At 40.6% G+C, this 57,671-nt stretch carries 46 protein-coding genes, 6 pseudogenes and 1 other annotated feature (2 of these 53 cut by a window edge); of the genes and pseudogenes, 33 read left to right on the top strand and 19 right to left on the bottom strand.

Features of this window, described 5'->3' with window-relative positions; translation table 11 throughout:
- The 8 genes from CWI32_RS14140 to CWI32_RS14105 all read right to left on the bottom strand — a co-directional run.
- Positions 1-542: the 5' portion of a GntR family transcriptional regulator gene (locus CWI32_RS14140; RefSeq protein WP_005093757.1), read on the bottom strand. Its footprint begins 148 nt before the window's first position; only the first 542 of its 690 coding nucleotides appear in the window; the start codon lies at positions 540-542; the stop codon falls past the left edge of the window.
- 207 nt (positions 543-749) lie between these two features.
- Positions 750-1,370 (bottom strand): class I SAM-dependent methyltransferase, encoded by a 621-nt coding sequence (locus tag CWI32_RS14135; protein ID WP_100535599.1) that lies wholly within the window; start codon positions 1,368-1,370, stop codon positions 750-752.
- 28 nt (positions 1,371-1,398) lie between these two features.
- On the bottom strand, positions 1,399-1,734 hold the full coding sequence (locus tag CWI32_RS14130; RefSeq protein WP_005093752.1) for a carboxymuconolactone decarboxylase family protein: 336 nt from the start codon (positions 1,732-1,734) through the stop codon (positions 1,399-1,401).
- A 49-nt stretch (positions 1,735-1,783) separates the two neighbouring features.
- Positions 1,784-2,179, bottom strand: a complete 396-nt coding sequence (locus CWI32_RS14125) for a rhodanese-like domain-containing protein (RefSeq protein WP_100535598.1) — start codon at positions 2,177-2,179, stop codon at positions 1,784-1,786.
- A 99-nt stretch (positions 2,180-2,278) separates the two neighbouring features.
- A complete protein-coding gene (locus CWI32_RS14120) occupies positions 2,279-3,061 on the bottom strand; it encodes a sulfite exporter TauE/SafE family protein (protein WP_074382697.1) in 783 nt (260 codons plus the stop codon).
- Between the two features lie 68 nt (positions 3,062-3,129).
- On the bottom strand, positions 3,130-4,002 hold the full coding sequence (locus tag CWI32_RS14115) for an MBL fold metallo-hydrolase (RefSeq protein ID WP_005093746.1): 873 nt from the start codon (positions 4,000-4,002) through the stop codon (positions 3,130-3,132).
- A 2-nt stretch (positions 4,003-4,004) separates the two neighbouring features.
- Positions 4,005-4,421 (bottom strand): DUF6691 family protein, encoded by a 417-nt coding sequence (locus CWI32_RS14110; protein WP_053579073.1) that lies wholly within the window; start codon positions 4,419-4,421, stop codon positions 4,005-4,007.
- A 1-nt stretch (position 4,422) separates the two neighbouring features.
- Entirely contained in the window at positions 4,423-4,839 is a 417-nt protein-coding gene (locus CWI32_RS14105; RefSeq protein WP_016659403.1) for a YeeE/YedE family protein, read from the bottom strand.
- 120 nt (positions 4,840-4,959) lie between these two features.
- Here CWI32_RS14105 and CWI32_RS14100 point away from each other — a divergent pair, with 120 nt between their 5' ends.
- A complete protein-coding gene (locus CWI32_RS14100; RefSeq protein WP_005093743.1) occupies positions 4,960-5,268 on the top strand; it encodes an ArsR/SmtB family transcription factor in 309 nt (102 codons plus the stop codon).
- An 8-nt stretch (positions 5,269-5,276) separates the two neighbouring features.
- On the opposite strand, the pseudogene CWI32_RS15515 reads toward CWI32_RS14100, so the two are convergent.
- The 4 genes and pseudogenes from CWI32_RS15515 to dsbD all read right to left on the bottom strand — a co-directional run bounded on the left by CWI32_RS15515 (position 5,277) and on the right by dsbD (position 9,195).
- Positions 5,277-5,588: pseudogene (locus CWI32_RS15515) on the bottom strand (YidH family protein).
- Positions 5,589-5,652: 64 nt separating this feature from the next.
- Positions 5,653-6,393 carry a thiol:disulfide interchange protein DsbG gene (gene dsbG, locus CWI32_RS14090; RefSeq protein ID WP_016659404.1) on the bottom strand — a complete coding sequence of 247 codons (741 nt, stop codon included), beginning with the start codon at positions 6,391-6,393 and terminating at the stop codon, positions 5,653-5,655.
- A 19-nt stretch (positions 6,394-6,412) separates the two neighbouring features.
- A complete protein-coding gene (locus tag CWI32_RS14085; RefSeq protein ID WP_016659405.1) occupies positions 6,413-7,261 on the bottom strand; it encodes a TlpA disulfide reductase family protein in 849 nt (282 codons plus the stop codon).
- Entirely contained in the window at positions 7,258-9,195 is a 1,938-nt protein-coding gene (gene dsbD / locus CWI32_RS14080) for a protein-disulfide reductase DsbD (RefSeq protein WP_100535591.1), read from the bottom strand. The genes CWI32_RS14085 and dsbD overlap by 4 nt, the downstream gene beginning before the upstream one ends.
- A gap of 108 nt (positions 9,196-9,303) precedes the next feature.
- On the opposite strand from dsbD, the gene CWI32_RS14075 reads away from it, so the two are divergent.
- Both CWI32_RS14075 and CWI32_RS14070 read left to right on the top strand, forming a co-directional pair.
- Positions 9,304-9,978, top strand: a complete 675-nt coding sequence (locus CWI32_RS14075; RefSeq protein WP_005093734.1) for a response regulator — start codon at positions 9,304-9,306, stop codon at positions 9,976-9,978.
- The gene (locus CWI32_RS14070) at positions 9,971-11,353 is read left to right on the top strand and encodes an ATP-binding protein (RefSeq protein ID WP_074382694.1); all 1,383 of its coding nucleotides are present in this window, start codon (positions 9,971-9,973) and stop codon (positions 11,351-11,353) included. The genes CWI32_RS14075 and CWI32_RS14070 overlap by 8 nt, the downstream gene beginning before the upstream one ends.
- Here CWI32_RS14070 and bioD read toward each other — a convergent pair.
- From bioD to CWI32_RS14055, 3 genes and pseudogenes are all read right to left on the bottom strand, one after another.
- Positions 11,331-11,777, bottom strand: a pseudogene (gene bioD / locus CWI32_RS14065) (dethiobiotin synthase); the annotation flags it as partial. The gene CWI32_RS14070 and the pseudogene bioD overlap by 23 nt on opposite strands.
- A 452-nt stretch (positions 11,778-12,229) precedes the next feature.
- A pseudogene (locus CWI32_RS15400) lies at positions 12,230-12,418 on the bottom strand (hypothetical protein); the annotation flags it as partial.
- 444 nt (positions 12,419-12,862) lie between these two features.
- Positions 12,863-14,032 carry a replication initiation protein gene (locus CWI32_RS14055; protein WP_005093725.1) on the bottom strand — a complete coding sequence of 390 codons (1,170 nt, stop codon included), beginning with the start codon at positions 14,030-14,032 and terminating at the stop codon, positions 12,863-12,865.
- A gap of 903 nt (positions 14,033-14,935) precedes the next feature.
- Here CWI32_RS14055 and CWI32_RS14050 point away from each other — a divergent pair.
- The 18 genes from CWI32_RS14050 to CWI32_RS13965 all read left to right on the top strand — a co-directional run bounded on the left by CWI32_RS14050 (position 14,936) and on the right by CWI32_RS13965 (position 33,414).
- Positions 14,936-15,721: a ParA family protein gene (locus CWI32_RS14050; RefSeq protein ID WP_035337428.1), complete on the top strand. Its 786-nt coding sequence runs from the start codon at positions 14,936-14,938 to the stop codon at positions 15,719-15,721.
- 18 nt (positions 15,722-15,739) lie between these two features.
- Positions 15,740-16,639, top strand: coding sequence for a ParB/RepB/Spo0J family partition protein (locus CWI32_RS14045; protein ID WP_005093722.1), 900 nt, complete (start codon positions 15,740-15,742; stop codon positions 16,637-16,639).
- 118 nt (positions 16,640-16,757) lie between these two features.
- Positions 16,758-16,964, top strand: coding sequence for a hypothetical protein (locus CWI32_RS14040; RefSeq protein WP_074382693.1), 207 nt, complete (start codon positions 16,758-16,760; stop codon positions 16,962-16,964).
- Between the two features lie 394 nt (positions 16,965-17,358).
- On the top strand, positions 17,359-18,945 hold the full coding sequence (locus tag CWI32_RS14035; protein WP_005093719.1) for a sensor domain-containing diguanylate cyclase: 1,587 nt from the start codon (positions 17,359-17,361) through the stop codon (positions 18,943-18,945).
- A 289-nt stretch (positions 18,946-19,234) separates the two neighbouring features.
- A complete protein-coding gene (locus CWI32_RS14030) occupies positions 19,235-20,803 on the top strand; it encodes a type I restriction-modification system subunit M (RefSeq protein ID WP_100535590.1) in 1,569 nt (522 codons plus the stop codon).
- Complete coding sequence (locus tag CWI32_RS14025; protein WP_100535589.1) at positions 20,803-22,002, top strand: restriction endonuclease subunit S; 1,200 nt, start codon at positions 20,803-20,805, stop codon at positions 22,000-22,002. The genes CWI32_RS14030 and CWI32_RS14025 overlap by 1 nt, the downstream gene beginning before the upstream one ends.
- Positions 22,003-22,011: 9 nt before the next feature.
- Complete coding sequence (locus CWI32_RS14020) at positions 22,012-22,842, top strand: HNH endonuclease (protein WP_100535588.1); 831 nt, start codon at positions 22,012-22,014, stop codon at positions 22,840-22,842.
- Positions 22,843-22,891: 49 nt separating this feature from the next.
- Positions 22,892-23,263 carry a DUF4431 domain-containing protein gene (locus CWI32_RS14015; RefSeq protein WP_100535587.1) on the top strand — a complete coding sequence of 124 codons (372 nt, stop codon included), beginning with the start codon at positions 22,892-22,894 and terminating at the stop codon, positions 23,261-23,263.
- A 43-nt stretch (positions 23,264-23,306) separates the two neighbouring features.
- The gene (locus CWI32_RS14010) at positions 23,307-24,233 is read left to right on the top strand and encodes a GIY-YIG nuclease family protein (protein WP_100535586.1); all 927 of its coding nucleotides are present in this window, start codon (positions 23,307-23,309) and stop codon (positions 24,231-24,233) included.
- A 174-nt stretch (positions 24,234-24,407) separates the two neighbouring features.
- A complete protein-coding gene (locus CWI32_RS14005; RefSeq protein ID WP_100535585.1) occupies positions 24,408-27,284 on the top strand; it encodes a type I restriction endonuclease subunit R in 2,877 nt (958 codons plus the stop codon).
- Between the two features lie 179 nt (positions 27,285-27,463).
- Positions 27,464-27,898, top strand: coding sequence for an arsenate reductase (glutaredoxin) (gene arsC / locus CWI32_RS14000; RefSeq protein ID WP_005093706.1), 435 nt, complete (start codon positions 27,464-27,466; stop codon positions 27,896-27,898).
- Between the two features lie 286 nt (positions 27,899-28,184).
- Positions 28,185-29,204, top strand: coding sequence for a permease (locus CWI32_RS13995; protein ID WP_081273077.1), 1,020 nt, complete (start codon positions 28,185-28,187; stop codon positions 29,202-29,204).
- Positions 29,205-29,223: 19 nt separating this feature from the next.
- Positions 29,224-29,463, top strand: a complete 240-nt coding sequence (locus tag CWI32_RS13990; protein ID WP_005093701.1) for a thioredoxin family protein — start codon at positions 29,224-29,226, stop codon at positions 29,461-29,463.
- A 192-nt stretch (positions 29,464-29,655) separates the two neighbouring features.
- On the top strand, positions 29,656-29,976 hold the full coding sequence (locus CWI32_RS13985; protein WP_005093699.1) for a metalloregulator ArsR/SmtB family transcription factor: 321 nt from the start codon (positions 29,656-29,658) through the stop codon (positions 29,974-29,976).
- A gap of 6 nt (positions 29,977-29,982) precedes the next feature.
- The gene (locus CWI32_RS13980; RefSeq protein WP_074382687.1) at positions 29,983-30,456 is read left to right on the top strand and encodes an arsenate reductase ArsC; all 474 of its coding nucleotides are present in this window, start codon (positions 29,983-29,985) and stop codon (positions 30,454-30,456) included.
- Between the two features lie 5 nt (positions 30,457-30,461).
- The gene (arsB, locus tag CWI32_RS13975) at positions 30,462-31,502 is read left to right on the top strand and encodes an ACR3 family arsenite efflux transporter (RefSeq protein ID WP_004280164.1); all 1,041 of its coding nucleotides are present in this window, start codon (positions 30,462-30,464) and stop codon (positions 31,500-31,502) included.
- A 4-nt stretch (positions 31,503-31,506) separates the two neighbouring features.
- Positions 31,507-32,211: an arsenical resistance protein ArsH gene (arsH, locus tag CWI32_RS13970; RefSeq protein ID WP_004280163.1), complete on the top strand. Its 705-nt coding sequence runs from the start codon at positions 31,507-31,509 to the stop codon at positions 32,209-32,211.
- 141 nt (positions 32,212-32,352) lie between these two features.
- Positions 32,353-33,414, top strand: coding sequence for an ArsO family NAD(P)H-dependent flavin-containing monooxygenase (locus CWI32_RS13965; RefSeq protein ID WP_004646562.1), 1,062 nt, complete (start codon positions 32,353-32,355; stop codon positions 33,412-33,414).
- 114 nt (positions 33,415-33,528) lie between these two features.
- Here the strand turns inward: CWI32_RS13965 and CWI32_RS13960 are convergent, their stop codons facing one another.
- The 3 genes and pseudogenes from CWI32_RS13960 to CWI32_RS13950 form a co-directional block, all read right to left on the bottom strand.
- Positions 33,529-34,512 (bottom strand): ion transporter, encoded by a 984-nt coding sequence (locus tag CWI32_RS13960; protein WP_100535584.1) that lies wholly within the window; start codon positions 34,510-34,512, stop codon positions 33,529-33,531.
- A gap of 539 nt (positions 34,513-35,051) precedes the next feature.
- Positions 35,052-35,165 (bottom strand): annotated as a pseudogene (locus CWI32_RS13955) (IS6 family transposase); the annotation flags it as partial.
- A 1-nt stretch (position 35,166) separates the two neighbouring features.
- Entirely contained in the window at positions 35,167-36,054 is an 888-nt protein-coding gene (locus tag CWI32_RS13950; protein ID WP_100535597.1) for a LysR substrate-binding domain-containing protein, read from the bottom strand.
- A 178-nt stretch (positions 36,055-36,232) separates the two neighbouring features.
- Here CWI32_RS13950 and CWI32_RS13945 point away from each other — a divergent pair, with 178 nt between their 5' ends.
- From CWI32_RS13945 to CWI32_RS13920, 6 genes are all read left to right on the top strand, one after another.
- Complete coding sequence (locus CWI32_RS13945) at positions 36,233-36,982, top strand: SDR family NAD(P)-dependent oxidoreductase (protein ID WP_100535583.1); 750 nt, start codon at positions 36,233-36,235, stop codon at positions 36,980-36,982.
- Between the two features lie 83 nt (positions 36,983-37,065).
- On the top strand, positions 37,066-38,364 hold the full coding sequence (locus CWI32_RS13940) for an MFS transporter (RefSeq protein WP_213064372.1): 1,299 nt from the start codon (positions 37,066-37,068) through the stop codon (positions 38,362-38,364).
- Between the two features lie 15 nt (positions 38,365-38,379).
- Positions 38,380-39,225: a transketolase gene (locus CWI32_RS13935; RefSeq protein ID WP_100535581.1), complete on the top strand. Its 846-nt coding sequence runs from the start codon at positions 38,380-38,382 to the stop codon at positions 39,223-39,225.
- Positions 39,226-39,238: 13 nt separating this feature from the next.
- Positions 39,239-40,243, top strand: a complete 1,005-nt coding sequence (locus CWI32_RS13930) for a transketolase family protein (protein WP_100535580.1) — start codon at positions 39,239-39,241, stop codon at positions 40,241-40,243.
- Between the two features lie 161 nt (positions 40,244-40,404).
- Positions 40,405-41,667, top strand: a complete 1,263-nt coding sequence (locus CWI32_RS13925; protein WP_100535579.1) for a carbohydrate porin — start codon at positions 40,405-40,407, stop codon at positions 41,665-41,667.
- 131 nt (positions 41,668-41,798) lie between these two features.
- Entirely contained in the window at positions 41,799-45,239 is a 3,441-nt protein-coding gene (locus CWI32_RS13920; RefSeq protein WP_244783079.1) for a pyruvate carboxylase, read from the top strand.
- A gap of 197 nt (positions 45,240-45,436) precedes the next feature.
- Here CWI32_RS13920 and CWI32_RS13915 read toward each other — a convergent pair.
- Positions 45,437-45,844: pseudogene (locus tag CWI32_RS13915) on the bottom strand (IS3 family transposase); the annotation flags it as partial.
- Positions 45,845-46,034: 190 nt separating this feature from the next.
- On the opposite strand from CWI32_RS13915, the gene CWI32_RS13910 reads away from it, so the two are divergent.
- The 6 genes and pseudogenes from CWI32_RS13910 to CWI32_RS13865 form a co-directional block, all read left to right on the top strand.
- Entirely contained in the window at positions 46,035-46,703 is a 669-nt protein-coding gene (locus tag CWI32_RS13910) for a hypothetical protein (RefSeq protein WP_005093688.1), read from the top strand.
- Entirely contained in the window at positions 46,700-51,973 is a 5,274-nt protein-coding gene (locus CWI32_RS13900; protein ID WP_252146116.1) for a tyrosine-type recombinase/integrase, read from the top strand. Before CWI32_RS13910 ends, CWI32_RS13900 begins: the two co-directional genes overlap by 4 nt.
- Positions 51,974-52,742: 769 nt before the next feature.
- A complete protein-coding gene (locus tag CWI32_RS13885; RefSeq protein WP_100535578.1) occupies positions 52,743-54,398 on the top strand; it encodes an HNH endonuclease signature motif containing protein in 1,656 nt (551 codons plus the stop codon).
- Between the two features lie 624 nt (positions 54,399-55,022).
- The gene (locus tag CWI32_RS13880) at positions 55,023-56,255 is read left to right on the top strand and encodes an ATP-binding protein (RefSeq protein ID WP_100329895.1); all 1,233 of its coding nucleotides are present in this window, start codon (positions 55,023-55,025) and stop codon (positions 56,253-56,255) included.
- A gap of 95 nt (positions 56,256-56,350) precedes the next feature.
- Positions 56,351-57,353: pseudogene (locus CWI32_RS13870) on the top strand (IS3 family transposase); the annotation flags it as partial.
- Positions 56,640-56,756 (top strand) — a sequence feature (AL1L pseudoknot). Its footprint overlaps the pseudogene before it by 117 nt.
- A gap of 155 nt (positions 57,354-57,508) precedes the next feature.
- A protein-coding gene (locus CWI32_RS13865; protein WP_100535577.1) for an IS5 family transposase crosses the window boundary here: on the top strand, positions 57,509-57,671 show its 5' portion. 770 nt of this gene lie beyond the right edge of the window; 163 of the gene's 933 nt are visible here — the first part of the coding sequence; it begins with the start codon at positions 57,509-57,511; the stop codon falls past the right edge of the window.

Below are 57,671 nucleotides of genomic sequence, written 5' to 3'. Positions count from 1 at the left end.
TGAGAGACACCGGTATTTTTAATTTTTAACTGACTACTCGTATAATCATAATCAAAGTGATTTTTAATGACATCTTGGACCGAAGTAATCACGTCATAATTCAGCACATCTGGAAATAGCGCAACAGGCAGATAATTGTATTCAAGGAGTACCGGGACATCATCAGCATAACGTAAACGGATAATTTCAATAAAGCCGAGTCTTCTCGTTGCTTCACTAAAAACATCACTGTGATCAAATCGCTCCAGCTGTCTGGTCGAGATCAGTTCTGTTCTGGCATTAAAACCCTGTGCCTTCATATAAGAACGAAAATTTTCAATTGAGTTTGGATAGTATTGAATTTTTTTATTACTCACAAACCAGCCGAGATTTTGCCGTTTGTAAATTTTATCTTCGGCACGAAGCTGTTCATAAGCCTTACGCACTGTTTCCCTTGAACAGTTAAACTTTAATGCCAAGTAACGTTCCGATGGAATCATTTGATTAGAACTGTATTTTTTCAATTCAGCCTCAATCAAATCTCTGATTTCCATATACTTCATTCAGTGAATCCAGCTCGTCAGCGTAAGTTATATTGATGGTACTAAATTAAAGAACAGAGGAAAATTAAAAAAGGTACAGATCAGTAAAAAGATACATTCCCTAGTCTTAATGAGAATTTTTACGGTAATGGTAATCCCCCCTAAAAATATTGATGATGAGAATGCAGGACCTTATCGTCAGCAAAATGTATTAAATTCACTTATGCTCTACTTCCTCACTTGTATCGCAAATTGAATAACATGGCATTTACCACAATGTAATTTTCCCTCCTGCCTTTCTTGCTCCCCGACATAAAAGTGATGGATGTGGTCCTGTCCGAAGACTTCTAGAATGTAACGAGGATCGTATAAATATTCGACATTTGAAGGACCACCGGTTTTATAGTCGATCTGTTCCTTTGAATATAGCTCACCAATAAACCATCCACCGTTGAGCAAGGATTTTCTTATGCCTTCTAAAACCTGTTTTTGTGTTTCTATATCGAAATGACCAAATACACAGATCACATTTTGATAAAACTCCGATGGCCATTGAGCTACTGTTAAATCAACATGTTTAAGTTCAACTTTTATCCCTTGGGCTTCAGCCTTGCTGGACAGATGCGTCAAAGCAACATCAGAATAATCCCAGACTTCCGCTGAAAAAGGGTAACCCTGCTGTCTTGCCCGCTCAGCCAGGTATAAGATATTCCGTCCTTCACCTTCAGCAATTGCCAGTGTTTTACCCTCTATTCGGATTTTGTCCGAAATTTGCTGAATGAAAAGATTTGCTGCTGTGCCATACAGATCTTGCGTCCGGGCATACAATTCATTCCAGTGCTGACTCATTTCAGCCTCCATTTACTAAACGATTCAATCAGCTGGAAAACTCTTTAAATGCCTCTAGGGCATTTGCGGCATACATCAATGAAGGTCCTCCACCCATATAGACGGCAACGCCTAAAACTTCTTCCAGTTCCCGTAGGGTCATGCCCATTTTGACTAAGGTTCGAACATGAAAACCGATACAACCATCACAACGTGCCGCCACACCAATCGCCAAGGCAATTAACTCCTTGGTTTTCGGATCAATCACGCCATCACGCATAGCAGTCTGTGACAATTGGTTAAAACTTTTCATTAAATCAGGCGAATCCTGACTTAAAGTTCTTAAACTGCCCGAAATGTTCTGGGTTAATTCTTTGTATTTCATTGCTTCACCTCAAATAAAGAAATCAGCATTCATTTATATATTCAATAGCTTATTTTTCTACCGGATAGCCCTGTTCCAGCCAGGCCTGGTAACCACCCTGAACCGACTTGACCTGGGTAAAACCCATATTCTGTAAGGTATCGGTTGCCAGTGCTGAACGTCCACCCGTACCACAAATCAAATAAATCGGCTGATCTTTAAGATGTTCCAGTGCCTGCTGGGTATCACAATGATGACTGGCTAAGGGATGCTGGTGAATTCGCATTTCCAAAATACCACGTGGATAATTCACCGCCCGGTCTATCGCTGCTGCTTGGAATTCATCTGGTTCCCGAACATCAATCAGTATGGTTTTATGGTTTTGCATCGCCTCAAACAATTCATTTACGCTGACTTCCTGAATCCGGATTTTTGCATTCCGGATCAATTGCTCTGCAGTTTTCATCATTTTCATTCTTCCTCGGCCATTAAAACGATATTCACATTGCATAAACGATGCTCAGGGAGATTAAAGCGCTTTAGTTTAGGTACTTAATCGTCTGTTTTAGCCCATGAGCGCTGAATAGATTAAATACATAGCTACCCCAACCACGGTTGTGGCAAATATTTTCTGTACCTTGTTACTGTCAATCCGATGCATCAGACTGCGTCCAATGAACATCCCGACAATACAGGCCAGGACAAAGGCCAGTGTGACCGAAACAGGATATTGAAAGCCCTCCAGTACGTGTGCAGAAATGCTGACCCCACCAATCAGGAAAATAATCATGAGAGAGGTCGCCACGATGCTGCGCATATCGAGATCGGTGAATTTACGCAGGGCTGGAACAATAACAAAACCACCCCCAACGCCAAGCAGACCCGTTAATAAACCTGCCACTACACCAATACCAGCCAGAAAGGAGGCCGTTTTCACATTCCAGATCAGACGACCGGTCGTTTGATTGACCTTGCACGGTGCATTACCATGATCATGGACTTTATTAAAGAAGATCCGGTAAGCAACAATCAGCATGACCAGACTGAAAGCCAGCGTCAGCCAGACTGGAGAAACGATATCAGCCAGATGCACGCCATAACGGGCTGAAGGAATACTGATCAGCGCGATCCAGAGCGCAGCGCGATAACGTACAATACGCTTGAATAAACCTTCGAACGTTCCAACCAAGGCCGACAGCGTGACTGCCAGCAAGCCCACCGGCGCAGCCTGAGCTACCGTCCAACCCTGACTCGCCATCAGTGCCGGTACAGCCAGAATGCCGCCACCAGCACCGGTTAGACCCAGCAAGCCACCAATCGCCAATCCTTCCAGTATTAATGCCCACATCGCCCTCTCCCTTATCCACAAAAATGATTCAATAAAGGTTGAACTTTTTGTTGAATCACGACACAAGCTTATTTGAAGTAGTTAAGAGGAAGCTTGAGGTAAGAAACACCATTTGGTTCTGGCTCAGGAAACTGCCCTGCTTTCATATTGATCTGAATCGCCGGTAGAATCAGTTTAGGCATACTCAGTCCTGAATCCCGCTGGTTGCGCATCTGAGCAAATTCAGCTTTACTGATTCCCTGATGAATATGAATATTCTGTGTCTTTTGTGTCTGTATATCAGATTCACACACATAGGATTCACGTGTTTCAGGCAAATAGTCATGACATAAAAAGACCCGGGTATCTTCTGGCAACTGAAACAGGCTTTGTACCGAATCATAAAGCTGTTCTGCACTGCCACGCGGAAAGTCACAACGTGCTGTACCATAATCTGGCATAAACAGGGTATCACCCACAAAAACCGCATCACCAATCACATAACTCAGGCAAGCAGGCGTATGTCCCGGTGTTGGAATGTTATAGGCTTTCAATGTTCCGATTTGGAACGACTCATGATCTTCAAATAAATAATCAAAGAGCTGCTGGGCATTCCATTGTTTAATATCCAGATGATAAATCGCGCCAAAAGTTTGCTGAACAATACCAATTTTCTGGCTCATGGCAATCTTGCCACCTAACTCAGCTTTGAGGTATTGCGCTGCAGTCAGATGATCAGCATGGACATGGGTTTCCAGAATCCACTCGACCGTTAAACCCTGCTCTTTAATATAGGCAATAATTTTATCGGCATGAATAGTTGAGGTACTTGCTGATGCCGGATCGTAATCCAGAACGCTATCAATAATGGCGCAGGCTTTGGTTGCAGGATCACGTACAACATAACTGAAGGTATTGGTATCTTCGTGAAAAAAATCTTTTACTATAGGTAAGTTTGACATCGTTAAGCTCCTGACCATTTACGGTGAATCCATACACCCACCAGCATTGCTACAATAAAATAGAGCACTTGATAGTGGCCCAAACCGATCAAGGTGAAACTTGGCGCCGGACAGATGCCGGCAATGCCCCAACCTGCACCAAATAAAACCGCACCTGTGATCAGTTTTTTATCTATCTGATTATTTTTAGGTAAATCAATAGGGTCATTAAATACTGTTTTCGGTTGCGCCGTACGTAATGCTTTCTGGAAGGGAATAAAGGCCACCGCAATCGCGCCCATCATGACAAAGGCCAGACTGGCATCCCAATCGCCAAACAGATCCAGGAAATCGAGTACTTTTTCCGGATTGGACATGCCTGATACCATCAATCCCACAGAGAACAGCGCACCAAATAAAAAGGCAAACACATTTTTCATTTTAGAATGCTCCTGTGATATGACGGATAATATAAACAGCGACAAAACCTGCAAACATGAAAGTCATGGTCGCGATGATAGAACGCTTAGACAGGCGACTGATGCCACAAATTCCGTGACCACTGGTACAGCCCGAACCTAAGCGTGTCCCAAAGCCCACTAGCAGACCTGCCACAATCATCATCAGTGGGCTGGCATTCAATTCGATTTCAGGTTGTACAAACAGACCATAAATAAACGGTGTGAGGATCAAGCCTAATAAAAACCAGATTGCAGGCGTTTTAAACATGGTTTTTGAGTTTAATACTTGCCCAATCAAACCACTGATTCCTGCAATACGGCCATTGACGTAAAGATAACCAACTACGGAAAGCCCGAGCATTAAGCCGCCAATAAATGCGATGAGGAAGTCATGCATGATGAATTAATCCCTATACAATATACTTTTTTATATTATATAATAAAAAATATTAATCAAGCAGTTTTATGGTAAATTATGTAAACTGCACGGGCTACATCAAAAGTTGTGAGGACATTTATGGATATGATTGCTGAAAATGCCAAAATTGATTTTTCTCAAGTCGATTTCGTCAGCCAATGCCTAAAAGTTTTGGCCAATCCTGATCGTCTGAAAATCTTATGTGTCCTGGTCGATGGGGAAATGAATGTTCAGGAAATTGAAGAATCTACTGACATTCATCAACCTACACTTTCACAACAGCTGACTGTATTGCGTAAGGCCGACATGGTTGGCACCCGACGTGAGGGCAAGCAGATTTTCTATCGTCTGAGTGATCCCAAGGTCTTGAGCCTGATGCAAAAGCTGTACGAGCTGTATTGCGCCTAGCCCTCCTCTTAATGCAACCAAAAAGAAATGATCAGAAGCAGCCCGCTAAAAGCAGTAAACAGGTTTAGCCATACAGGATGCTGGGTATAATAACCTTCAATAAATTCCGGCGGTCCCAGTGATGTCCATCCCCCTCGATATTGCAGGATTGAGGCGATATTCACCAACATGCAAAACACAATCACCGCAATCCCCATCCACTGTGCATAGGCTATTTTTTATGCATAACGTTCATGATCGACTAATTACAATAGCCGGTTGGATTTTTCAATCACAAAACCAAATGCAATTAATGTCAGACCATTCCGGTTCCCTGCCAGAGCGGTTCATTCCAAAGCAAACAATACCCGTGGATGATCCAAAGTGGACATATCTCATCCGATCTTATTGTTCAAAAATTTCTTTGACGTCCATCGCCAGGCCTTGAGTAGATTTAAATTCACCCTGGTTATTTTTCCAGGCCATCGACGGTGTGGAGAAAAAGCCGTATTTCCCCATTAGGGCCTGGTTGGCATCAATTTTTGCAGCAATTTCTGCAGGAATCTTTGCCATTTTCTTGAGCTGCTTTTTGCCTTTATTCTTGTTTATATCATTAAAAACTGCTGCTGGATTTTTCGACATTAACAATGTTGCCACCTGACCACGGCTTTCTTCACGGATCACACCGACCTGAATATGACGCAGCTGTACCTTGCCTGATTCGACCCAAGGCCGGGCCGCCTGCCAGAATTTATAGCAATATGGACAATTCGGATCGGAAAAGACATAAACCACTCGTGGTGCATCCGGCTTGCCATCCTGAATCCAGGTCGATTTTTCCAGGGTTTTCCAGACATCATCCAATACCGCTTTTTTCATATGCTTTTCAATCTGCTCATTGGACAGGCTTTTCCCTTGCGCATCAAACAGTTCGCCCTTGATATAATATTTGTCATCGTTGGAGATAAATACTGTATTGGAGTACTGGTCTTCATGCCCCACCCAACCGGTCATTCCTTGCGGTGCCGGAATCTGTTTTACAAACACAAAACCCTGTTTTTCAATATTCTGTTTAATATTCGCCTGCGTGTGCATGCTCATGATCAGGAACATGCCTGCACCCAGTACCCGGTAAATTCTGTTCATACTAAGTCCTTCCGTTTTTTTAAGGTTGATCTGAAATTCTGTTTAAATATTGCTGCAACATGGCCGGACTGAGTTCCCCCATATGCCGCTCGACCAGCTGGCCTTGAGCATTAAAAAACAGCGTCGTTGGCAGGCCAAAACTATTCAGCTGCTGTGGCAGTTCACCATATGGGTCCAGCAGGACATGTTTAAATTGAAACTGATGTTTTCTTAAATAGGCATTTACGGTGGCTACCTCCTCACCCTGATTCAGCATGACAAAATTCACTTGAGGATGCTGCTTGGCTGCTTTGGCCAATACCGGCATTTCGCGATGACACGGCGGACACCAGCTCGCCCACAAATTAATTACCGTGGGCTGGCCAATGAATTGGCTGAGTGGAATCTTGTCTGTACCCAGACGTTCCTGTTCTAGTCCAGCAAAGGCTAGATCAGGAAACGCTGCTTCAGTTTTTAGACTGGATTTGAACGCGAGCCCAAGCCCGACCCAGAGTACAAAGATGATCAGCAAGATGGCTTTGAATCGGGTCTGCAACTGTCTGTTGCGAATGACATACCATAAAGTACCTATCAGCACCCCGCCCCATAAATGAAAACCTTTGTCCTGGATTTTCAGTATGTCGATGGGGGCTACAAAATACAGCTCGGCATTGAGTAGAACGAAAACAAGACGTGCACCCAGCATCCCTAGCAGAAAACTGCTCCAGAGCAAATCCTGACTTTGTCCAAGCAGCTGTTTAGACCATGAATACTTTCTGGCTAATCCAAACAGGACGGCAGATAACAGCATCAAGCCAGTGGCAACAATCATGAGTGTCCAGGGCAACATCAAAGGTCCCAGATGCAGCGCATCACTGGAAATCATCATGGTTGCTCCCCTTGTAGTTGCTGCAATGTGCCTAGTAAATGTGCCGCACTAAAGCTTCCGGTCAAGCGCAACTCACGCTGCTCCTGATGCGCTGCATTTAAAAATATAAAGGTGGGTGGACCGAGGATTTGCCATTCTTTTAGCAGCTCATCCTGACTTGGATGATAGTGGGTCAGGTCTAATTTGATACGAACCACATTTTGTAAAGCCGTCTGGACATCACTACGTGGAATCACTTCCTTTTCAATCGGTTGACAGGCCACACACCAGTCCGCATACACATCAATTACCACTGGCTGTGCAGGATGTTTGGCTAAAACCTGTTGCAATTCTGCGGCTGTACTGACCTTCTGCCATTCAAGCCGTGATTCCACATGGGCGACCTGTACCTGACTCCAGACATGATAGAGCTGCATGCCTCCTGCAAAGACCAGTAAACCACTGAGCAGCATCAGGACTATTTTCGATACAGACCGATGCACATGGGGCAGCATCTTGAACAAGAAGTAGCCTGAACAGGTGATCAGTACTACACCCAAAAGGCTCAGGTATAAAATGCCGGGCAATAGGGGGCGGGCAAAATACAAGGCCAGGGCCAGCATGACAAAGCCAAAACTAAACTTCAGGCGATCCATCCAGATGCCAGGTTTGGGTAAAAGATGGGACCCAAATACAGCTGCGATAAATAGTGGCAAGCCCAGCCCAAGGCCTAAGACAAACAGATAGCTGGCACCCAAAATCGGTTGATTAAGCTGAGACACATAGATTAAGGCACCGGCCAACGGTGCACTCATACATGGCCCGACAATCAGTGCCGCGATCATGCCCATGAGACCAGCACCAATCAGCGTGCCACCCTTCTGCTTTTGCTGCCATTGATCCAGCCGCTGTAACATGCCTTGAGGTAAGGACAGCTGAAATACTCCGAACAGATTAAGCGCGAACAAAACAAACAGAATGCTGAAAATACTGATGAATATCGGACTTTGAAACCAGCGCTGAAAACTGTAACCGAGCTGTGCCACAGCAAGTCCTATGACCGCATAGACCAGTGCCATACCCAAAACAAAGACCAGCGCAATCAGTGCAGCACGGTAGCCCCGGTGCTGCTGAACCAGAATTCCCGTTAAAATTGGAATTAAAGGTAAAGAACACGGTAAAAATGCCAGCAGAATGCCAAGCCCGAGAAAAATCAGAGCATTAATCAACAGACCTTGTTTCGACAGCAAACTTAAAAAATACTGGTCATTGTTCCACTGGTCATTCATGCCTGCTGATGAAGTTTGATTTTTAGGGTCTGTAATAAGCTGGTCGTTTTTCTCTGTTAATTCCACCTCAGGCTGCACGACAGGGTCGGAAACTGCAGCGACTTGCACTTTCTCCACCTTTTCTTCAGCCAGTGCTTGATCTGTACTTTGAGTTTGCCCTATAGCTTGGAGCTCATCTTTCTGAGTAGTCAAAATCTTTTCGTTTGCTTCTGGCTGTGTAGTGCTGGCCAGCAGCTTTTGAGGCTTGCTCAAGTTTTGCGCTGGAAATAAACCATCTGCATCAGTTTTTACTGTGGTGCGTTGCACCGGATAACATAAACCGCTTTCTGCACAGCCCTGCCACTGCACCGCAAACTGCTGGTTGGGCTGGACATTCATATTGGTTTTGACTTGCCCATAATGCACCTGAGTCAAACCGAAATTGGGATCATCTTTGTCTTCAGGTTTGGGCAATGCCAACTTGACTGGGGTCTGCTGATGAGACACTTTAAGCTGGTCATGATACAGATAATAACCCTCTGCGATTTTCCAGCTAAGCTCTGCCTGATCCTGACTTGTAGAAACCACCTGAAACTGAAAAGCCTGATCCGGTGGTAAAAAGTCTGCATGTGCAGTTCCCGTCATGATTCCACCGCCGATCACGGCACCCAATATCCACTTCAACATCCAGCTGATCTCCTCCTGTTAGGACTGCATTATTGAAAAACTAAAATTAAGACAACATTAACAGCCCAAATCATTTATAAAATAATGGCAGTTTGATCAGGATGTTCTATGTTTATTGTATTGGTTGAGGATGATCCCTATATCGCACAGAGCATTTGTGCTGCTCTGAACTATCTGAATATTTCAGTGGAGCATGTCAGTCACGCACGTGCTGCAGATTATTTTATCCGGCATAGTGCTGTCGATTTGTGTTTACTGGATTTAGGCCTGCCGGATCAGGATGGCCTGGACTTGCTGCACAGCTGGCGACGCGACCAGATTGATCTCCCGGTACTGGTATTGACGGCACGGCTGCGGACCGATCAGTGTGTTCAGGCCCTGAATGCCGGTGCCGATGACTACCTGACCAAACCCTTTGAGCTGGAGGAACTGATTGCCCGGATTCATGCCCTCACCCGTCGCCACCGCGGCTTTGCCTCGAATACACTGCAATTTGATGACCTGGTTCTGAATCGGGATACCCAGACTGTGACCTACCAAGACCAGGCCGTGAGTTTATCTCGCCGTGAATTCAGCCTGCTGGAAACCCTGATGAGCCACCCCAACCAGATCCTGAAAAATGAACAGCTTATTGACAAGCTCTATGGTTTTCAGGACGCTATCGAGAGCAATGCCCTGAATGTACACATTTATCACCTGAGACAAAAACTACATCCAGACTTGATTCAGACCGTTCGTGGTGTGGGCTATATTTTCAAACCGTTTGAGCATCGTCATGTTTAAGCACAGCTTGAAATGGCGTTTGGCCATGAGTCTTTTGGCCGTGTTTATTGTGCTGTGGAGTGCGGTATTTTCATGGCTGTATATTGACCTGAAACAACGTTTACAAGACACGCTGGATCAACGCCTATCGGCATCTGCGCAAATGGTTGCCCGGCTGATTCAGCAGCTACCGCTGGATAGTCTGGGGGATGCAACCTTATCCAAATTAGCCAAGAATGATGATGCAAACCAGTTAATTGCCTGTGAAGTCTCTCTTTTTAGCTCTGACATTTCGTTAGATAATCAGGTCATTGCCAAAACACGCGGTGCCCCCCAAAATTTAAGCCAGCGACCAGAAGGATTCAGCACCTGGCAGCAGGGTGATACGGAATGGCGCAGTTATGTCCTGCGTCGTGGTGATATTCAGGTGGTGGCGGCAGAACGTATGTTCTTGAGGGATACCTTACTACAGCAGATTCTACAGTCCGTACTGGTTCCCTTGGTCTTCTCACTGCTAATCTGTATTGCCCTGATCATCTTTATTATCCGCAGACAGTTCCGGTCTTTGGATCAGCTCAGTCAATACCTGAACCAGAAAAACCTTAGCTATTCAGAGGCGGCAGATTTTTTAATGCAGCTCAAGCCTGCAAGCATTCCCCAAGAAGTACAGCCTTTTGTCAACAATTCCACGCAGTTGATTCAGAAACTCAATGACAGTCTGCAACAGGAGAAAGCCTTTAGTGCCTATGCTGCACATGAATTACGCAGTCCCCTGACCGCAATTAAAACCCATGTACAACTGGCACAGCTGATCGGTCAGCAGCAGAACCTGCCTGAATCCATTCAGCACAATTTGCAGCAGGCCAATGAGAGTATCCGGCGTTATACACTATTACTCGAGCAGCTTTTATTGCTGACCCAATCAGAAAACAGTCTCCAGGAAATGACTGAGGCCATCTGGCTTCGCCCCACACTTGAGAAAGTTCTTGCAGACTTAGGTACACGCTATCCAGAAATGAACAAAAAAATACAGGTGAAATGGGAAAGTCTAGGCGAAATTCAGCTACCTGAATTTGTGCTGTATACCGTACTGAAAAATCTGCTTGAGAATGCACTGCTGCATGCACAGGCTGAACAGATTTGGATTTCCATGCAGTCTGGTTGCCTGGTGATTGAAGATAATGGCCAGCAACTTACAGCAGAAGATATTCAACATTTAGGACAACGCTTCTGGCGCAAATCTGCTCAGCAGCATGGCCATGGTTTAGGACTGGCATTAACTGCTAACCTGTTAAAACAATATGGCTATCAGCTCTCTTTCAATGCCCGTCGACCCTATGGTGGGCTCAGCATTGAAATAAAGTACGGCGTGTCTAAGCGTGACATGCAAGCTTAGGGATATCCAGCCATACGGCTGTTGGAAAATACCGGGTCAGATACTCCTTTAAATATTGAATGGTATCCATCGCAATCGTTTGATCCTGGTGGTCATCAGCATGGTTAAATGCCACAGCATAAAGCGTGACTTCACGTTGTTTGAGTAGCTCCAGACTCAGTAGAGTATGATTAATACTGCCCAGACGGCCTGAAGTCACCAGAATGACAGGGTAGTGATGCGCTGCAATATAATTGATCGTCAGCATGTCCCGGGTCAGCGGCACCATTAATCCACCCGCTCCTTCAAGCAGAACCCGGTCATAACGCTCGGCCAGTATAGTGGCTGCCTGCTGAATTTTTTCGAAATCGATTGAACGCCGATCCAGTTCAGATGCCAGATGCGGTGAGGCCGGATAGCTAAAGATTTCTGGCATGGTCAGCTTGCCACCTGAGTGCAACTTAATTTAAAAAATAATTGAGGATGTTGTTAAATAAGCTCAAAAAAATAGAAGTGATTACTGGTACGCTTTCACAAGTCCCTTTTTGCTCCGTTCTATATGATAAATCCCGGTCATTGCACTGAATCACTGCTAAAATCTTTTCTTCTATTTGAGTAATGGCCTGCCATACTTAGGCTATTTAGCATACAAAATAAATAAGGAGGCATCATGCCTCTTTGAGCTGTTACTATTTACTTTCTTTTTCCGTTGGCATAAGTCAATCGATTGCTTTTAGACACTATATGGCTGGCAAAATTCCTGTAAATCGAAGGAGTCTTTCAACTGACATAAGCGCTGATACCTTCAGTTAAATCCATGAACTGAGATGCCTCCAGATAATCATTCACTGCTGTAACATGATCCCATCCTGTCCCGGATCACATCACGGGCTGTTTTTAAAACTCCACATAAAACTTTTCAATCAACTGCTGTGTTCTAATCAGCAGATGTTTAAACACATTATCCCGTTCAAATAGCTTCACCTTATAATTTGGCGAGTCTTTAAGTTCTTCCTTGCGCAACAAATGCTTGGAGAACTCGTAATATTCCAGTACATTTTTTATCGTCTCTGGCTTCAAATTCTCCCTCTATGATGCCAGTCAAGGTATTGGCAATATTCCAGATTTTTTGTAGCTGTTGCACCTGGGCATGATTATGACAGTCCAAATCACGAACTCATTAATCCAGTGATTTCGCCTAAAATTTTCAATCATGCCATCGTAAGAAGGTGGCAAAAGACATAGTTTTTCGTGGGATTATGGCGTGAATAATAGTAAGTTTTTGACCCCAAGAAAAAAGTGTAGCAACTTACTACACTTTTTAGATATTCAGAATTTAGGTATTTTCACTTGTATTTTAGACAAGATGTAGCAAGTCCGAACTGCGACATTTTCCCAATGAGCGCCCGCTAATCTCACTAAAAAGATGTACCAGAAATATTCTAGTTATTTGCGAAAAATGTCAGACATGCAAAAAAAATCATTCACTCGGAATGTTTTTCAATGCGCTGTAGCAATTTGCTACACTTTTTAAATAATTTCTTTACCAAAAATCTCATTCAAACGCTCGCGATTTTCCTGAACAAAAGTCGGATCATTTTTGAGCTTATATTTCATCTCTTTCTTGAAATCATTCATGGATGCACCGGCCACAGCAAAATCCATTTGAAACATAATATCGTTCACAATAACATTCGCCTGAGAATCGGTTAAACAGCCTTCGATCTTAAACCACTTGCTGAACTGCGTATAATTCGGATCATTGGCATAGATATACCAGGAACGTACGGTCATATCAAACTTTGCCCCCAACTCTTTCACGATGGCATTATCATCAAAATCTACATCCAAATAGATTTGAGTCTTTTCGTTAAATTGCGGGAGAGCCGCTTCAGTATCTCCACTCATAATTTTAAACCGCACACCCACAATAGGACGGCCTTTCTTAATGGTGTCATATTCTAGTTGCAGACTGGTTTTAGTATTAATTTCTTCAACAATTTTATCCAGAATATAACGCCTAAAATCTACCCAGCGGTCATATTTTTTTTCACCGATGTCAATCAACGCTTTTAAATTCTCTAAGGTGAGCTCAACTTCATAGGTGTCGAGATTCGCATACTTAAATTCATTTTTAACAATATAAGAATATAGACTCATACTTGTGACAGAGTCTAAAGCAAATAAATCTTTCAACTGGTAAGTGGTAAAATTCCCACTGGCCAGACGGGTGAAGTAAGGCAGCACTTCACTGGTAAAGCGAATCTGCAAGGCATTTTTGGCATCATCTTCCCAGCGCAGTTCCCGGATAATCGGTACCACAGAATGGACTTTTTTTACTTTACGCTTGACGTCATCTACAGGCTCTTCAATTACAAAATGAGCAACCCGAGATGAAAGTTCCCTATAAATCCGGTCAATAGCCACATTAATGGAATTCTTCTTATTGAGTCCTAACAATTCCCCCAAATCTTCTTTATGCAGATAGATATAGGTTTTCTCGGTAATTTCACGATCTTGGTTATTTTTTTCACCATAGTTTGCAACCGCCATTGCATAAAGCAGTGCCTTATATTCATTAGAAGACAATTCAATAGGGCGAATTAAGCGGTTACTGGTACTCACCACTCCATTCTGTCGAATATTGCCGATACAATAAGGTAAATATTCTATTTCTTGTTTTTCGTTAAAATCGCTCATAAGTGAAAAATTAAAAGTTATTCCCCCTATTTATACATAAAAGTGGAATAACATTCAACATCTTCACCTTACAGATTCACTTTAAGTGCTTATCCCTTTAAAAGGATGTGCTAAAGATCAAGAGTGGAAAGCATGTCATCATTTTTTTAGATTTAGCCTAATCCTTAACCCAAAGGTGGAAACTTTGAAAAAATTTCCACTTATTAGTGACAAGCTTTCCACTTTTATCAACTGAGAAGAGCTTAAATCGTTTTCTTTGCATTTTTTTGTGGCCAAAAATACCGTTATAAGTGAAAAAATCATTTGGTTTAGCACTTTTCAGTGACAAAGCTTCCACCTTTAGAGAGAATCAAGTACTAAATCGGACTTTTTTTTGCAATTTTTAAAGGGAAAACATAACTTATCCACAAGTATAAAAATAAGCGTGACAAGTCTTCCACCTTTAAAGTCAGATCATGATACTTATCAACAGATTAAAGTTTTGAATTTAAATATTTTTATAACTTAATTTCATGTTTTTTTTTAAACCAGTGACAAGTCTTCCACCATAGTGACAAGTCTTCCACCTTTCAGTGACAACTCTTCCACCTTTCAGTGACAAGTCTTCCACCTTTCAGTGACAACTCTTCCACCTTTCAGTGACAAACCTTCCACTTTTCGGTGACAAACCCTCCACCTTTAAAGACGTAAGATATTGTTTTAAAAAGGGAAAAATTGTCCTAATTATAATTACTTAATTATATTAATTAATACTAATTATAATTAGCTAGCTATATTTTATATAAAACTTTAATTTGTTTTCTTTGTTAGCCGATATTGATTCGTACTTTAATATCATTCAAATAAAGTGTAGCAAGTTGCTACAAGTTCCACTATATTAGGATCATTCGAATGGGGTCTGATATGACAAATAAATCGACTAAAATTATTGCTGTAGCAAACCATAAAGGTGGTTGCGGGAAGACCACCACGGTTGTTCATCTGGCTGCAGAGCTAGCAGACTTGGGGCATAAAGTATTGGTGATTGATTTAGATCCACAAGCCAATGCAAGTTTACATATCGGATTAAGACATCCGAGTGAGGTTGAAACCACTTCTGCTGAATTACTGGTAGGTGATTTGAACCTATTGTCTGATGCCTTACAAGAAGAAACCAATTTTAAAAATGTTTCTTTAATTTATGGTTCACTTACTTTAGGTAAAACAGAAGACCAACTTAAAGATGATGCCCCAAGACCCTCTGAAGAGCTCTCTAACAAGTTGGAATTATTAAACGGATTATATGATTTCATCCTGATTGACTGTCCTCCAAGCCTAAAACTTCTGACCAGTAATGCCTTGGCTGCATCTACCCATGTTATGGTGCCGATTGAATCCGGTTCACAATATGGCCTATATGGTGTCACTGACTTAATTAACCATTTAAGTAAAATAAGACGGGTCAATCCCGAATTGAAACTGTTAGGTGCTTTGCTGATTAAACATGATGAACGTCAAAACGTCTGTAAACTGATACGAGATGAAGCTTTAAGCCAGGTCGGCGAATTGTTAAAAACGACCATTCCAATGAGTACGAAAGTCAATCAAGCAGCAATTTTACAACAGCCATTGTTGCGCGTAGATAAAAATTCTAAAGTTCGTAAAGCGTTCCAAGATTTAGCGAAAGAAATCATCAATCGTGTTGAATAAAGGCACTCTGAGAATCCTATGGTAAGTACAAAAGAATTGTTGGCACAACGTCTTCAGCAAAATACTCAAAAGCATCAACAAGCTCAGCAAGAGCATGTCAACGATGTGAAAGAATTACGTCGTAATGTCCAAATTACAGACATTCAACCTAGTCCCAATCAGCCACGAAAAATATTCAATCAGCAAGATATTGAAGATTTAGCAGCCTCGATTGAGGAGATTGGATTATTGCAGCCGATTGCAGTTCGGCGAGTACAGGACAAATATGAGTTAATTGCAGGTGAACGACGCTTGAAAGCGCATCAAATTCTCAATAAAAACACCATTGAAGTGATTGTCATCGATGCATCAGATGAAGAAGTTGCACTGTTAACCTTGGCTGAGAATTTAAAACGGGAAGACTTAACAGATTATGAAATTTATGTCGGTCTGAGTTCTCTGGATGAGAAATTAAAAAAGAACAAGCAAAAGCTGGCAAAATCATTAGGCATGAATCGAGAGGATATGTATAAATATCTATCTTTCGAAAAATTACCGAAAGAACTGATTGCCGATTTAGAACAACAACCGACATTGTTGGCACGCACTGCCGCCACAGCTGTGAAAAAGTTTCTTTCAGATTATGAAGAGAATTACAGTAATGCTAAAAAAGCACTGCTAGAAGCTTGGGCGAAATTACTGAAAAAAGAAGTTGAGCAAACAAAACTGGCCTTATTGGCAGAAAAAATTTTAAAGTCGAAAGAAAACAAAGAGCCAATTAAAACGTCAATCGTGCATAAAATTGAATATGATGGAAAAGTCGCAGGGAATATTAAGTTTGATCACAACATTTTAAAAGTGTCATTAAAAATGAGTGAATTTGATGAGCAAAATTTACAAGAGCTGGAAAATTTGCTGAAAAAAATGCTGAAAAAATAAAATGAAGGCACTGTAGCAACTTGCTACAGTGCTTTGTTCAATTGAAATTTCGCCGATTTTTATACTTTTTGAATTTATATGCTATAAATATTGCTTGTTTTTTACTCGAGAATAAAAAATGTTAATTCAATTAAAAAAAGATTTTTTCCTTAACGCTGATCATATTGTTTCGGCAGAAATTATCCCACTTGAATCGAATGCTTTTTCAGTCGTGATTAAAAGCTCCTCGACAAATCAGGGAAATAAAGGGACGATCAATATTGATTTTGAGGATTATGATGCAGCCCGTACATTGATCAATAAAATCAAAAAAGCACTTAAATAAATTTCTGACCGTATTTGTATGATTGCTGGATCGAGCACTGAATCATAACTTTGATTAGTTGGAGCATAACAGCATACAGCTTAGCTGATAGGGCTGGTTTCATTTATTCTAAATACTCGATGCCTATTCTGCCCAATCATTTGTTCTATTCATCAACCGAATATACTGAAAGTCACAGTAGGGTATTTAGAAAGATGCAAAGCCCTGTTATTATGACTGATGTCCGATTTGGATTTAGCTTTATTGCCCTATTCAGCTCAACATTTTGGAGAGGGTTTAGGCAGTAAATTTAGAATGTTTTTCTAAGTTTTAGAAAGTGATTTTGTAGCATTGGGTTTGCGTATTTATGTTAAATTAAACAGAGTAATACAACCCAAGGTACCTGGGGTCTCAGTTGTTATATAAAATACTTCTATCTTTGAATCTGAATTTACGCAAGCTGATTCTGATTTCAACGATCCTCAGCGTTTCCTTTTTATTTGTGATTAGCCTGTTTATTCTGAATTATGTGGTTAAACAGCAACTAATTCAGAATTCACTCTCTATAAATGAAAAATACGCAGCCAAGATTGCGATGGGGGTGAATCGTGATGTCAGTAATATGTTGCAGGAGTTGCAGTATAGTGCTCAGCAATTAGGGCAAAACTTTTACAATACGCCACTGCGACAGGCTGAAGTCAAACGGCTCAAAAACCAGTCGAATAACTTTAACAGTGTTTTTATGGTGGGCCAGCAAAATCAGATACTTGCTTATGCACCAGTATCATTAGACCTAAAATTCCACACGCCCTATAATACAGCGGGTATTGTTGGATCACTTAAAAGCAAAAAGGCGTATATTTCGGCACCCTATTGGTCAAGCAAAAAAAATCTGGTTGTGTTGATATCACAGCCTATTTACGATGTGAATCAAAATTATAAGGGCTTTATCAGCGGTACGATTTATCTGCAGAAGAATAATTTAATCAGTGAAATGCTGTTCAATCAATTTGATTTCAAAAAAAGTTATATGTATGTGATTGATCAGCAGAACCGTATTATCTTCCATCCAGATTCGAGTCGGATTGGCGAAAAAATTGTAAATAATACTGGTCTTGACTATATCAATGAAAACAAGAAAGGATCCGTCCGTCTAACGAATAGCTTGGGGATTGATAACCTGGCCGGTTTTGCACATGTTCCCAGTGTGAACTGGATTGTGGTTTCACAGCAACCTACGGATGAACTTCTTAAACAGGCCAATGAATTAATTTTAAAAGTTTCTATTGGCATATTTATCTTTTATCTGTTTATTTTCTTTATCGTCTGGCGGATGTCGCTATTTATTTCTTCGCCGCTGAATCGTTTGGCGAAAATGGCCAGTATGTTAAATCGAAATGATATTCAGGATAAAATCAGTCAGGTTGATCCCTGGTATTTTGAGGTATTCAAGTTTAGGGCCTCGCTACTTTTGAGCTCCAAAACATTTAATAACAAGATCTCAGAATTACGCCAACATATCAATATTGACCCCTTGACTGGCCTTTATAACCGTCGTGGCATGCAATATCTTCTGGATGAATTAATCAGTACGGGTACTCATTTTGCGGTACTCGCTATCGATATTGATTTCTTTAAAAAGATCAACGATAGCTATGGACATGACCGCGGAGATGAGGTTTTAAAGCGATTGGCTTTTTTAATGCAGAAAAATTTCAGAAGTCATGATCTCTGCTGTCGCACTGGTGGGGAAGAGTTTATCGTATTGATGATGACCTCCGATATTCGTGTTGCTTTCAATGCAGCAGCACGTCTCAGAACGAGTATGCAAGTGAGTCAAATTGAAGGAATCAAAGAAGTTACCATTTCCGTGGGTATCGCATTCTGGCCGAGAGATTCAGTAAGCGTCAAACAGGTTTTTAAAATGGCAGATAATAAGCTGTATGAAGCGAAAAATAATGGGCGGAACTGTGTTCGTATGACGCAAAAATTAGCCAAGTAAAATGTCGGCACAAACAGGCTTGATTTTTTAAATCTTTTTCTGCTCAAGCATGTTCAGCACAGTGACCTTGCGGAGTTACATGAGCTTTAATCGAGATCAGCTTCAGTCTGTGCCCGAGCATGCACTGGTAAAATTTGGCATATTGGTCTGTCTGGGGAGCTTTAATGGATAAATAAAGTGAATTAAGCACGACAATTCATGTCCTTTTCCACCTTTTTACTGCTGCATGTTTTAGAATTTTAGGTAAAATCATTTTATTAATGATTTACTTATTTGGAATTCTATAACAATGACCCAGGTGCAACTGCAACAGCTACAAAAACAACTCTGGAATATTGCCAATACGTTACGTGGCACGATGGGTGCAGATGAATTCCGTGATTACATCCTCGGCTTTATTTTCTTTAAATATTTATCGGAAAAGTCGGTTAATTTTGCTAATGAATTGCTGGATGGCGAAGACATCAGCTTTTTAGAGCTGGATGAAAACAATCCTGAGCATGTGCCTTATATCGAAGAAATCAAAAAGAATGCCATTGCAGAAGTCGGTTATGCACTCACGCCAAAACAACTATTCCATACCCTAGCTGAGCGGGGCCGTCAGGGCGAATTCATTCTGGATGATTTAACTGCGACCTTAAAATCGATTGAACAAAGCACTTTGGGCACCGACTCTGCCGATGACTTTGCCAACCTGTTTGAAGATCTGGATCTGAACTCGACCAAGCTCGGCAATAATGCCAGCGACCGTAATGCACTGGTGGCGAAAGTCCTGAGTCATCTGGATGATATTGATTTTGATATTTCCAATACCGAAGCCGATGTACTCGGTGATGCCTACGAATACCTGATTGGCGAGTTTGCATCAGGCGCGGGCAAAAAAGCCGGTGAGTTCTATACCCCGCAAACCGTATCGACTTTACTGGCCAAGATTGTCACCCAAGGCAAGGAGCGTTTACGTTCAGTCTATGATCCGACCTGCGGTTCAGGGTCGTTGTTGCTGCGGGTGAAACGTGAAGTCAAAGACGTGGATATGATTTACGGTCAGGAGATGAACCGTACCACCTATAACTTGGCGCGTATGAACATGATTCTGCATGATGTGCATTTTGCCAAGTTCGACATCAAACAGGAAAACACTTTAACCCGTCCGCAGCATCTGGATAAAAAGTTTGATGCGGTGGTGGCCAATCCGCCATTTTCAGCCAACTGGTCAGCCGATCCATTATTTTTACAGGATGAACGCTTTGCTGCTTATGGCAAACTGGCGCCAAGTTCCAAAGCCGATATGGCTTTTGTGCAGCACATGCTGTATCAACTGGATGACAACGGCACTATGGCGGTGGTGTTACCGCATGGCGTGTTATTCCGTGGTTCCAGTGAGGGCGTGATTCGTCAGTACCTGATTGAACAGTTGAATGTGGTGGATACCATTATTGGTCTACCGGCCAATATTTTCTATGGCACCTCGATTCCGACCTGTATTCTGGTACTGAAGAAAAACCGTGAGCATAGCGGCAATATTCTGTTTATTGATGCCAGCAACGATTTTGAAAAGCAGAAGAATCAAAACAAGCTGTTGCCTGAGCATTTGGACAATATTATTGCGGCTTTTGAAAAGCGTCAGAATATTGAGAAATATGCACATGTAGCAACTTTACAACAAGTTAAAGACAATGATTACAACCTGAATATTCCACGTTATGTGGATACCTTTGAAGCGGAAGCCGAAATTGATTTAGATGCGATTGCAAAACAGCTTCAAGCTTTGGAACACGACAGCCAAAAAACCGATGCCATCATTGCGGATTTTTGCAAAGAGCTCGGGATTGCTTCGCCTTTTGCGGAGGTGAAGTAATGGCTGCGCCTAAGTTAAGATTTAAAGAGTTTGATGGGGATTGGTGTTTTAGGAAAATAGGTGATATTTCAGAATGTATTGTTCCTGGGCGAAATAAACCTAAATTGTTTGATGGGGATATTCCTTGGGTTACAACACCTGATCTCAAGGATAAAACATATGTATCAGATACTCGAAGTAACTATTATATTTCAGAAGAGGAAGCTAAAAGTGTAGGAAGTAAAATTGTTCCTACAAATTCTGTGATTATGTCTTGTGTAGGTGATTTAGGTTTATTTGCAATTAATACAAAGCCTATTGTAATTAATCAGCAATTACACGCATTTATATTAGATGATCATAAATATAGCTCAATTTTTGTATTAAATGCTCTTTCTAAAAATCAAGACTATATAGAAAGGGTAGCTACTAAAACAGCGTTACCTTACTTAAATAAAGATAACTGCAACTCTATTCCTTTATTTCTGTGTTCTTTTAAAGAACAAACCAAAATCGCTTCTTTTCTATCGAACGTGGATGAAAAGATTAGCCAACTGACCAAAAAACATGAGCTGCTGAGCCAATATAAACAGGGCATGATGCAAAAACTGTTTAGTCAGCAGCTTCGTTTTAAAGCGGATGATGGTAGTGAATTTGAGAAGTGGGAGAAAATAATTTTAAATGATGTGTCAGATGTTAGAGATGGGACACATGATTCACCTAAGTATGTCAGAGATGGCTATGCTCTCATAACATCGAAAAATCTTAAAAATGGTAAATTAGATTTTTCAGATATAAATTATATTTCGAGACAAGATTTTGAAAGTATCAACAAACGTTCAAAAGTTGATATTGGTGACATTATTTTTGGGATGATAGGGACGATCGGGAATCCAGTACTATTAAAGACCGATAACTTTGCAATTAAGAATGTTGCCTTAATTAAACAGAAAAAAGAGCTGTTAAATACTTTTTTAATTCAATATTTAAATACCGACCTATTTGAAAAACAAGTAAGAATTCTCAATGCGGGAAATACTCAAAAATTTTTAGCTTTAGGTCAAATTAGGTCACTCAACATTCTGAAACCTTGCTTAGCTGAACAAACCAAAATCGCCAATTTCTTATCGGCTATTGACCAAAAAATTGAAGTGGTTGTACAGCAAATTGAACAGGCCAAACAGTGGAAAAAAGGCTTGTTGCAGCAAATGTTTGTGTAGGGGATTGAAATGGCAAATTGGTTGGTTACAGTAGATTTTGATGATTTTGAATTAGATAAAGCGTTTGAAGCTTTACCTGTGATTTATTGGAAAAACTCAACTACGAATAAAGACAAAGGTTTACAGCTTAACGATATTGTATATGTGTATGTCACGAAACCCATATCCAAAGTTATGTATCAATTTAAAGTGATTGGGCATGCTGATAAAGCTGAATATCCAATTGCACAAAAAGCATTTTGGAAAGATACGACTCAGCTGGATAGCATTAAAGGGTATGCCATTTTTGAAAAATTAAAAAAAGTAGATAAGGCATCTCTTTCTTATGATTATTTTATTCAACAAGAGTTAATTCCTAACGCACCCATTCAAGGTCGTCGTACAGATCGAGATAAAGCCTCAAATGATCCAATTCGCATTTTTTTAACTCATATTTTTAATGAGTTTAAAACTGATAGTGTGAATACCGACTATCCCGATGAAGCAAATTTAGAAAATTCATTATTTCCTGAAGGTGCGAAAAAAATAGTCCAAGTCAATAGATATGAACGGAACCCTGAAGCAAGAGCGAAGTGCATTGAGATTCATGGTACACGTTGCAAGATATGTGAAATGAGCTTTGCAGAAACTTATGGAGCATTCGCTAAAGATTTTATTCATGTCCATCATATTACGTCATTGAGTGAAATTTCAGATAGCTATGAAGTAAATCCTGAAACTGATTTGATACCTGTATGCCCAAATTGCCATGCAATGTTACATAGACAGGAAAATGGTATCCCGATGAAAGTGGATCGACTGAAATTGTTATTTGAAGTATCAAAAAGTTCAAAAATTTAAATTGTAGTACAACTTCTAAATTAATCACTTGAAAACTTTAGAGAAGTAAATGAATAAGCTTTTAATTGCAGTGCTCATATGTGTGCCGGTGCACAGTCAAGCACAAACTTTTTATTATGATCAACCCGCGACAATAACAGGGAAATTACTAAGAATTAAAAGTCTACACCCTAATCAAGAGGCTTTTGGGGGTAATCAAATTGCCTTGGCTTTAGACCAGCAAGTTAATGTGGATGGTGAAGAAGGTTTAGTCAAAACTAAACTCATTCAATTGGTAGATAATGACCCACGTTATTCTTCTCTATTTAAGAAAGAAGGGAAATCAGTAAAAATAAAATGCAAAGAATTATTTAGATCGTACACTGGACATCACACAACTAAAGTTCTTTGTGTCGTAGACTCGGTTTTCTATAAAAACTAAATTAAATATTTCAGAAATACTATTAAGTCTTAGAGTGATATAGATGGCACATGGTAAAAGTATCAAGCTGTTTTTAACAGATGGGTCTCCAAATGGGATTTTGACAGCTGAAATTATTAATTGGACAGGTCATGTGCTCTCAGCGCCTCGGACTAAACTGTCTGAACTTATTCAAAGAGAAGAGTGTGCAAGAACCGGTGTATATTTCCTCGTTGGTCATGATCCGGAAAACTCATTGCCAAGCGTATATATCGGCGAGTCGGATGATGTAGCCAATCGTCTTAAACAGCATAATCGAACAGAGGAATCTGGAGGCAAAGACTTCTGGGAAAAAGTGTGTCTTGTCACTGGTAAAGATCAAAATATTACCAAGACCCATATCAAATATTTAGAGAGTCGTTTAATTGAAATTGCAAAACGAGGTGGTCAATGTCAATTAATCAATGGAACTTCGCATCAATATAATAGATTACCTGAATCTGATACTGCCGATATGGAGTATTTTCTGGAACAAATACAGGTCGTACTTCCAGTCTTGGGTTTTGATTTCCTCAAAGAAATGAAGAGCCCAAGCCAAAAATCACAAACTATGGCGACAACTATTTCTAGTGAAATTACAGAAGAAACTGAGTTCTATCTTGCAACTAAAGATACAAATGCGAATGCAAAAGTCATTGATGGGGAGTTTTATGTTTTGGCTGGATCTCAAGTAAGAAGAGAGGTTACAGATACAAAGCATACCTATACTAAAAATCTACGTCCTCAGTTATTTGAAAATAACATTATCGATTCAGATACATATACCTTTAATCAAGACTATTTGTTTTCGAGCCCTTCGGCGGCTGGTGGAGTCATTTTGGGTCGAGCAAGTAATGGTCGCAAAGATTGGAGGCAGGTCGGAACAAATATTACCTATGGTCAATGGTTAGAAAATCAGGTTGATAGCGTTGAGCTGAAAGAAGAACTATAGAATCAATCAGCTAAAGAAATATTTTTTGGGGTAAAAATGACAATACAAAGCGAATACCAACTGATTGGCAAGCTACATCAAGTAGGTAATAACTAAACTTAGTTATTTTTAGCTAATTTTAGTTATTTTATTGAATAAGTAATTGTTAAATATAGGGTTAATTAAGAGAAAATAATGACAGTACAAAGCGAATACCAACTTGAAAATGAACTGATTGGCCAGCTCAAACAACTGGGTTATGCCTCAGTCACGCTTAAGGACGAAAGCCAGCTACTGTCTAACCTGAAAACCCAGATTGAACGGGCCAATGGACTAGCACCACTGTCTGAAACTGAGTGGAAACAGGTCATCAGTTTTCTGAATACCGGCACGGTCTTTGAACGTGCCAAGAATCTACGCGATCTGTTCCCAGTCAAATTTGATGATGGCACCAGCAAGCACATCTTTTTTCTCTCGGATGATCCAAGCAAGAATATTTATCAAGTCACCAATCAGATTACGATAGATCACCGCGACTATAACGGTCGTACCAGCCGTTTTGATGTGACCTTATTGGTCAATGGTCTGCCACTGGTTCAGATCGAGCTGAAAAAGCGCGGCATGGAAATAGCCGAAGCCTTTAACCAGACCCAGCGTTACACCCGTGAAGCCTATTGGGCTGGACAGGGCCTGTTTGGCTTTATCCAGCTGTTTGTGATCAGTAATGGCGCCAATACCCGTTACTACTCCAACGGCACGACCGGCATCGAGTTTGCCTTTCCCTGGGCTGATGTCAACAACAAACACATCAATGAAATTGTCGACTTTGCCGAAGCTTTTCTCAATCAGCAGCATCTGACCCAAATGCTGACCCAATACATGGTCATGCTGGAAACCACGAAAAGCCTGATGGTGCTGCGTCCCTATCAGATTTATGCAGTCCGGAAAATCGTGCAGCAGGTGCAAAGCTCGGAGCAGAATGGCTATATCTGGCACACTACCGGTTCAGGCAAAACCCTGACTTCATTTAAAGCTAGCCAGATCATCATGCAAATGCCGGATGTGGAAAAAGTCCTGTTTGTAGTGGATCGTAATGATCTGGACACGCAAACCTCACGCGAATTTAATGCCTTTAAAGCCGAAAGTGTCGACAGCACCGATAGCACGCATACTCTGGTCAAGCAGCTGGATCAACGCCATGACAAACTGATTGTCACCACCATTCAAAAGCTCAATCGCGCCATCAGCACGGATCGCTATCTGGAATACATCGATTATCTCAAAGACCAGAAAGTGGTGTTTATCTTTGATGAATGTCACCGCAGCCAGTTTGGTGAGACCCATCAGAATATCAAGAAGTTCTTCAGCAATGCGCAGATGTTTGGTTTTACCGGAACGCCGATTTTTGAGGAAAACAGTCAGTCTAAAGCCGGCCTCAAACTCACCACGGATTATCTGTTTAATCAGTGTCTGCACCAGTATGTGATTGTCGATGCGATCCGGGATCGTAACGTGTTGCAGTTCCAGATTGATTACCGGGGTAAATACACGGCCAAGGGCATGCAGCACAACCTCGACTATGACGATGATGTCGAAAGCATTGATACCCGGGAGCTCTACGACAATCCACAGCGCCTGGAAATGATTGCGCGCTATATTGTCGATACGCATCCGACCAAAACTCGCAATGGTGAATTTACCGCGATGTTCTGTGTCAGTTCGGTCGATACCCTGACCCAGTACTATGAAGTGTTTGAAAAGGTTCAGGCCGAGAAACAGCAACAGGATGAAGAGCAGGGCCGACTGTTCAAACCGCTGACGATTGCGACGATTTTCTCCTATGCCGCCAATGAAGCAGTCCCAGTAGATGAGCAAAACGGGCTGATCCATGAAGAAGCAGCCGATATTCCCAGCCAGATCAATCCGTCCAGTCGCGACAAGCTGGACCGTTATATCGCCAAGTACAACCAGCAGTTTAAGACCAACTACAATTCTGGCGACCAGTTCTATGCCTATTACCGCGACATTGCCGATCGGGTCAAAAAGAAACAGATTGATATCCTGCTTGTGGTGAATATGTTTCTGACCGGTTTTGATTCCAAGCCCTTAAATACCCTGTATGTCGACAAGAACCTGAAATACCATGGCCTGATTCAGGCCTTCTCGCGAACCAACCGCGTCTTTAACGACAAAAAACCTTTCGGCAACATCATCTGTTTCCGTAACCTGAAACGCGCCACTGATGAAGCACTGGCATTATTTTCCAATAAAGAAGCGCAAAAAGTGGTACTGGTGCCAAGTTATGAAGAAATTCAGCAGGACTATGAAGTGGCAGTACAGAAGCTACTAAATATTACCCCTGATTATCAAAGTGTCGACGAACTCATCACTGAAGATCAGCAGCTGGCGTTCATTAAAGCCTTTCGAGAAGTGATGCGTTACAACGCCCAGCTGCAAACCTTTATTGAATATGATCAGGACCAGACTGCACTGGATAAACAGCATTTTGCCAACTTTGCGTCCAAGTATGCCGATCTATGTCGTGATGTACGCAAGACCACTAAAAAAGAAAAAGTATCGGTACTGGACGATGTCGATTTTCAGCTGGACTTACTGCACAGTGACCGGATCAATGTTGGTTATATCATCAACCTGCTACAACTGGCTGTGAATAGTGATGATGAAGACAAACGTAAGAAGTATGAAGCTCAGGTCTATGACCTGATTGGCAATGAAATCACCCTGTATGACAAGCAGGCGCTGATCCAGAAGTTTATTGAAGAAAACCTGCCCAAGATGATCAATGGCCAGAGCGTACAAACGGCCTTTGCTCAGTTCTGGGATGCTGAAAAAGAACAGGCCTATCAGTACCTCTGTACAGAAGAAAACCTGAAACCAGAAGCAATGAAGCAAGTTCTGGAACATTACGAGTTCACCAAACGTTTACCACGTAAGGAAGAATTGAAAGACTTGCTGAACTTTAAAGTGAAGCTGTTTGAACGGGAAAATGTGTTGAGTAATCTGCTGGTCAAGACCCGAAAGCTGATTGAAAAGTTTTATGTGGGGTTTTAACAGCAGCCCGTGAAGTGATCCAATAATCTAGAGCTAGAAGAGACTATTCATTTTGAAACTGCTTCAAATGATTTTGGACTTCTCATATCAGGTTACATCTGAAAAACACATATATTTTATATTGCGAATATGCGTATATTCATATATAAAGCTATGATTCATTGATAAGAGTAAAGCTCATGGATCAAATGCCAAAAGTCCAAATTTATCATAATCCAGCCTGTGGTACCTCACGCAATACGCTGGCTTTAATTCGCAATGCGGGAATTGAGCCTGAAGTGATCGAATATCTAGTTACGCCTCCTTCTCGTGATGAGCTGATTCAACTGATTTCTGATGCAGGTTTATCGGTAAGAGATGCGCTCCGTAAAAATGTCGATCCCTATACCGAGCTGAATCTAGATGATGCCGGCTGGAGCGATGAGAAACTGCTTGATGCCATGCTGCAACATCCGATCCTGATCAACCGCCCGTTGGTGGTTACCGAGCTTGGAACCCGATTATGCCGCCCATCGGAAGTGGTACTGGATATTCTGCCTTCGCCACAATTAAAAGCCTTTGCCAAAGAAGACGGTGAAATCATCGTGGATCAACAGGGCAATCGGGTAAAATAAAGTGTCCCCCCTACGAAAAAGCTTCAACTTGATTGGAGCTTTTTTATCTGAAAAACACATGGACGATGATCCATATCATTTACATACTGAATGAAATAGGTTCTTGAAGGATAAAGGAATTGGATCATCAGCAGGCAGTTTCCCCGTATCAGGTTTTGACAGAGAGTACCATTTTTCAAATCTTACACAGGCTACCGACTGGAAACTGTTGCGCAGGTCAATGGTTCAAAAATCTGCCGATGAGTGCATCGACCTGATCTCATCCCCCTAAAACCAGGAGCTTTAAATGGAAAGCATAATCGCGATTTTTGCCTGGCTGAATGATGTGCTGCTTAAAATGACCTGGCTCTCGGAAGGCGTGCGCTGGCTGGTCGAAAATGTCTTCGGTTTATCGGTGGTGACCCGGCTCGGTGGCAGTATTCACTTCTTTATTTATGATGTTTTTAAGATCTTTATTCTGCTCTCAGTCCTGATCTATAGCCTGTCGTATATCCAGAGTTATTTTCCGCCTGAACGCACCCGGCAGATTCTGGGACGCATGACCGGGATCAAAGCCAATATCATGGGAGCTTTACTCGGCACCATTACCCCATTTTGTTCCTGTTCTTCCATTCCGCTGTTTATCGGTTTTACCCGTGCCGGACTGCCTGTGGGGGTGACCTTTTCCTTTCTGATTTCATCTCCCTTAGTCGATCTGGCTTCGATTATTTTATTGGCCAGTATTTTTAACTGGAAAATTGCCATGATCTATGTGGTTCTTGGTCTGATTTTGGCAGTTATTGGTGGATCACTCATCAGCTTTTTCAAAATGGAAAAGTATGTCGCTGAATTTGTTACGCAAAATAGTACAGCTCAGGGTGATGAAGATTTTAAAATGTCTGCGAAAGAGTGCCGGGAATTTGCCTGGGAACAGGTGGTGGAAATCTTTAGCAAGGTCTGGATGTATGTGTTGATTGGCGTAGGGATTGGCGCGGCAATTCATAACTGGATTCCTGAACAGTGGATTACCGCCTTGCTTGGTCAGGATCACTGGTATTCCGTACTGATTGCTACAATCATAGGCATACCGATGTATGCAGATATTTTTGGCACTTTGCCGATTGCAGAAGCTTTGGTGGTGAAAGGTGTGGGGTTGGGGACGGTATTGGCCTTTATGATGGCGGTAACAGCACTTTCCCTGCCATCCCTGATCCTGTTAAAACAGGTGGTGAAAACCCGCTTATTGAGCCTGTTTATAGGGATCGTTTTTGTGGGAATCTTGATTATTGGCTATAGCCTGAATACTTTGGGTGACTGGTTTTTATAAAATGTATGGAGAATAAAAGATGAAAATTAAAGTTTTGGGTACAGGCTGCCGTAAATGTAAGGCCCTGTTGGCTGCAACTGAAGAAGCAGTGAAAAGCACCGGTGTCAAAGCGGACATTGAGTATGTCACGGATATGATGCAGATTGCCGAAACCGGACTGTTAAGCACACCGGGTCTGATGATTGACAGTAAAATCGTATCGAGTGGTAAAATTCTGGAAGCTCAGGCTATCGCGGAACTGATCGAGAAAAATAAATAACTTCAAAATTAAAGTTGTAGCGAAGAAAAGCAGTGGTTCAAGTCGCTGGTTTTTCTATATTGGAAGAAGAGGGAAACTGTTAAATCCAGCGCTTTCTGGCTGTGATATCCTGATCCAGATATAATTTTTCACTTGTACTATTTACTATATATATGGATATGTATATATTTGCATAATAGAAGGGGAGCAGCTATGGACCACGTTCAGTTTTTTAAATGTTTATCTGATGAAACACGTCTCAGTATTGTCCTGCTGATTGCGGAAAATAAAGAGCAATGCGTCTGTGATCTGACCGATAAACTGCAGTTAAGCCAACCAAAAATTTCACGGCATTTGGCCTTGTTGCGGTCTTGCGGTCTGCTCAACGATCGTCGGCAAAGCCAGTGGGTGTACTACAGCCTCAATCCGCAATTACCGGCCTGGTGCTTTGAAATTCTGGACGTACTGAAACGTAGTGACGTTCCGGTTTTATTTGATTCTTCCGCTCTATCGATTCAGAGCCATTGCGAGTAAGTTTTCATGAAATTTTTGTTTTTATGCACGGGGAACAGTTGCCGCAGCATTCTATCTGAAGTGTTGTTCAATAGCCGTGCGCCAGAAGGCTGGGTCGCTTACAGTGCTGGCAGCAAACCTTCCGGTCAGGTGCATCCCTTGACGCTTGAAACCCTGCACAATCTGGGCTTGTCGACTAAAGGCTTATCCAGCAAGACGATTGATGCCTGTGAACAGTATCAGCCAGACGTGGTGATTACCGTCTGTGATGCGGCTGCACAGGAAGCGTGTCCTCTTTATCTTGGCGGAGCGATCAAGGCGCACTGGGGCCTGTCTGATCCGTCACATTTAGAGGTGGATAAAGAAGAAAAAATGCAAGCCTTTATGAACACTGTTGAACATATCAATCGTCGCCTGGATACTTTGTTTAAACTTAACGTAGATGAACTTTCTCGCTCACAATTGATTGCAGCGATTAATCAAATTTCGAATGTTGAGTAAGTCACATGTCTGAAAAACGCATGTCCTTTTTAGATCGCAACCTGACGCTGTGGATTTTTATTGCCATGGCGTTAGGCATCGCAATAGGAAACTTTTTCCCTCAAGCATCGGTTGCTCTGGATCAATTCAGTATTAATTCAGTCAATATTCCAATCGCGATTGGTCTGATTCTGATGATGTATCCACCCCTGGCAAAAGTGGATTATGCGACCTTGCCACAAGTGTTTAAGGATAAAAAAACCCTGACGCTATCTTTAATTCAAAACTGGTTGATTGCTCCGGTACTGATGTTTGCGTTGGCTGTGATTTTTTTGCATAGCTATCCAGAGTATATGACAGGCGTGATCCTGATTGGTTTAGCTCGATGTATCGCCATGGTACTGGTGTGGAATGGTCTGGCCTGTGGTGATAACCAATATGTTGCAGCATTGGTGGCGTTTAACAGTATTTTCCAGATTTTATTCTTCAGTACCTATGCCTGGTTATTCCTGACCTTCCTTCCGCCATATTTTGGTATTGAAGCTCAAGTGATCAATCTTAGCTTCTGGACCATTACCCATGCTGTTCTGGTTTATCTTGGAATTCCGTTCTTATTGGGTTTCTTAACGCGCTTAATTTTGGTGAAACAAAAAGGCGTAGAATGGTATCAAAACAAGTTCATTCCAAAAATCAGCCCGCTGAGTTTGATGGCTTTGCTGTTTACGATTTTGGCGATGTTTAGCTTAAAAGGGGGTGATGTCGTAAGTCTTCCACTGGAAGTTTTACGCATCGCGATTCCTTTAATCATTTACTTTGTGGCCATGTTCTTTATTAGCTTCTTTATGAGTAAATGGATGGGCAATGATTATCCAAAAACTGCTGCAATCTCATTTACTGCTGCTGGAAATAATTTTGAATTATCACTTGCAGTCGCTATTGCAACTTTTGGTATCGCTTCGCCGGTTGCTTTTACCACGATTATTGGGCCATTGGTTGAAGTACCTGTGTTAATTGCTTTAGTGAGTGTTTCACTGTGGCTAAGAAAGAAATATTTTAAAGAGGCTTGATCCGATGAACCTGCCTAACGTAGATCCAAATCTTATTGAACAACCCACCTTTGAAAAAGTCCAAGCCAAAGAACTAGCTCATCCTCCTCGGATTTTACTGCTCTATGGATCTAATCGGGAACGTTCTTACAGTCGCCTTGCAGTTCTTGAAGCTGGTCGAATCCTTGAATATTTTGGGGCAGAAGTAAAAATCTTCCATCCGAAAGGGCTACCTTTACCGGAAGATGCTGATACTGAACATCCAAAAGTAAAAGAACTGCATGAGCTTCTGGCATGGGCTGAAGGTATGGTGTGGTGTTCACCGGAACGCCATGGTTCTATGAGTTCCATCTTTAAATCCCAGATTGACTGGATTCCACTGGCAGGGGGTGCAATTCGTGCCACTCAGGGAAAAACCCTTGCCTTGATGCAAGTCAGTGGGGGATCACAGTCCTTTAATAGTCTGAACCAGATGCGTGTTTTGGGGCGTTGGATGCGGATGATCACGATTCCAAATCAGTCTTCAATTCCAAAAGCATTCCTGGAATTTGAAGAAGATGGACGAATGAAGCCATCAGCATTCTATGACCGGATTGTCGATGTGATGGAAGAACTGTATAAGTTTACTTTACTAACCCGTGGGCAAAGTGCTTATTTGACCAACCGTTATTCGGAACGCAAGGAATCGGCTGAAGAGCTTTCCAAACGGGTAAATCAGCGTAGTTTATAAATTCTAGGTGATCAGAGAGACTGAAAAGTATCTTGAGCAATGGAAGGCTAATTTAAACGCTTGAAAATTTTATGAAATACGCCCAGTCTGATAAGCAGGCTGGGTTTTTATTTGATGACAATAAAGAAGGGGGGAAATATTTTGGCTCAATTACAAGCTGAAGTTGATGTGATCATCATCGGTGGTGGACAGGCCGGTTTGTCCACGGCTTATTTCTTAAAGCGTAAGAACATTCCGTTTATCATCCTAGATGATCAGCCTCAGCCTGGAGGTGCCTGGCAGCATGCCTGGGAGTCCTTGCGCCTTTTCTCCCCGAATAGCTGGAGTTCGCTGTCAGGCTGGATGATGCCGGCGACCGAACAGACCTATCCGACCCGCAATGAGGTGATCGATTATTTGACCGCCTATGAGCAGCGCTATCACTTTCCTGTCGTTCGTCCGGTGCGTGTGGAACGCGTGGAAAGTAAGGGCCAGTATTTAGAGGTTTATGCCGGGGAACAATCCTGGAAAGCCAAAGCGGTGGTAAGCGCTACAGGGACATGGAGCCAACCATTTATTCCCGAGTATGCCGGCCGTGAGCATTTTCAGGGCGTACAACTGCATTCCGCAGATTATAAAAATGCTGAGTTATTTAAAACCAAGAAAGTCATGGTGGTGGGTGGCGGTAACTCTGGTGCACAAATCTTGGCAGAAGTATCTCAGGTGGCCGAAACGCTTTGGATCACCCAGACACCGCCGCAGTTTCTGGCAGATGATGTCGATGGCCGTGTCCTGTTCTTAAGGGCGACTGAGCGCCTGAAAGCCCAGCAGGAAGGTAGAAAGATTGAGCAGCCCATTGGGGGGTTGGGTGATATTGTCATGATTGATTCAGTTAAAGATGCACGTGAGCGAGGCATTTTGCAGAGCAGGCGTCCATTTTCAGCTTTTACAGAACATGGCGTGATTTGGGAAGATGGCAGCACAGCGCATGTGGATGTGGTGATCTGGTGTACAGGATTTAAGGCGGCGCTGAATCACCTCAGCAGCCTCGGAATTATCCAGCCGGACCAGACCATTGCGGTTCAGAATGGCCGCTCTGTTCAGGTACCAAATTTATGGCTGGTGGGCTATGGAGAATGGACAGGTGCTGCTTCGGCCACGCTGGTCGGGGTTTCCCGGACAGCTCGGGCAGTAGCGGAAGACATCGCTGCATTTTTGGCCTGAGAGGATTTGATCCTGATTCAGTCGAGTGGATTGAGTGAATAGTATCTGTCTGCAACGAGCGTCATACCCGATGGTCTGATGCTCGTGATGATACGCTTGCATTGACGTTCGAATTTAATCAGGTAACTTATGCCCACAATGTGGACAGAAGAAATATTTGTTTTTTTCCTGCTCGAGTTGTTCTTTCTTACGCTCATGAATAAGTTCTAACAGGATATCCTGCATTTGTTCTTTGCTCAGTCCGACTTCTTTACGTAAAATTTCAATTTTTTCTTGATCTTCAATTAAGTCAATTTCTGCATCATCGAGCAGTTCACGAAATCTTAATTCCAGTTTGTGCTTGCGCTGTCTCAGCTCATTGGCCAGACCATTTGCCAGAATACCCGCAGGAAGCGCTGCCAGACCTACCCCTAAAATAGTAATTAAAGCCCCTAGAAAGCGGCCTAAGGGGGTGATTGGTGTCACATCGCCATAGCCGACCGTGGTCAGTGTCACCACTGCCCACCACATGGATGCAGGGATGGAGCTAAAGACTTCTGGTTGAGCCTTATTTTCAACCACATATACTCCAGCCGCCGCGATGATGATCATGATCAGTAGGATAAAAATAACCGCCTGAAATGAGCCCTTTTCGCGCTTGATCACCCGCAATAAAATCTGCAGGGAGACGAAATAACGGGTTAATTTGAGTAATCTGAATAATCGAAGGATTCGCAGGAAGCGTAAATCGAGATGCACAAAGAAGTTAATATAGGCCGGGAGAATCGCCAACAGGTCAATGATGGCACCGCCACTACGGATCCATAACCATCGGTTTTTCCATGCACCTTCAAAAGGGTCTTTTTCCGCAATGGCCCAAAATCTTAATAAATATTCCAGGGTAAAAATAAAGATCGAGAATAATTCAAAGGCATCAAACAGCAGCTGATAGGATTGATAGAGGTCATTGATCGATTCAAGTAAAACGGCAGCAGTATTCCCAATAATCAATACGATCAGAAATATATTGATGACGCGACTTAAGATGCTTTCGTGTTCTTCATTATGCAAATTGTCGTAAATAAATCTGTGAAGCTTATACCAGGCCTTGAATTCCATAACAGTGCATTACGGTGCGATAAGATGCTTTGAGTTTAGCGCAAGCCTGGGCATCGAAAGGAAATTTTTAAAAAATTAATCACAACTGTGGAGCGGTGATTATCCTGGATTTTTAGGGCTAAAGTGAGTGTGCACGACTCTAAAATCCCCAAAGCGTTCTGGTAAATCTCGCTACGGAATACCTGAACGATACCGATACAATACTGTTTCAACAAATTTCCCAACCTTGGCAAGGTCACCGAGATTCATTACATCAAGTGATAATAATTATAAGCATATGATTTAAAAGGTAGTATATGAGTCTTTATGAATTAAAGTTTTGATCAATTTAGATCATTTAATGTTGTTTTGGTCACTTTTTTTAGATTTTTTATTTTATAAAAGTCACCTAGATTTTGGTTTCAATAAATTTAATTTAAAATAAAAATTTACCATATGGTAAAAATTTATATATCATCAAGTTGAACTGTACCAAGATTGTCGGAGAGGCACTGTTGCAAATAGAGATTTGAGTCGATGATGTTCCCTTTAAAAAGTGCTTAGAGACCGGAAACCCTGTTGATTAGACACACTTCACCCTGAGGCTGACCATAATAGAATGACGATGGTTGTCCTTTACGTAGTGCACGCATGACTTCAATACTTTTAAAAGTTTTACCATTCACTACTTTTGTTAATTTCTTCATTAATCCAGTTTAAAAAATGGTTCACTTTCATAATGTTTTCATGCGTGCGAGGATAAACTAAGTGATGAGCAGATATCGCTATAGAGAAATCATCAGAAAATACTTTAACCAACTTTCCTGATTCCAAATAATTCTGAGTAAGTATGTTGCTTTCTAAAACAAATCCTAGGCCATGCGTGGCTGCTTCAAGTGACATGTAAGAGCGATCAAAACTAAAAGTATAAGGAAATTCAGGAATACTTAGGCCTTGGTGTGCAAACCATTGAGGCCATGTCACCAGAGTGGATTTTGATAAAATTAGCTCTTTTTTTAATAAATCTTTGGGCTTAAATACTGGACTACGTTCAAGTAATTTTGGCGATGCAAGAACTTCTAATTTTTCACTCCGAACCGTTCTAATTTCGACACCTGTCCAATTCGAAATACCATGACGAATATCAATATCAATTTTATCACGCGTAAAATGAAGATTTTCATAAGAACAGGACAAGTTCACCTGAATGAGAGGGTATTTTTCTTTAAATGATTCAAGGCGTGGCATTAGCCACAATAGGCCAAAACTTGGAGAAGAATGGATATATAAGCTATCTTTTGGACTGTTATTTGATGCTTGTTCAGTAGCTAATACAAGGCTATGCAGGATATTAGTAACTTCTTGATAATAACGCTCCCCAGAAGGAGTTAATGTAACACCTCTTGCACCACGTATAAATAGACTTTGACCAATCATTTCTTCTAGTTTTGCTATTTGATGACTGACAGCAGATGGTGTAAGGCTCAAAACCTCTGCTGCTTTTGCCACATTTCCTAATCGAGCAGTTTGTTCAAACGCTTGTAAGGTTTTTATTGCAGGCACTTGGTTGTAATTTTTTTCACTATTATTCATTTAAAATTCCATTTTTCTTTCGAATATTAACTAAAAATATCATAGGCATGAATATTATTCATGCCTAGTTGAGTTTAACCTTATTGCTGCTCACTGTGAAAAAAGAGAATCTAGCGATGAATAAATGTTGAAGAAAAGAGGAATAGACATGTTACTACAAGGAAAAGTAGCGTTAATCACAGGTGCAGCATCTGAACGTGGTATTGGTCGTGCAACAGCGGAAGTCTTTGCACAGCAAGGCGCCAAAGTAATTATTGTTGATCTAGATCTCGCGCAAAGCCAGCATACGGCTAAAGCATTGGGTGAAGGTCATTTAGGTCTAGCAGCAAATGTTGCTAATGAAGAACAAGCATACGCTGCTGTGGAACAAGCCCTTCAACACTACGGAAAAATTGATATTTTGGTCAATAACGCAGGCATTACCCAACCTGTAAAAACATTAGATATCAAGCGCAATGATTATGACCGTATTTTGGATGTCAGTCTGCGTGGAACGCTCATTATGTCTCAGGCTGTAATTCCCTCAATGAAAGAAAACGGTGGAGGAAGTATTGTGTGTTTATCATCCGTTTCGGCACAACGAGGTGGTGGTATTTTTGGAGGTCCACATTACAGTGCTGCCAAAGCTGGGGTTTTAGGATTAGGTAAAGCGATGGCACGTGAATTTGGTGCAGATAATATTCGTGTGAATTCACTTACACCAGGTCTGATTCAAACAGATATTACTGGTGGTCTAATGCAGGATGATCGTCGTCATGACATTCTTGCAGGTATTCCACTTGGTCGCTTAGGTAATGCTCAAGATGTTGCAAATGCAGCATTATTCTTAGCCAGTGATCTATCAGCCTATTTAACAGGTGTAACTTTAGATGTAAATGGCGGAATGCTGATTCACTAAAACTCAGTATTAGTATTAAAAAATTTGAAATAGAGACATGGCCACGAGAGGATATTGTGGCCCAATGTAAAGGGACTCGCATGATGGATACCGTATTTTCATCTGATACAGATGCTATTCGTAAATCTGCATATCGAAAAATTGCATTTCGGTTGATGCCATTTTTAATGCTTTGTTATTTTTGTGCTTACCTAGACCGTGTAAATGTTGGTTTTGCAAAACTTCAAATGATGAGTGATTTACAGTTCAGTGAAGCTGTTTATGGACTTGGCGCAGGTATTTTCTTTATAGGATATTTCTTATGTGAAGTACCCAGCAATATTGTGCTACATAAAGTTGGTGCTCGACGTTGGATTGCTCGGATCATGATTACATGGGGTATTTTGTCAGGCTGTTTTGCATTTGTTGAAACAGAGTGGCAATTCTATACCTTACGCTTCTTACTTGGTGTTGCTGAAGCTGGATTAGCGCCAGGTCTATTACTTTATCTTACATATTGGTTCCCCTCTTATCGTCGGGCCCGTATGACTGTGCTTTGGTTTATTGCGATTCCAATTTCAGGAATGATCGGTGGGCCTCTATCTGGCTTAATCATGGACCAAATGAACAATGTGCAAGGGTGGCATGGTTGGCAATGGATGTTTGTACTTGAAGCTATACCTACAGTGGTTGTTGGTTTGTTAGTCCTCGCAGTTCTTAAAGATTCTGTTCAAGATGCACATTGGTTAACAAGTGCTGAAAAGAATTTAGTTCAACAAGAAATTTCACAAGATAATCAGCAGAAAGAAGGGCATAGCAGTATTAAAGACTTCATTAGTGATAAACGCTTGTGGTTACTTGCTGGAATCTACTTTTGTGTCGTAATGGGACAATATGCAATTACTTTCTGGTTGCCGACATTAATTCGTAACTCGGGTATTAGTGACAACTGGCATATTGGCTTGTTGACCAGCCTGCCTTATATGTGTGCCATAGTTGTAATGCTGTTAGCAGGCCGTAGCGGAGATCACTTTAGAGAGCGTCGCTGGCATTTAATTATTCCTATGTGTGCTGGTGCAATTGCACTGACCTTCGCAACATTGTTTGCCTCAAATCTAACCCTATCGCTGATTTGTTTATGTATTGCGGCATCGGGTGTACTCACTGCATCTTCTTTGTTTTGGATGTTGCCAACCAACTTTTTAGGTGGTGTTTCAGCCGCTGCTGGTATTGCTGGAATCAATAGTTTTGCCAATCTCGCTGGATTTTGTTCTCCATTTCTCATCGGCTGGATTACGACTAATACAGGTTCTAATGCCATAGGTATGTTCTTAATCACAGCAGTTTTACTTGTCGGTGCCACACTGGTAACGCGCGTTCCAGCAAAACTTGTTAATCGTTAATAAGAGAAGTTAATCATGTCAAATATTAATAAAGAAGCTCGTATTGCTGAACTACAGCAACGTGCCTATAACATTCGTCAACATGCGTTACGTATGGGACAAGTACAGGGCCAAGGTTATGTTGGGCAGGCCTTAGGTGCAGCTGATCTACTTGCAGTTTCTTATTTTCATGCAATGAAATATCAGCCTGAGAATCCTGAGTGGGAAGGACGAGATCGCTTTTATCTTTCAATAGGTCATTATGCAATTGCTTTATATGCAGCTTTGATCGAAGCAAAAGTTATTCCACTTCAAGAACTAGAAACTTATGGTTCTGATGACAGTCGTTTACCTATGTCAGGCATGGCAACGTATACCCCTGGTATGGAAATCACAGGTGGTTCATTGGGTCATGGTTTAGGCATTGCGGTAGGTGCTTGCCTCGGATTAAAGCAAAAGAAATCAGAATCTTTTGTTTATAACTTCCTATCAGACGGTGAGCTGAATGAGGGCTCGACATGGGAAGCTGTCATGTCAGCTTCACATTGGAAATTAGATAATCTCATCGCAATTATTGATGTGAATAATCAGCAAGCCGATGGGCATTCAAGTGAAATTCTAGCTTTTGAACCGATTGTAGATCGTTGGCAGTCTTTTGGTTGGTATACCCAACGCGTAGATGGCAACAATATGGAAGCTTTACTTGATGCTTTCGATCAAGCGAAAAGTCACGAAGGAACATGCCCAAGGGTCATTATTTGCGATACCAAAATGGGTAAAGGTGTTTCATTTTTAGAAAGCCGTGAAAAAACACATTTTATTCGCGTGGATGAACGTGAATGGGATGAAGCTTTAAATATATTAACCCATTACGGCAAATAAGGAGTCTAGATCCATGAGCCAATTAGCGAACTCTCCTAAGAAAAAATTAAAAACGTCTGCCATGATTGCTTCTATTGCTGCAGAAGGGCAACCAACCAAGTCTGCACCATTTGGACATGCTTTAAATGCACTAGCGAAAGAGCGTGATGATATTGTTGGATTATCAGCAGATCTATCCAAATATACAGATTTACATATTTTCGCGAATCAAAATCCAGACAAGTTCTTTCAAATGGGAATGGCCGAACAACTCTTGATGAGCGCTGCTGCTGGATTAGCTCGAGAAGGTTTCGTTCCTTTTGCCACGACTTATGCTGTTTTTGCTTCACGCCGAGCTTACGATTTTATCTGTATGGCGATTGCCGAAGATAATCTAAATGTGAAAATTGTAGCAGCCCTTCCTGGTTTAACTACAGGATATGGACCAAGTCACCAAGCAACAGAAGACATTGCCATTTTCCGTGGAATGCCAAATCTAATGATCATTGATCCATGTGATGCCTTGGAAATTGAACAGGCTATTCCGCAGATTGCTGCTCATCAAGGTCCTGTTTATATGCGCTTGTTGCGTGGTCAAGTTCCATTGGTACTGGATAAATATAACTACCAATTTAAATTGGGTAAGGCCCAAGTCATTAAGCCTGGTAAAGACCTATTGATTATTTCTACCGGATTACTGACCATGCGTGCGCTTGAGGCAGCGGAAGAGCTAGAAAAAGAAGGCGTAGAGGTTTCTGTATTACATGTACCTACGATTAAACCATTAGATGAACAGACCATTTTAGACGAAGTAGCTAAAGGAGGTCGTCCAGTTTTAACTGCTGAGAATCATTCTGTGGTTGGAGGCTTAGGTGAAGCAGTTGGAACCTTGCTATTAAGAAATGGGCAACATCCACGTTTTGATATGATTGGTTTACCTGATGCATTTTTAGATGCAGGCGCATTACCAACACTACATGATCGTTATGGTATTTCTACAGAAGCCGTTAAAGCAAAAATTAAAAATCACTTAACCTAAGAGAGTCCAACTCTGTTAGTGAATTGAGCATGGTGTATGACAGGAGTCCCGCCATGCTGCAATTTTATCACACCACTTTTAATCCAATTTAATCATTCAAAATAGCTTATTCAATTAGCTGTTTAGGGAAACTTATATTCAAAATTTGCAGGGATTGTGCAATGAAAAAAAGTAATTTTTTATGTCTTATTAGTGTACTTATTGGAACAAATACAGCTTGTTTTGCTGAGAACTTATTTGATGTAAATCGGACAAATTTAACAGGGGATTGGGATGGCAAACGAACAGCTTTAGCAGATAAAGGAATCAAATTTGATGCTAGTTCCAATCTCGATATTGCTTATTTAGCAGATGGTGGATATGCCCCACGACAAGACCCAACATATGTTAGCCAGTTTTCACTCGGTTCAACTTTAGATTTAGAAAAATTGATAAATGTAGACGGGGTGAGTGTCAGAGTATTAATTATGGCAAGACAAGGGCAAAGTGTATCAGTAGAGCAGATTTCCGATCCGCAAGCACCGCAATTGGCCAATGTACAGGCAAATTATGGTCGGGGTAATTCGGGTACAAGGCTTGCAGAACTGTCGATTGAAAAGAATTTCAGTAACGCAGTTACCAGTATTCGAGTTGGGCGTTTTGCCATGGGAACCTATTTCAATGTGATGTCTTGTGACTTTCAAAATAATTCTTTTTGTGGTGCACAAATGGGGAAATGGCAAGGCAATAAATGGATTAATGCACCTGTAAGCCAGTGGGCAGTAATGTCTAAATATAGTTTTAATCCTGAAGCTTTTATTCAATTTGGTGTATTCGAATATAACCCAAAAAACTTGGAAGAAAACGAAGGATGGAATCTAGATACAAAAGATGCAGACGGTTTTAATATTCCTGTCGAGTTGGTATGGCAGCCTAAAAACGCAGTTAATGACTTGCCTGGAATATATCGTATAGGAGCATTTTATAATACTTCTGATGAGGCCGATAATCAAAAGGACATCGTAACAGGAGAGTCTGAAGATAATACATATGGAGTATGGGGAGGAGTAGAACAGCAGTTATCGTCTAGGAATTTACCAAATCAAGGATTATATGGATTCATGAACTTCAGTTTCCATAATAAAACTACGAATAAAATTGGAAATATGCAACAAGTTGGTTTGAAATATATTGGTCTTTTAGATACCCATGCAAATGATATTTTTGGATTAGCAATAAACAGAATAAGTGTTAGCGACCGATTCCGTGCAAACTATTCAAATATTAATGAAGATGCTGAATATAATTTCGAAATTAATTACTCCTACTTCCCTGTTAAATGGTTAATGCTACGACCAAATATGCAGTACATCATCCATCCAGGTGCAACCAATTATATAAATAACGCTTTAGTACTAGGCTTCAGTTCGAAAATTATTTTTTAAAAATTAATGAATTGTTATTTCAGCTTTTGAAATACGAACTTTTCCTTTACTAGCTAAAAAAATATTTAGCGCCAAACTACGAATATCTTTAATAAGATTATGAATATATTACGAAATAAATGGGTATATAAATGATTAAGCCTATCCAGAAAATACTTATTGCTAATCGTGGCGAGATCGCGATTCGAGTCATGCGTGCTGCCTCAGAAATGGGCATCCGTACAGTTGCAATTTATGCAGAAGAAGATAAATTTGCCCTGCATCGCTTTAAATCGGATGAAGCTTATCAGGTAGGGGCAGGGAAAAAACCAATCGCTGCCTATCTGGATATTGAAGATATTATCCGTATTGCAGTTGAGGCAGGGGTAGATGCTATCCACCCAGGTTATGGCTTCCTGTCTGAAAACCCTGAGTTTGCAGAGGCTTGTAGCCAAGCTGGCATTCGCTTTATCGGTCCAAAACCAGAAGTAATGCGTCAGTTAGGCAATAAAGTGATGGCCCGTAAGGTTGCAATGGTTGCATGTGTGCCAGTTATTCCTGCTACAGCAGCACTACCTGAATGCATTGAAGACTGTCAGTTACTGGCAGCTGAGGTAGGCTATCCACTCATGCTCAAAGCGAGCTGGGGCGGTGGAGGTCGTGGCATGCGCGTGGTTGAACATGAGAAGGAACTCGAAGATGCAATTACTGTTGCACGTCGTGAAGCCAAATCTGCGTTTGGCAATGACGAAGTTTATCTAGAGAAACTGATTCGCCATGCCCGTCATGTAGAAGTGCAGATATTAGGTGATACCCATAGCAATATTGTGCATCTATTTGAACGAGATTGCACTGTCCAACGACGTAATCAGAAGGTGGTTGAGCGTGCGCCTGCACCTTATTTGTCCGAAGCCCAACGTAATAAAATATGTGAGGCCGCTTTAAGATTGGCTCGCGCAGTAAATTATACTCACGCCGGTACGGTCGAGTTCTTAATGGATGCTGAAACAGAAAACTTCTATTTTATTGAAGTTAACCCGCGTATTCAGGTGGAGCATACAGTCACAGAAGAAATTACTGGCATTGATATTGTTAAAGCACAAATTCGGGTGACTGAAGGTGCCGCGATTGGAGATGGTAGCAGTTTTATTCCACCCCAGGAGCAAATTAAACTGTTAGGCCATGCATTACAATGCCGTCTCACCACCGAAGACCCTAAAAATGGCTTTATGCCGGACTATGGACGTTTGACCGCATTTCGTAGCGCAACTGGTTTTGGGGTACGGGTAGACAGTGGTACTGCCTATACTGGTGCAGTCATTACGCCTTATTATGATTCATTACTGGCTAAGGTAACGGTTCGTGGTGCAAGTGCGGATGAAGCTAATGCCCGTATGCTACGAGCATTACAAGAGTTTCGTATTCGTGGTGTTTCAAATAATTTGGCATTTCTAGAAAATGTGGTGACACATCCTCTATTTACACAAGGTACCTGTACTACCCGATTTATTGATACCACTCCTGAATTATTTAACCTTAAACCTAAGCAGGACCGTGCGACAAAGTTATTAGAGTTTTTAGGTGACATTACCGTCAATGGGCAACCTGAACTTAAAGGACGTCCGCTTCCTGAGACAGTTCCAGCTCCAGCACAGTTACCAATATTTAACTTGAATCAGAATATTCCAAGCGGAACCCGAGACCAGTTTAAATTACTGGGTGCAGAAGGGTTCTCAAATTGGATGCTAGATCAAAAGCGTGTATTGGTTACTGATACCACTATGCGTGATGCCCACCAGTCCTTATTTGCAACACGAATGCGGACCGCAGATATGTTGGCTATTGCACCTTATTACTCCCAGATGGCCAGTGAGCTATTTTCACTAGAGTGCTGGGGGGGCGCAACCTTTGATGTGTCGATGCGTTTTTTAAAAGAAGATCCGTGGGAACGTTTAGCTAGACTTCGTGAAGCAGTGCCGAACATTTTATTTCAAATGTTGCTTCGCTCATCTAATGCCGTGGGTTATACCAACTATCCAGATAATGTGGTTCGCCACTTTATTGCACAGGCAGCACAAGGTGGAATCGATTTATTTCGTGTATTCGATTCGCTAAATGCAGTTGATAACATGCGGGTTGCTATTGATGCGGTTCGAGAGTCGGGCATGTTGTGTGAAACAGCAATCTGTTATACCAGCGATATCTTTGACAATAACCGCAGATATAACCTCAACTACTATGTTGATATGGCAAAGCAGCTACAAAAGGCAGGAGCCAATATCCTGGCTATTAAAGATATGGCGGGGATATGCAAACCAGCCGCAGCACGTGAGCTGGTCAAAGCATTGAAAGAAGAAACCGGACTGCCAGTTCATTTTCATACCCATGACACCAGTGGTATTGCAGCAGCCAGTATTTTGTCAGCAATTGAGGCAGGCGTAGATGCTGTTGATACTGCCATGGATGCCATGAGCGGTCTCACTTCACAACCAAGCATGGGCTCTGTGGTTGCGGCCTTACAAAATACAGATCGGGACACAGGACTTAACCCTAACAACCTGCAACAGCTTTCGACATACTGGGAAGGTGTGCGCCATATCTATAAGCCGTTTGAGGCGGATATGCGTGCTGGTACAGCTGATGTCTATCATCATGAAATGCCGGGTGGACAATATACTAACTTGCGTGAACAAGCTCGTTCAATGGGTATTGAAGAGCGCTGGACGGAAGTATCTGATGCCTATGCACAAGTTAACTTATTGTTCGGTGACATTGTTAAAGTCACTCCAACCTCTAAAGTGGTGGGTGATATGGCCTTATATATGGTATCGAACAATCTTAGTCCACAAGATATTGAAGATTCTGAACTTGAAATTGATTTCCCTGAGTCGGTGGTTTCCCTGTTTAAGGGGGAGCTAGGCATACCAGTACATGGTTTTCCAGAAAAGTTACAGAACAAGGTATTAAAAGGTGCAGCCCCGTTAAATGACCGTCTTGGTGCAGTTATGCCACCAGCCGATCTGGCGGGTAAAAAAGCAATGCTTGAGAATATGTTTGGGAAACTAGTCACTGAACAAGAATTGGCGTCATACCTGATGTATCCAAAAGTCTTTACCGACTTTATGCAGCACGAAATGAAATATGGCACGGTCTCAAGTATTCCATCTTCAGCGTTCTTTTATGGTCTAAAAGAGCAAAGTCCAGTCGAAATCGAACTTGAACGCGGTAAAGTACTCGAAATAAAACTGTTGGGCCGCTCAGAAGCCAAGGATGGAGTGATTGATCTGTTTGTAGAGCTGAACGGCCAGTTACGTCTGGTTCAGATTAAACAGGCAAGCCAAAAAGAATCGACGGCTCATTCAAAGGCAGACCCGAAGAATCCAAAACATATCGGTGCTTCGATGCCGGGCATGATTAGTACAGTACCTGTAAAACTTGGTCAGTCTGTCAGGAAAGGTGAAACCTTATTTACCATTGAAGCAATGAAAATGGAGATTGTGATTAAAGCTGATCAGGACTGTGTGGTTCAGGAAGTTTTAATGGGTGTGGGTAATCAGGTTAAAAATATGGATTTAGTTTTAATATTAAATTAAAAGATTTAGTTATAATTTTGGCACTGTTGCAAATAGAGATTTGAGTCGATGATGTTCCCTTAAAAAGTTCTTAGAGATCGAAAAATCTGTTGATTAGATGTATTAATTCAGACTTGATCGGACATAGCTCTTGAAAAATAGGAAGTTACCCATTTTGATGTGTGCTGAAAAAACAGGACACTTCGACTTGGGAGATTCTATGCAGCCAATTTAAAAAAGTCCTCTGCTGTTTGATTTGGTGTTTTAAAATCCAGTCCTTTCTGAACTCTCTGCTGATTATAAAATAGCTCTATGTATTTTGTAATATCTGCTTTAGCTTCCTCTCTTGTTTGATAGTTGCGATGATGAACCAATTCATTTTTTAATATTCCCCAAAAGCTCTCAATCGGTGCATTATCGTAACAATCACCGCGTTTAGTCATTGAACCCTGAAATCCATATTTTTCAAGTATATTCCGATATTCATGACTGCAATATTGACTACCCCTATCTGAATGAACGATCAAGCCTTCAGTTGGCTCATGATTGCCAATAGCCATACTCAGTGCATTACAAACAAGCTGTGACGTCATACGCTCATTTAAGCTATAGCCAACGATTTGTTGGCACTGTTGCAAATAGGCTGACATGATAAGCTAAATATCTTAGATTGGTGTAAAAATAAAGTTAGTAAATAGATTATATAAATCAAATATTTTTTATCAAAACGTAAATTTGATTGATTCAAATTTATTTATATTTGGGACTATGCTAGTCTATTATTTCAACGCTAAAAAAATTAACTAAGAAGAAAAAATGATGACTCCATTGCTCATTGATGCATTAACAATATCTGAAGGCAGGTTTAAAAAACCATGCCCAGTTTTGGTTTTAAAAATGATGTTACGCAATGAGGAAACGAATAGTTTTTCAGCAGAAATAAAAAATCAAGCACTACTACTTCTCGCGGCATATCGTAAGTTATTACTTGCTGTCTACATGGATTTATGTGATGTAAAAAGTCTGAAGAACAGTGTTAAAAGAAGACATTGGGCTAAAGCAAATACAGCGCAGTATACGTTGGTTGTAGCAAAAGAACTTCGAATAAAGAATTTAGATCTAGAAGAAATGATTTTGTTTTTAAATACACATCATTTCTTAAAAAATCTTCCGATTTTCTTTGTTCGAAAATTAGTAGGTTGGGCACCACCAGTGGTTAGTGGTACTTTTTTAATCGAAAATGTTTTAGCAGGTTATATCGCCCAAAAGCTTTTGCCATCAGAAAAAATTAAAGTAAAAGAGCTTGGCAAGTCTGTGCAACCATATTTTCATTTAGCTGACTTTTTTGTTTTTTTACCTCAACTGGAGAAACTCTATCAAAAACATAAGAAGCAAATTGTTTGTGTGGCACCAACGGCTGAAGTTGCTTTAACTTTAACAGACTTTAAGAAAGCATGGATTTATCGTCTTAGGAATATGCCATGAAGACTCATTTTGAGCAGCTTCGAGACTGGATGAAGCTGTATGAAAATATAGAAGAAGAAGTGCTTATCCAAGCATTATTTTTGTTACGTGCTCATTATAGCTTAGCTGGTATTGTTATCATTTGTCAGCGAATTTTCACATTGATTGGTGATAAAGAATTGCCAGGATTTCGTGATGAGCTTAATACTTTAAAGATCATTAGTACATTAAAGGAATCTCCAGAACATTCACATTTTTTCTCAGGAACAATAGATAGAAATAGACATACACCCACGCCATTACGTCCATACACTGGAGACAGTGGAATTTGTGACTTGCTCTTGATTCAAGCAGGCCGAATTGAGAGTAATGAGCGTTTTGATAATTTAATCATTTGGTTTTTAGAGCAAATATTTCACTATCAACAAAAGGTACATACTTTAACGCTCTATAGTGATTATTTAAATGGTGATGGACGCATAAAGCTGAAAGATCAAAAAGGCTCTCGTGTCTATAACGCCTTTTTAGCGATTAGGCTGTTGGGTGATCCAAGTTATAAGGATATTTTAGAACAAGTCGAAAAATTACTGACCAATAAAGAATTGGAAGAATTTATTAATCTAATGTCCGCTGTTTGTAAAGATAAGCCATTAGTTGAAAAATTACTGACCAATAATGAACCGGAACAATTGATTAATCTAATGTCCGCTGTCTATAAAAATAAGCGCTTAGTCGAAAAATTACTGACCAATAAAGAACTGGAAGAATTTATTAATCTAATGTCCGCTGTTTGTAAAGATAAGCGATTACAGGAAGTTTTTTATGCATTAAAGCTGTTTTTATCACAAATTTGGCGAAATGATTCACTAAAAAATAAGAAAAAACGTCGAGAGTTTTTACACCGTATAGGGGTAAAGCATCAAAAACTGATCTTGCAACGATACGGCTCATTAAGTATTGCCATCCAACCTTTGGAGGATATGGATGAAATACATCGTGGTCTGGTCACTGATGTATTTGGGTATGATGATATTGAAGAAGATGAAACACCATTGGAGCCGTTATTTACATTTTTTTTGGCAGAACAATCCGATTTAATTCGAGGTTTTTATGCCTCTAAGTCTGTTTCTCAGCATCTTGAAGCTGCAAATGTTGGTTTGGTTTGGACCAAATGGAAATTGTCATTAAATTCGATCCAAGAAGTATTTAGATTATGTCGACCATGTGAGGCTGATACTAGCTTAATTCTACGCGCAAAATTAGCTTTAATATTGAGTTTACTTACAGGACGTTCGGTGAGTGAGTTAACAGCGCCGTATTTTAGTCAAAATACTGATCAGAACAATATTGCTGATCAGTATGATCAACACACTGATCAGCATAATATTACTATTCTGTATGATCATACTTTATCTGCATATGTATTGAGTGTTTTCGCAGGTACACCAACACTCAAAATAAAGCCAGAAGAATCTAAATTTCATGTGCCATGGACCAAGAGACTACATTTAGTTTTACCAAATGAGCTCAATAATTTGATTACTCAAGTAAAAAATCTTGCGATTAAAACCCGTCAACTCGCAGTTGAGCGCGAAGTGAAAACACTTATTAATAGTGTGCCTAAAGAATTAGAAATAAGCCTCAAAAGTATTAAAGATGTTCTTCCGCAGTTGTTATATCAGCATAGCCAAGGTGATTTAGCTGTCGTTAAAGCAGTGACGAATGCATCAGGTCTGAATTATGATAACTTGATTCATTATGCATCTTTTGATCAAAAGAAACTTGAACAGTTATGGGCGGATTGTTTAAGAACGATAAAAATTGATATTCCTGAATATATACACTCTTCTAGTGAACGTGTGGGTAGCCCGACAGGGATCAAGATTGCTGAAATACAAAATGAAATTACACGCATAAAAACAACGATAAATCAGGCTGCCGAACAGAAAGATTGGCAGATGCTCTTTGATAACTTAACGTTGTATACAGAATTATGGATGAATCTTGCCACTGCAGGAAGAGGGATTAAGCAACCATTTTCAAAGTGGATCAGTCAGCAAAGTTGGGCATTGATTCAAGATAAACATCGTCCAGATGAATCAACCGATCGCTATGTGCCATTGACGGGAGCGTTGATCAGACAGATTCAAATTTTACGTGCTTTGATGAGAATGCTAGGACATCAAGTTGAACCACGTGTTGATTTATCATCTTATGCTGTGCAACTTTGTGATCCTCTTCAGATTGAAGGATTAGTCAGAAATTGGGCACGGAAGCTGGTTCGCTCTGATGATAATCAGTTATCTGGACGGTTCAAGGATGCTGGACTTGGGCACTGGGTGCGCGGTCGTTATCCATGGGATATGTTATCAGTATTTCCTGTATCAACATTTAAACAACAGTGGCTTGATGTACAAGAAAACTTGCAAAAACAGTTAGGTTTCGAATGTCTTGATGTTTTTGATTTTTTAGCAACCCAGAATATTCCAACATTTGTTTTAACCCAGGAAACTAAAACAGTTCAGGCAGAGATGAAGCCGAGAATACAATATTCAGAAAATGACGTGGAAGAATGGCTGAAAAACTCTGAGTATGAGCCCTATTGTCAGTTGATTTTTGAAGGAAATCCTGAGCCTCAAGTATCTTTAGAGCTTGGACATGTATTGGCTTCTAATTTAGCTAAAAATTCAAAGATTGATTTGCCACAAGCGATCAAGGCATATTGTGCTTATATTCGTGATAAAACTAAAATTCCTTTATTCGTTCAGCTTCCTCAACAAGCGAATCGCACATGGCTGACATCTGAAAATAATTTTAGTATCTGGTGTTATATTGAACAGAACTTACTTGCTCTTATTCAGAGAGATTTAGAACATTTACCTGAATATCAAAATTGTGATATTGAAATAGGACGTTTGCTGGTTGTACTGTCCCTGTATTCGCAACTGTGCCGAGTAAGCCATTTACAAGCGATGTTGGAGTTTATTGCTTCTGATCAACATATAGTCGCTATGGGGAATAGTCGGCTCGTTGAACTGACAGTGAATAATGATAGATCTGTGACAAAGATACGCCGTACAGTACTGTTAAGTCCTTATGTCTCGACGTTAATTTTAGTAGACCGACAGTATCTACAGCCCCGATTAAAAGAGATTTTAGCACAGCCAAGAAATCAACAAAGAACGGCTTGGCAAAAGTGTTTTAATACATATTTAAAACAAATAGGGGTTAAGTCAACTCTATCGTTAGCTCAATGGTTGAAAGCTTTACAGCAAAATGTGATGTTAAATAGCACTCCGCTGATTGCAGGTTATATATCAGGCCAAGTCCTGACTGAAGATCTTTCAATAAATGAATTATTACGCTTATTCGAATATGAAAAATTAACCACAAATTTAGATAGCACTGAGCCAGAAAGTGAAATAGGAATAGAAGATGAGCAACTCCATTTGTCTGATATTTTAGCGATGATTCAGCAACTAAAAGGTGAATCTAGATCAAGTATTTGGCTTAAACAGCTTGCCAATAATAAAACGAATCACTACTCAGTCAATTTATTAACGTGCTTTGTGCGATGGCTGATTTTACGCTGTGATGCAGAAGAGTTAAGTCTACAGAATCGAAATATGATTCATCTACATTTGGCCATCGTCAGTGCAGGTATATTGGGGTTTTCAGAAGATTTAACAAAAGATAGCCAGATTGATGAAGATGTATTTCAAAAATGGATGGAGTTGACGCAAGAGCATTTTCCACACCGCAAGCATCTCGCTGCGTGGAATCGCTTTAGAGATTTTTTAATTCAGTTAAATGATAATCGTATAAAGTTACACAAGCGTACAGCGCATCAAGCAAGTGCTAAAGTTTTTTCAAAAAATGAAGTGCAGCAGATCGTTCAAATATTACAATCTGTAGAATCTGGGGTGAATGATGCTGCTTTACGTCTAGAGATTCAGCGTCATTTTCGTTTATCTGCAGCGATGGGTGTACGCCGTTCAGAGACACTTCATTTACGGCCCTTAGATATTGATGAGGATATGCTTCGAATTCGTCCTTATGGTGAGCATCAGTTAAAAACACTTGGATCAGAACGTGTTGTTCCGATGAGTTTGTTAAGTCAGACGATTCAAAAGGGATTAGAGGACATTTATAAGAATAAAAAAAAATCGATATTAATGTCTGATGAGAACAGTGAGCATAGGCCTTTTTTTAATCAAATATCTCAAATATTAAAGAAAGTCACAGGAGATGTTGATCTCAGCTTACATCATTTAAGACATACGTTTGCAAGTGCATATACTTTAAAGTGTTTGCAAACAGTGGTGGATTTTAAAGCGCTTACGATAGAACTGCCATGGCTACAAAATTGGATGCCATCGAATGAGCAATTTAATACGCTAGTAGGCAATGAAGGACAGGTTGGGCAAGGGATTAAGGCGATTAGTCGAGTGCTTGGACATTTACATGAATCGACAACATTAAAGCATTATGTTCATATCTTATTTCTGGCTACTTATGCCTATAGCATGCAACAACAGCAACCCAATTTACATACTGCATTTTTTAAGCGAGTCATGAGTCGGAGTAATTTATTCAGGCATTTCCAAGCGATTCATCAACAGAATGGTAATCTAAAATATGAGTTGAGAGATACCATCGAAAAATATGTACTCAAAAAAAGACAAAGTCAGAGGTGGGTCATCTATGCTCAAAAAAGAGGGAATTCGACGGGAAAAGTAATTAAACACGAATTATTTCAAAAGTTTGAAGATATTGAGCGGTATCTTATTTCTGGGCAGGGGCAGCCACGATTAGATATTGAGTCCTGGAAGAGAGCTTTAATTACGATGGCAAACATTCCGTCAGGTAAACGTGGTTCAAATATAGGAAGACATCCATTATCGACACAAGGAAAGTTAGCACGTTTGCCTGAATTACTAAGTGCTGTAGATTTTAATTCTGCACAAGAGATTTTAGAGCGATTTGATTATTTAGAACAAAACCAATCAGAAACTTATAATTGGTTAATAAAAAAATGGTTGTATGAAAGTAATGTAACAAAAGTATTGATGCATTTTACGGCAGAGGATGAACCTATGCTTTCAATCCTTACAGAACATCAGTTTTTTCCGATAGTGATGAAACATAATAAATATGATTATTTTAGAATTATGTCTAAACAAGCGTCATTAAGTGCCGTGCGATGGGTACTTGCGTGGTTGAGTGTACGATATTTGGTGATTAGAGATCATAATTCTGTGAATTTGTTCAAGACAGCTACGTGTGCATAAATATCATTTACCTGACTAGGAAAACTTCTTGCTGCTCATTTATCACTTAATAATAGAGACTCAGGTATTTTTTATGGATCAACAAAGCAATAAAAACATCACATTATTCCTTGCATTTGATTTGCTACTGGAAGCTGTACAACACACTTCCTTATGGAAATAGCCTAAGCAGATATCGTTCAATTTAAGGGGCCCAGGCCTTTGCTTGGCAAATCAGATTTTAACAAAGCAAAGGCCTGGGAATCCGCGAATTTGATTTTTTTCTTTGCTTTCAATTTGATCCATACGTTATCGATTTATATTTTTTATTTAAAAATGAATAAAAAAATTCTAATTTGGTTTGACCAAAGAAAAAGATACCCATATGATAATTACATTACAGCAAAATCTGTAATCGGGCGTGGAAACCCGCATCTCAACGTACTAAAGAGTCACTTTTAGTGGCTCTTTTGTGTCTGCATGGCAATGCTTTATGGCAGGCCAAGTAGGGCAGTCTATGACTGGCCGTTTCGTTGAGCGGTATTTCCACCCCTATTTGGTTTGCCACCATCTCGTGGAAAAGATGTTGGCAAATTTCACATTGATCAACGAGATTACAATATGAAAAATATCATCTTAAAAGTACCCATTTCTCTTAGGTTTCTTTTGTTAGCGCTGACCGGATATTGACGGTCATTTAATTCATCGCTTTAACTAAATTGAACTATATGCACTTTCAAATTTCGTGCTTTAGCGAATATAGGAAAGTGCTGCCTGGAGAAAACAAAAAATGGGCCAAACTCGATTACTGACGAATATCATTCAGCGTAAAGTCATGTTGCCAGAAGAAATGTCGCCTTCAATGCAGCGTGATAATTTTGAAGTGGCACTGACTGATTTTGAAAAGCATGCCATCATCAAATGTTTATTTAAAGCGGATAACCAGCGTTCTACTGAATGTTGGAGTGTGCAGGAAATTGCAAACTTTATTGAGAATTGTACAGAAGATCAAAATATCAATTTGTGTATCTTGTATTGGAAAGATATACACGGCAACATCTATATTATCGATGGGGCGCATCGTCTTTCGAGTATTTATGCTTGGGTCAAGAGATATTTTGCAGATGAACAAGCCACTCAAGCGCCTAATTTTAGCGATCAACAAAAAGAAGATATTCGTGACCTGCGAAATCATTTAGGAGATCTAGCTGACTTCCAAAAAATTTGTATTGATCCTAAATTTGCAGAACAAAAATATAAATTAGACGATATTAAAATCAGTTTCCGGCAAGTGCTTGGTACTCCAGAAGACGCAAGACGCGTATTCCAATCGATTAATTCAGATACTAAACGCCTAGATAAATATGAGGAATATCATCTAAGAAGTCGGGGAAGTGATGCATATTATGCGATCTATGCCTGTTGTTATATCAATGACAATAAATCCAATTTAGAAGAGCTTCAATATACACGTTTAAATTCGCTGATCGAGTTGGGGGAGAAGATCCATCAGCTGCTTTTCTCTACCATATTATTACATACTGAAATGAGTCATGGCAAAAAAATTGGCTTGGTCAATGAGCTCATGAATATCATCGCGGGTGATCAGATTCATAATATCATGAGCCTGAATCAGGGTGAACGCGTTGAAAAGATCATGTCACATCTGTTTACGGTCCTTTGCAGAATGGCCACTCCTGTAAAAAATACTGGGGTTCCGAGTTTGGGCTTACATCCGTTCTTATATTTTTATAAGGACCAGCGTTTTCAGATTACTTCCTTTCTGGCATGGTTTGCTATTGTGTTTGAAATTCATGAAAGCCTGATGCAGATTCACCATCGAACCATTAGCTTTAAAGAGTTTACACGTGTCCGCCGTAGTATTGAGTTCTTGATTGCCAATTTTCCAGTGGCGACCACTGAAACGGTCGGTAAGTTCGGCAGTGGGATTAAAGGCTATGATCGGCTACAAATCGTTTATAAAGCCTTTATCTGTTTAAGCCTGGAAATGGATGTCGATTTTGAAGATGAAGAATGCCTGAACACCTTTATTTTGTCGATGTCAAAGGCTTTCAAGTACATCAACTTTAATGAGTTTTATTCTGAAAGATTTTTGGGTAATTATGATGATGGGGTTGTAGAGCATGTAGTCGGATATGTTGAATCGATTAGCCCGATCTCTCGATCAAAGCCCAAGGCCTTTTCAGCATTAACCAAAAATTTGCTTAAGCACAATTTTCTGGTGGGTAATCATAACTTTTGCCCCATTTGTGATGGATTAATCTATCTCGATTCTACTGAATCGGATCATCGGATTGCCAAAGCCGCAGGTGGCCAAGGGGTGCTAGAGAATGGTCTGCTGGTTCATCCACTCTGTAATAGAATGAAATCAGATCTGAGCCTGGAAGAGATTAGAGCGGATTTGTTTGGTGAATTACTGTATTAATCAGCAGAGTGATGAACTCATTTTCTCAAGTGTGTTAATTAATGATAAATCACATGATTTAACTTTTGATATATTCAGCCAGTGTAGCTTTTTTTAATTAAGTGCAGAATCATAGCTAGAAGCTAGCTGTAGTTTCTGAATGACCGTCAAGGTCCTTAGTTTTGCCCATTGATCCTTCTCTGGGCATTTTTTTTGATCAAAAATCATGTGTAGATGCCCTAGAATAAACCTTTTAGCATTTCATAAGCAATCAAGATTAAGCCTGACACCATCAGCACCACAAAAATGAGTTCCACTCTAGTTAACATAGTAATTCCATTTACTTTTCACTCAATTTATATGACAAATAAGTCGTAGCAGCAATGACATAACATGACATAGAAAATAATCAAAAAGACAGAATTTGGATTATCTCATCGATGAAAACCTATCAAATTTCGTCTAAAGAGTAGACCTGGTATCTTGGAGCTTGTCGTGATTAGCGTCTCTAAACTGCTATAACAGCAGTTTAGAATTTTAAATATTTCACATGAACTAGAAACTTTCCTTTTAATTAAATATATTTTAACTTAGTATCTAAACTTTGATAGAATTAATTAAAACTTTAGAGTTTAAGTGGAAACAATGAGAAAAACTAATATTCGACGTGATGGTTACTTAAAATTTCTGAATACATGGCAAAACCGTGATGTCATTAAAGTGCTTTCGGGTGTACGTCGCTCTGGAAAATCCACCTTGCTGGCGATGTTTCAACAAGACCTAAAAGCACAGGGGGTACAAGCCGAAAACATCATTGTCATCAACTTTGAATTTATGGAATTTGAAGAACTCACCGATTACCGTAAACTACATGATTATGTATTGTCAAAAGTTGATGAAAGCAAGAAAAACTATGTTTTTTTAGATGAAATACAACATGTTACCAATTTTGAAAAAGTAGTCGACTCTTTATATGTTCGGGATTATATCGATTTATATATTACAGGTTCAAATGCATTCTTTCTGAGTGGAGAACTTGCGACTTTACTCACAGGACGCTATATCGAGCAACATGTTTTACCCTTGTCATTCCAAGAGTTTAAACAGTGGCATATTGAAAATAATCCGATCATCCAACAATTATCCAATCGTGATTTGTATGCTATGTACACGCGAAGTAGTTTCCCCTATACGCTTGCCATGACCAGCCAGCAGGAAACCTATGATTACTTGCAAGCAGTCTATGCCAGTGTAATGTTTAAAGATGTTATTCCCCGTTTAAATACTGCCGATATTAACTCTCTCGAGCGTGTCGCAAGATATTTGGCAAGCGTGACAGGCTCACCCATTTCCATCAATAAAATTAAAAATACCTTTGTTTCAAGCGGGGTTAAAATCTCATTTGAAACAGTGAAGCGCTATATTCGGGGCTTACAGGACAGTTTGCTATTTTATAGCGCCGCACAGTTTAAAGTACGTGGGCGTGAGTTATTACAATCCTCTGAAAAATACTATTTAGTTGATGTTGGATTGCGCCGCATTATGTTGCCTGATGCTAATGCTGATCAAGGTCATATCTTAGAAAATGTGATTTATCTTGAGCTTGTCAGACGAGGTTATACGGTCTATGTAGGGCGGATTGATGAATATGAAATTGATTTTGTTGCTGTCGATACTTTACAGAATTTAACTTATTATCAGGTGGCATTAGAAACCCTCAATGAGGAGACACTAAGCCGAGAGTTACGTCCATTACAGAAAATTTCTGATTCATATCCCAAGTATTTACTTACCTTAGACACGATCGGGACTGAAGCCAATTATAATGGTATTGTAAAAATGAACGCTCTTGATTGGTTGCTGTCTGAAAATAAGTAAAGTGGAGTCTACTTAGGTTAGTTAAAACACACTCTGTTTCGGCCATGAACCGTACCGGGTTTGTCGGAGACCAAGCTTTCTGAGAGAATGTCCCGATGAAAAAAGTAAAATATACCCCTGAAATCAGAGAAAGAGCGGTTCAATTATTGATTGAATCCGAGAAAGATTATCCATCGAATTGGGCTGCGATCACCGCTATTGCTCCCTGAGCAGTATACTGCGCAAGGGTTGTACTCCTGAAACACTACGTGTTTGGTATCAAAAATATTTAGATAAACAAAATCCAGTTAAAGTACAGCAGCTTTCAGACCAAGAACGTATCAAACAACTGGAACGCGAAAATAAAGAACTGCAACGCGCCAATGAAATTCTACGTAAAGCAGCCGCTTTTTTCGCCCAGGCGGAGCTCGACCGCCCACACAAATAATGGTGGATTTTATCCATAATAATAAAGAGCTGTACGGAGTCGAGGCGATTTGTAGAATTTTACCGATCGCACCTTCAACCTATTACCGGACTCTAGATCTCTGTGAAAATCCAGAACATCGAGCAAAGCGAGATTTACATGACTTGCATCATGCTGAGGAGATTAAACGAATTTGGAAGGAAAGTTCAGGTCGGTATGGTGTACGTAAAGTCTGGCAAAAACTGAAACGTGAAGGCTATATTATTGCACGCTGTACTGTTGCTCGATTAATGCAAAAGCTAGGTATACAAGGTGTTTGGCGTGGTAAGAACAAACAAACCACCCGTAGCCGAGATGACCAAAAACGAGCAGATGATTTAGTGAAACGTAATTTTACTGCTGATCATCCTGACCAACTGTGGGTGAGTGACTTTACGTATATTCAAACAAATTCAGGCTGGGTTTATACTGCATTTATTATTGATGTGTTCTCACGAGCAATTGTTGGATGGAAAGTATCGACACGGATGAATACAGATATGGTGCTCGATGCATTGGAGCAAGCATTGCATGATCGAGGCATGCCAAAGAATGTGATTCATCATTCCGACAGAGGTGTGCAATATCTTTCCATTCGCTATACCAATCGTTTAGAAGCAGCAAATTTACGAGCATCAGTCGGTACGACTGGTGCTCGTAAATTTTCTGCCTCTAAACGATGACATTGTTGTCAAAATGCAGGGTATTGGTGGCTCCCCTTAGGGGCATAATTTGTTGAAGCCTAGGTTACTACGGCTTTGTTGCACAAACCTATCTGTAAAGGCTTTTTCAGCGATATAATTTTCAAATGAAGAAGCCTACACACAAAATCTACCGCACAACCAATTGGCCCACATATAACCGAGCACTTATGAGTCGCGGAAATATTGCCATTTGGTTTGATCCTGCTACGCAATGGTATGCTCCATCAAAAGGCAAACAAGGGCGAAATCAAACCTACTCCGACGCAG

Origin of the sequence: Acinetobacter pseudolwoffii, assembly GCF_002803605.1 — a bacterium.
GTDB classification, from domain to species: Bacteria; Pseudomonadota; Gammaproteobacteria; order Pseudomonadales; family Moraxellaceae; genus Acinetobacter; species Acinetobacter pseudolwoffii.
The sequence above is the reverse complement of the archived record's forward strand: the minus strand, read 5'-3'. Positions and strand labels throughout refer to the sequence as shown.

Bases quoted from the DNA above. Each gene is read 5' to 3' on its own strand.
- CWI32_RS14135 (WP_100535599.1), bottom strand. From the start codon at position 1,370: ATGAGTCAGCACTGGAATGAATTGTATGCCCGGACGCAAGATCTGTAT.
- CWI32_RS14130 (WP_005093752.1), bottom strand. From the start codon at position 1,734: ATGAAATACAAAGAATTAACCCAGAACATTTCGGGCAGTTTAAGAACT.
- CWI32_RS14125 (WP_100535598.1), bottom strand. From the start codon at position 2,179: ATGAAAACTGCAGAGCAATTGATCCGGAATGCAAAAATCCGGATTCAG.
- CWI32_RS14120 (WP_074382697.1), bottom strand. From the start codon at position 3,061: ATGTGGGCATTAATACTGGAAGGATTGGCGATTGGTGGCTTGCTGGGT.
- CWI32_RS14115 (WP_005093746.1), bottom strand. From the start codon at position 4,002: ATGTCAAACTTACCTATAGTAAAAGATTTTTTTCACGAAGATACCAAT.
- CWI32_RS14110 (WP_053579073.1), bottom strand. From the start codon at position 4,421: ATGAAAAATGTGTTTGCCTTTTTATTTGGTGCGCTGTTCTCTGTGGGA.
- CWI32_RS14105 (WP_016659403.1), bottom strand. From the start codon at position 4,839: ATGCATGACTTCCTCATCGCATTTATTGGCGGCTTAATGCTCGGGCTT.
- CWI32_RS14100 (WP_005093743.1), top strand. From the start codon at position 4,960: ATGGATATGATTGCTGAAAATGCCAAAATTGATTTTTCTCAAGTCGAT.
- dsbG (WP_016659404.1), bottom strand. From the start codon at position 6,393: ATGAACAGAATTTACCGGGTACTGGGTGCAGGCATGTTCCTGATCATG.
- CWI32_RS14085 (WP_016659405.1), bottom strand. From the start codon at position 7,261: ATGATGATTTCCAGTGATGCGCTGCATCTGGGACCTTTGATGTTGCCC.
- dsbD (WP_100535591.1), bottom strand. From the start codon at position 9,195: ATGTTGAAGTGGATATTGGGTGCCGTGATCGGCGGTGGAATCATGACG.
- CWI32_RS14075 (WP_005093734.1), top strand. From the start codon at position 9,304: ATGTTTATTGTATTGGTTGAGGATGATCCCTATATCGCACAGAGCATT.
- CWI32_RS14070 (WP_074382694.1), top strand. From the start codon at position 9,971: ATGTTTAAGCACAGCTTGAAATGGCGTTTGGCCATGAGTCTTTTGGCC.
- CWI32_RS14055 (WP_005093725.1), bottom strand. From the start codon at position 14,032: ATGAGCGATTTTAACGAAAAACAAGAAATAGAATATTTACCTTATTGT.
- CWI32_RS14050 (WP_035337428.1), top strand. From the start codon at position 14,936: ATGACAAATAAATCGACTAAAATTATTGCTGTAGCAAACCATAAAGGT.
- CWI32_RS14045 (WP_005093722.1), top strand. From the start codon at position 15,740: ATGGTAAGTACAAAAGAATTGTTGGCACAACGTCTTCAGCAAAATACT.
- CWI32_RS14040 (WP_074382693.1), top strand. From the start codon at position 16,758: ATGTTAATTCAATTAAAAAAAGATTTTTTCCTTAACGCTGATCATATT.
- CWI32_RS14030 (WP_100535590.1), top strand. From the start codon at position 19,235: ATGACCCAGGTGCAACTGCAACAGCTACAAAAACAACTCTGGAATATT.
- CWI32_RS14025 (WP_100535589.1), top strand. From the start codon at position 20,803: ATGGCTGCGCCTAAGTTAAGATTTAAAGAGTTTGATGGGGATTGGTGT.
- CWI32_RS14020 (WP_100535588.1), top strand. From the start codon at position 22,012: ATGGCAAATTGGTTGGTTACAGTAGATTTTGATGATTTTGAATTAGAT.
- CWI32_RS14015 (WP_100535587.1), top strand. From the start codon at position 22,892: ATGAATAAGCTTTTAATTGCAGTGCTCATATGTGTGCCGGTGCACAGT.
- CWI32_RS14010 (WP_100535586.1), top strand. From the start codon at position 23,307: ATGGCACATGGTAAAAGTATCAAGCTGTTTTTAACAGATGGGTCTCCA.
- CWI32_RS14005 (WP_100535585.1), top strand. From the start codon at position 24,408: ATGACAGTACAAAGCGAATACCAACTTGAAAATGAACTGATTGGCCAG.
- arsC (WP_005093706.1), top strand. From the start codon at position 27,464: ATGGATCAAATGCCAAAAGTCCAAATTTATCATAATCCAGCCTGTGGT.
- CWI32_RS13995 (WP_081273077.1), top strand. From the start codon at position 28,185: ATGGAAAGCATAATCGCGATTTTTGCCTGGCTGAATGATGTGCTGCTT.
- CWI32_RS13990 (WP_005093701.1), top strand. From the start codon at position 29,224: ATGAAAATTAAAGTTTTGGGTACAGGCTGCCGTAAATGTAAGGCCCTG.
- CWI32_RS13985 (WP_005093699.1), top strand. From the start codon at position 29,656: ATGGACCACGTTCAGTTTTTTAAATGTTTATCTGATGAAACACGTCTC.
- CWI32_RS13980 (WP_074382687.1), top strand. From the start codon at position 29,983: ATGAAATTTTTGTTTTTATGCACGGGGAACAGTTGCCGCAGCATTCTA.
- arsB (WP_004280164.1), top strand. From the start codon at position 30,462: ATGTCTGAAAAACGCATGTCCTTTTTAGATCGCAACCTGACGCTGTGG.
- arsH (WP_004280163.1), top strand. From the start codon at position 31,507: ATGAACCTGCCTAACGTAGATCCAAATCTTATTGAACAACCCACCTTT.
- CWI32_RS13960 (WP_100535584.1), bottom strand. From the start codon at position 34,512: ATGGAATTCAAGGCCTGGTATAAGCTTCACAGATTTATTTACGACAAT.
- CWI32_RS13945 (WP_100535583.1), top strand. From the start codon at position 36,233: ATGTTACTACAAGGAAAAGTAGCGTTAATCACAGGTGCAGCATCTGAA.
- CWI32_RS13940 (WP_213064372.1), top strand. From the start codon at position 37,066: ATGGATACCGTATTTTCATCTGATACAGATGCTATTCGTAAATCTGCA.
- CWI32_RS13935 (WP_100535581.1), top strand. From the start codon at position 38,380: ATGTCAAATATTAATAAAGAAGCTCGTATTGCTGAACTACAGCAACGT.
- CWI32_RS13930 (WP_100535580.1), top strand. From the start codon at position 39,239: ATGAGCCAATTAGCGAACTCTCCTAAGAAAAAATTAAAAACGTCTGCC.
- CWI32_RS13925 (WP_100535579.1), top strand. From the start codon at position 40,405: ATGAAAAAAAGTAATTTTTTATGTCTTATTAGTGTACTTATTGGAACA.
- CWI32_RS13920 (WP_244783079.1), top strand. From the start codon at position 41,799: ATGATTAAGCCTATCCAGAAAATACTTATTGCTAATCGTGGCGAGATC.
- CWI32_RS13910 (WP_005093688.1), top strand. From the start codon at position 46,035: ATGATGACTCCATTGCTCATTGATGCATTAACAATATCTGAAGGCAGG.
- CWI32_RS13900 (WP_252146116.1), top strand. From the start codon at position 46,700: ATGAAGACTCATTTTGAGCAGCTTCGAGACTGGATGAAGCTGTATGAA.
- CWI32_RS13885 (WP_100535578.1), top strand. From the start codon at position 52,743: ATGGGCCAAACTCGATTACTGACGAATATCATTCAGCGTAAAGTCATG.
- CWI32_RS13880 (WP_100329895.1), top strand. From the start codon at position 55,023: ATGAGAAAAACTAATATTCGACGTGATGGTTACTTAAAATTTCTGAAT.